Source organism: Lentzea alba (assembly GCF_047445655.1).
Taxonomy (GTDB): Bacteria; Actinomycetota; Actinomycetes; order Mycobacteriales; family Pseudonocardiaceae; genus Lentzea; species Lentzea alba_A.
Map to the genome: position 1 here is coordinate 1 of NZ_JAJAEG010000038.1, position 55,915 is coordinate 55,915.

The 55,915-nt window shown below is 68.1% G+C and carries 62 protein-coding genes and 2 pseudogenes; 25 read left to right on the plus strand and 39 right to left on the minus strand.

Annotation, left to right across the window (positions count from 1 at the left end; translation table 11 throughout):
* The 3 genes from LFM09_RS42175 to LFM09_RS42185 all read right to left on the minus strand — a co-directional run.
* The coding region (locus LFM09_RS42175) for a serpin family protein (RefSeq protein ID WP_414102235.1) at positions 1–954 on the minus strand (954 nt) is incomplete at its 3' end.
* A gap of 244 nt (positions 955–1,198) precedes the next feature.
* Positions 1,199–2,437, minus strand: coding sequence for a deoxyguanosinetriphosphate triphosphohydrolase (locus LFM09_RS42180; RefSeq protein WP_414102236.1), 1,239 nt, complete (start codon positions 2,435–2,437; stop codon positions 1,199–1,201).
* The gene (locus tag LFM09_RS42185; RefSeq protein ID WP_414102237.1) at positions 2,437–3,102 is read right to left on the minus strand and encodes a YdcF family protein; all 666 of its coding nucleotides are present in this window, start codon (positions 3,100–3,102) and stop codon (positions 2,437–2,439) included. The genes LFM09_RS42180 and LFM09_RS42185 overlap by 1 nt, the downstream gene beginning before the upstream one ends.
* A 61-nt stretch (positions 3,103–3,163) precedes the next feature.
* On the opposite strand from LFM09_RS42185, the gene LFM09_RS42190 reads away from it, so the two are divergent.
* On the plus strand, positions 3,164–3,895 hold the full coding sequence (locus LFM09_RS42190; RefSeq protein WP_414102238.1) for a Type 1 glutamine amidotransferase-like domain-containing protein: 732 nt from the start codon (positions 3,164–3,166) through the stop codon (positions 3,893–3,895).
* Positions 3,896–3,911: 16 nt separating this feature from the next.
* Entirely contained in the window at positions 3,912–4,817 is a 906-nt protein-coding gene (locus LFM09_RS42195) for a serine hydrolase (RefSeq protein ID WP_414102239.1), read from the plus strand.
* On the opposite strand, the gene LFM09_RS42200 is transcribed toward LFM09_RS42195, so the two are convergent.
* Complete coding sequence (locus LFM09_RS42200) at positions 4,807–5,664, minus strand: hypothetical protein (RefSeq protein ID WP_414102240.1); 858 nt, start codon at positions 5,662–5,664, stop codon at positions 4,807–4,809. The genes LFM09_RS42195 and LFM09_RS42200 overlap by 11 nt on opposite strands.
* A 149-nt stretch (positions 5,665–5,813) precedes the next feature.
* Positions 5,814–7,199, minus strand: coding sequence for a glycine--tRNA ligase (locus LFM09_RS42205; protein ID WP_414102318.1), 1,386 nt, complete (start codon positions 7,197–7,199; stop codon positions 5,814–5,816).
* Between the two features lie 93 nt (positions 7,200–7,292).
* On the opposite strand from LFM09_RS42205, the gene LFM09_RS42210 reads away from it, so the two are divergent.
* Positions 7,293–7,967: a tetratricopeptide repeat protein gene (locus tag LFM09_RS42210; protein WP_414102241.1), complete on the plus strand. Its 675-nt coding sequence runs from the start codon at positions 7,293–7,295 to the stop codon at positions 7,965–7,967.
* Here the strand turns inward: LFM09_RS42210 and LFM09_RS42215 are convergent.
* Both LFM09_RS42215 and LFM09_RS42220 read right to left on the minus strand, forming a co-directional pair.
* Positions 7,951–8,328, minus strand: coding sequence for an antibiotic biosynthesis monooxygenase (locus LFM09_RS42215; RefSeq protein ID WP_414102242.1), 378 nt, complete (start codon positions 8,326–8,328; stop codon positions 7,951–7,953). The genes LFM09_RS42210 and LFM09_RS42215 overlap by 17 nt on opposite strands.
* Positions 8,329–8,388: 60 nt before the next feature.
* Complete coding sequence (locus tag LFM09_RS42220; protein ID WP_414102243.1) at positions 8,389–9,663, minus strand: RNA-guided endonuclease InsQ/TnpB family protein; 1,275 nt, start codon at positions 9,661–9,663, stop codon at positions 8,389–8,391.
* A 10-nt stretch (positions 9,664–9,673) separates the two neighbouring features.
* Between LFM09_RS42220 and LFM09_RS42225 the strand changes: the two genes are divergently transcribed.
* The 3 genes from LFM09_RS42225 to LFM09_RS42235 are packed head-to-tail and all read left to right on the plus strand — an operon-like array spanning position 9,674 to position 10,715.
* Positions 9,674–9,952: a hypothetical protein gene (locus LFM09_RS42225; protein WP_414102244.1), complete on the plus strand. Its 279-nt coding sequence runs from the start codon at positions 9,674–9,676 to the stop codon at positions 9,950–9,952.
* 11 nt (positions 9,953–9,963) lie between these two features.
* Positions 9,964–10,314 (plus strand): ArsR/SmtB family transcription factor, encoded by a 351-nt coding sequence (locus tag LFM09_RS42230; protein ID WP_414102245.1) that lies wholly within the window; start codon positions 9,964–9,966, stop codon positions 10,312–10,314.
* Complete coding sequence (locus tag LFM09_RS42235) at positions 10,311–10,715, plus strand: Fur family transcriptional regulator (protein ID WP_414102246.1); 405 nt, start codon at positions 10,311–10,313, stop codon at positions 10,713–10,715. The genes LFM09_RS42230 and LFM09_RS42235 overlap by 4 nt, the downstream gene beginning before the upstream one ends.
* Here the strand turns inward: LFM09_RS42235 and LFM09_RS42240 are convergent.
* From LFM09_RS42240 to LFM09_RS42295, 12 genes are all read right to left on the minus strand, one after another.
* Positions 10,712–11,419, minus strand: a complete 708-nt coding sequence (locus LFM09_RS42240) for a TIGR03943 family putative permease subunit (RefSeq protein ID WP_414102247.1) — start codon at positions 11,417–11,419, stop codon at positions 10,712–10,714. The genes LFM09_RS42235 and LFM09_RS42240 overlap by 4 nt on opposite strands.
* A complete protein-coding gene (locus tag LFM09_RS42245) occupies positions 11,416–12,426 on the minus strand; it encodes a permease (protein ID WP_414102248.1) in 1,011 nt (336 codons plus the stop codon). Before LFM09_RS42245 ends, LFM09_RS42240 begins: the two co-directional genes overlap by 4 nt.
* The gene (locus LFM09_RS42250) at positions 12,423–12,854 is read right to left on the minus strand and encodes a hypothetical protein (protein WP_414102249.1); all 432 of its coding nucleotides are present in this window, start codon (positions 12,852–12,854) and stop codon (positions 12,423–12,425) included. Before LFM09_RS42250 ends, LFM09_RS42245 begins: the two co-directional genes overlap by 4 nt.
* Before the next feature lie 14 nt (positions 12,855–12,868).
* Positions 12,869–13,267 carry a YbjN domain-containing protein gene (locus tag LFM09_RS42255; RefSeq protein ID WP_414102250.1) on the minus strand — a complete coding sequence of 133 codons (399 nt, stop codon included), beginning with the start codon at positions 13,265–13,267 and terminating at the stop codon, positions 12,869–12,871.
* Positions 13,264–14,082 (minus strand): isoprenyl transferase, encoded by an 819-nt coding sequence (locus tag LFM09_RS42260; RefSeq protein WP_414102251.1) that lies wholly within the window; start codon positions 14,080–14,082, stop codon positions 13,264–13,266. Before LFM09_RS42260 ends, LFM09_RS42255 begins: the two co-directional genes overlap by 4 nt.
* A gap of 48 nt (positions 14,083–14,130) precedes the next feature.
* On the minus strand, positions 14,131–14,883 hold the full coding sequence (gene recO / locus LFM09_RS42265) for a DNA repair protein RecO (protein ID WP_414102252.1): 753 nt from the start codon (positions 14,881–14,883) through the stop codon (positions 14,131–14,133).
* The gene (gene era / locus LFM09_RS42270) at positions 14,883–15,779 is read right to left on the minus strand and encodes a GTPase Era (protein ID WP_414102253.1); all 897 of its coding nucleotides are present in this window, start codon (positions 15,777–15,779) and stop codon (positions 14,883–14,885) included. Before era ends, recO begins: the two co-directional genes overlap by 1 nt.
* Positions 15,780–15,840: 61 nt before the next feature.
* Complete coding sequence (locus LFM09_RS42275; RefSeq protein ID WP_414102254.1) at positions 15,841–16,800, minus strand: carbohydrate-binding protein; 960 nt, start codon at positions 16,798–16,800, stop codon at positions 15,841–15,843.
* A gap of 77 nt (positions 16,801–16,877) precedes the next feature.
* Positions 16,878–17,210, minus strand: coding sequence for a cytidine deaminase (locus tag LFM09_RS42280; protein ID WP_414102255.1), 333 nt, complete (start codon positions 17,208–17,210; stop codon positions 16,878–16,880).
* Positions 17,203–18,492: a hemolysin family protein gene (locus tag LFM09_RS42285; protein ID WP_414102256.1), complete on the minus strand. Its 1,290-nt coding sequence runs from the start codon at positions 18,490–18,492 to the stop codon at positions 17,203–17,205. The genes LFM09_RS42280 and LFM09_RS42285 overlap by 8 nt, the downstream gene beginning before the upstream one ends.
* A gap of 6 nt (positions 18,493–18,498) precedes the next feature.
* Positions 18,499–19,071 carry an rRNA maturation RNase YbeY gene (gene ybeY, locus LFM09_RS42290; RefSeq protein WP_414102257.1) on the minus strand — a complete coding sequence of 191 codons (573 nt, stop codon included), beginning with the start codon at positions 19,069–19,071 and terminating at the stop codon, positions 18,499–18,501.
* A gap of 5 nt (positions 19,072–19,076) precedes the next feature.
* Positions 19,077–20,126: a PhoH family protein gene (locus tag LFM09_RS42295; protein WP_414102258.1), complete on the minus strand. Its 1,050-nt coding sequence runs from the start codon at positions 20,124–20,126 to the stop codon at positions 19,077–19,079.
* A 143-nt stretch (positions 20,127–20,269) separates the two neighbouring features.
* Here LFM09_RS42295 and LFM09_RS42300 point away from each other — a divergent pair, with 143 nt between their 5' ends.
* The gene (locus tag LFM09_RS42300) at positions 20,270–21,028 is read left to right on the plus strand and encodes a GNAT family N-acetyltransferase (RefSeq protein WP_414102259.1); all 759 of its coding nucleotides are present in this window, start codon (positions 20,270–20,272) and stop codon (positions 21,026–21,028) included.
* Between the two features lie 13 nt (positions 21,029–21,041).
* Positions 21,042–21,824, plus strand: coding sequence for a GNAT family N-acetyltransferase (locus LFM09_RS42305; RefSeq protein ID WP_414102260.1), 783 nt, complete (start codon positions 21,042–21,044; stop codon positions 21,822–21,824).
* A gap of 12 nt (positions 21,825–21,836) precedes the next feature.
* Here LFM09_RS42305 and LFM09_RS42310 read toward each other — a convergent pair whose 3' ends face one another.
* From LFM09_RS42310 to hrcA, 6 genes are all read right to left on the minus strand, one after another.
* Positions 21,837–22,154, minus strand: a complete 318-nt coding sequence (locus tag LFM09_RS42310; RefSeq protein ID WP_414102261.1) for a histidine triad nucleotide-binding protein — start codon at positions 22,152–22,154, stop codon at positions 21,837–21,839.
* A 9-nt stretch (positions 22,155–22,163) separates the two neighbouring features.
* Complete coding sequence (locus LFM09_RS42315) at positions 22,164–22,754, minus strand: TetR/AcrR family transcriptional regulator (protein WP_414102262.1); 591 nt, start codon at positions 22,752–22,754, stop codon at positions 22,164–22,166.
* A 9-nt stretch (positions 22,755–22,763) separates the two neighbouring features.
* A complete protein-coding gene (locus LFM09_RS42320) occupies positions 22,764–23,420 on the minus strand; it encodes an alpha/beta hydrolase family protein (protein WP_414102263.1) in 657 nt (218 codons plus the stop codon).
* Between the two features lie 621 nt (positions 23,421–24,041).
* Positions 24,042–24,773 (minus strand): 16S rRNA (uracil(1498)-N(3))-methyltransferase, encoded by a 732-nt coding sequence (locus LFM09_RS42325; RefSeq protein ID WP_414102264.1) that lies wholly within the window; start codon positions 24,771–24,773, stop codon positions 24,042–24,044.
* Positions 24,770–25,918 carry a molecular chaperone DnaJ gene (gene dnaJ / locus LFM09_RS42330; protein WP_414102319.1) on the minus strand — a complete coding sequence of 383 codons (1,149 nt, stop codon included), beginning with the start codon at positions 25,916–25,918 and terminating at the stop codon, positions 24,770–24,772. The genes LFM09_RS42325 and dnaJ overlap by 4 nt, the downstream gene beginning before the upstream one ends.
* Positions 25,919–25,961: 43 nt before the next feature.
* On the minus strand, positions 25,962–26,984 hold the full coding sequence (gene hrcA / locus LFM09_RS42335; protein ID WP_414102265.1) for a heat-inducible transcriptional repressor HrcA: 1,023 nt from the start codon (positions 26,982–26,984) through the stop codon (positions 25,962–25,964).
* 209 nt (positions 26,985–27,193) lie between these two features.
* Between hrcA and LFM09_RS42340 the strand changes: the two genes are divergently transcribed.
* Genes LFM09_RS42340 through LFM09_RS42350 form a run of 3 tightly spaced genes read left to right on the plus strand, consistent with a single transcriptional unit; the run spans position 27,194 to position 30,899 of the window.
* Entirely contained in the window at positions 27,194–28,897 is a 1,704-nt protein-coding gene (locus LFM09_RS42340; protein ID WP_414102266.1) for a hypothetical protein, read from the plus strand.
* Positions 28,894–30,636, plus strand: a complete 1,743-nt coding sequence (locus LFM09_RS42345; RefSeq protein ID WP_414102267.1) for a hypothetical protein — start codon at positions 28,894–28,896, stop codon at positions 30,634–30,636. The genes LFM09_RS42340 and LFM09_RS42345 overlap by 4 nt, the downstream gene beginning before the upstream one ends.
* A 35-nt stretch (positions 30,637–30,671) precedes the next feature.
* On the plus strand, positions 30,672–30,899 hold the full coding sequence (locus LFM09_RS42350; protein WP_414102268.1) for a hypothetical protein: 228 nt from the start codon (positions 30,672–30,674) through the stop codon (positions 30,897–30,899).
* Here LFM09_RS42350 and hemW read toward each other — a convergent pair.
* Positions 30,896–32,104: a radical SAM family heme chaperone HemW gene (gene hemW, locus LFM09_RS42355; protein WP_414102269.1), complete on the minus strand. Its 1,209-nt coding sequence runs from the start codon at positions 32,102–32,104 to the stop codon at positions 30,896–30,898. The two genes, LFM09_RS42350 and hemW, sit on opposite strands and share 4 nt — an antisense overlap.
* 369 nt (positions 32,105–32,473) lie before the next feature.
* Here hemW and LFM09_RS42360 point away from each other — a divergent pair, with 369 nt between their 5' ends.
* Genes LFM09_RS42360 through LFM09_RS42400 form a run of 9 tightly spaced genes read left to right on the plus strand, consistent with a single transcriptional unit; the run spans position 32,474 to position 40,656 of the window.
* A complete protein-coding gene (locus tag LFM09_RS42360) occupies positions 32,474–34,153 on the plus strand; it encodes a nitrite/sulfite reductase (protein ID WP_414102270.1) in 1,680 nt (559 codons plus the stop codon).
* The gene (locus LFM09_RS42365) at positions 34,150–34,308 is read left to right on the plus strand and encodes a hypothetical protein (protein WP_030472080.1); all 159 of its coding nucleotides are present in this window, start codon (positions 34,150–34,152) and stop codon (positions 34,306–34,308) included. The genes LFM09_RS42360 and LFM09_RS42365 overlap by 4 nt, the downstream gene beginning before the upstream one ends.
* Positions 34,305–35,000 carry a phosphoadenylyl-sulfate reductase gene (locus LFM09_RS42370; protein WP_414102271.1) on the plus strand — a complete coding sequence of 232 codons (696 nt, stop codon included), beginning with the start codon at positions 34,305–34,307 and terminating at the stop codon, positions 34,998–35,000. Before LFM09_RS42365 ends, LFM09_RS42370 begins: the two co-directional genes overlap by 4 nt.
* The gene (cysD, locus tag LFM09_RS42375; protein WP_363775727.1) at positions 34,997–35,896 is read left to right on the plus strand and encodes a sulfate adenylyltransferase subunit CysD; all 900 of its coding nucleotides are present in this window, start codon (positions 34,997–34,999) and stop codon (positions 35,894–35,896) included. The genes LFM09_RS42370 and cysD overlap by 4 nt, the downstream gene beginning before the upstream one ends.
* Entirely contained in the window at positions 35,897–37,243 is a 1,347-nt protein-coding gene (locus tag LFM09_RS42380; RefSeq protein WP_414102272.1) for a sulfate adenylyltransferase subunit 1, read from the plus strand.
* Positions 37,244–37,257: 14 nt separating this feature from the next.
* The gene (locus LFM09_RS42385) at positions 37,258–38,310 is read left to right on the plus strand and encodes an ABC transporter substrate-binding protein (protein WP_414102273.1); all 1,053 of its coding nucleotides are present in this window, start codon (positions 37,258–37,260) and stop codon (positions 38,308–38,310) included.
* Positions 38,311–38,331: 21 nt separating this feature from the next.
* Positions 38,332–39,108, plus strand: coding sequence for an ABC transporter ATP-binding protein (locus LFM09_RS42390; protein WP_414102274.1), 777 nt, complete (start codon positions 38,332–38,334; stop codon positions 39,106–39,108).
* Positions 39,092–39,964: an ABC transporter permease gene (locus LFM09_RS42395; RefSeq protein WP_414102275.1), complete on the plus strand. Its 873-nt coding sequence runs from the start codon at positions 39,092–39,094 to the stop codon at positions 39,962–39,964. The genes LFM09_RS42390 and LFM09_RS42395 overlap by 17 nt, the downstream gene beginning before the upstream one ends.
* The gene (locus LFM09_RS42400) at positions 39,961–40,656 is read left to right on the plus strand and encodes a sirohydrochlorin chelatase (RefSeq protein WP_414102276.1); all 696 of its coding nucleotides are present in this window, start codon (positions 39,961–39,963) and stop codon (positions 40,654–40,656) included. Before LFM09_RS42395 ends, LFM09_RS42400 begins: the two co-directional genes overlap by 4 nt.
* On the opposite strand, the gene LFM09_RS42405 is transcribed toward LFM09_RS42400, so the two are convergent.
* Both LFM09_RS42405 and LFM09_RS42410 read right to left on the minus strand, forming a co-directional pair.
* On the minus strand, positions 40,653–41,003 hold the full coding sequence (locus tag LFM09_RS42405; protein WP_414102277.1) for a nuclear transport factor 2 family protein: 351 nt from the start codon (positions 41,001–41,003) through the stop codon (positions 40,653–40,655). The genes LFM09_RS42400 and LFM09_RS42405 overlap by 4 nt on opposite strands.
* Positions 41,004–41,014: 11 nt before the next feature.
* Positions 41,015–41,116, minus strand: a pseudogene (locus LFM09_RS42410) (hypothetical protein); the annotation flags it as partial.
* A 79-nt stretch (positions 41,117–41,195) separates the two neighbouring features.
* Here LFM09_RS42410 and LFM09_RS42415 point away from each other — a divergent pair.
* Both LFM09_RS42415 and LFM09_RS42420 read left to right on the plus strand, forming a co-directional pair.
* Complete coding sequence (locus LFM09_RS42415) at positions 41,196–41,720, plus strand: hypothetical protein (RefSeq protein WP_414102278.1); 525 nt, start codon at positions 41,196–41,198, stop codon at positions 41,718–41,720.
* Positions 41,721–41,991: 271 nt separating this feature from the next.
* Positions 41,992–42,603 carry a cyclase gene (locus tag LFM09_RS42420; RefSeq protein WP_414102279.1) on the plus strand — a complete coding sequence of 204 codons (612 nt, stop codon included), beginning with the start codon at positions 41,992–41,994 and terminating at the stop codon, positions 42,601–42,603.
* 30 nt (positions 42,604–42,633) lie between these two features.
* On the opposite strand, the gene LFM09_RS42425 is transcribed toward LFM09_RS42420, so the two are convergent.
* The gene (locus LFM09_RS42425; protein WP_414102280.1) at positions 42,634–43,044 is read right to left on the minus strand and encodes a MarR family winged helix-turn-helix transcriptional regulator; all 411 of its coding nucleotides are present in this window, start codon (positions 43,042–43,044) and stop codon (positions 42,634–42,636) included.
* Between the two features lie 10 nt (positions 43,045–43,054).
* Positions 43,055–43,672: a DJ-1/PfpI family protein gene (locus tag LFM09_RS42430; protein ID WP_414102281.1), complete on the minus strand. Its 618-nt coding sequence runs from the start codon at positions 43,670–43,672 to the stop codon at positions 43,055–43,057.
* A gap of 62 nt (positions 43,673–43,734) precedes the next feature.
* Between LFM09_RS42430 and LFM09_RS42435 the strand changes: the two genes are divergently transcribed.
* Positions 43,735–44,508, plus strand: coding sequence for an enoyl-CoA hydratase-related protein (locus LFM09_RS42435; RefSeq protein ID WP_414102282.1), 774 nt, complete (start codon positions 43,735–43,737; stop codon positions 44,506–44,508).
* A gap of 30 nt (positions 44,509–44,538) precedes the next feature.
* On the opposite strand, the gene LFM09_RS42440 is transcribed toward LFM09_RS42435, so the two are convergent.
* The 4 genes and pseudogenes from LFM09_RS42440 to LFM09_RS42455 form a co-directional block, all read right to left on the minus strand.
* Positions 44,539–44,997 (minus strand): hypothetical protein, encoded by a 459-nt coding sequence (locus LFM09_RS42440; protein WP_414102283.1) that lies wholly within the window; start codon positions 44,995–44,997, stop codon positions 44,539–44,541.
* A 151-nt stretch (positions 44,998–45,148) separates the two neighbouring features.
* Positions 45,149–45,304 (minus strand): annotated as a pseudogene (locus tag LFM09_RS42445) (barstar family protein); the annotation flags it as partial.
* On the minus strand, positions 45,301–45,744 hold the full coding sequence (locus tag LFM09_RS42450; protein ID WP_414102284.1) for a ribonuclease domain-containing protein: 444 nt from the start codon (positions 45,742–45,744) through the stop codon (positions 45,301–45,303). The pseudogene LFM09_RS42445 and the gene LFM09_RS42450, both read right to left, overlap by 4 nt.
* The gene (locus LFM09_RS42455) at positions 45,741–45,959 is read right to left on the minus strand and encodes a hypothetical protein (RefSeq protein WP_414102285.1); all 219 of its coding nucleotides are present in this window, start codon (positions 45,957–45,959) and stop codon (positions 45,741–45,743) included. Before LFM09_RS42455 ends, LFM09_RS42450 begins: the two co-directional genes overlap by 4 nt.
* A gap of 70 nt (positions 45,960–46,029) precedes the next feature.
* Here LFM09_RS42455 and LFM09_RS42460 point away from each other — a divergent pair, with 70 nt between their 5' ends.
* Positions 46,030–46,995 carry a zinc-binding dehydrogenase gene (locus LFM09_RS42460; RefSeq protein ID WP_414102286.1) on the plus strand — a complete coding sequence of 322 codons (966 nt, stop codon included), beginning with the start codon at positions 46,030–46,032 and terminating at the stop codon, positions 46,993–46,995.
* A 115-nt stretch (positions 46,996–47,110) separates the two neighbouring features.
* Entirely contained in the window at positions 47,111–48,529 is a 1,419-nt protein-coding gene (locus LFM09_RS42465) for an amino acid permease (protein ID WP_414102287.1), read from the plus strand.
* Here LFM09_RS42465 and LFM09_RS42470 read toward each other — a convergent pair.
* Genes LFM09_RS42470 through LFM09_RS42490 form a run of 5 tightly spaced genes read right to left on the minus strand, consistent with a single transcriptional unit; the run spans position 48,504 to position 55,673 of the window.
* Positions 48,504–50,033 (minus strand): DUF885 domain-containing protein, encoded by a 1,530-nt coding sequence (locus LFM09_RS42470; protein ID WP_414102288.1) that lies wholly within the window; start codon positions 50,031–50,033, stop codon positions 48,504–48,506. The two genes, LFM09_RS42465 and LFM09_RS42470, sit on opposite strands and share 26 nt — an antisense overlap.
* On the minus strand, positions 50,033–51,565 hold the full coding sequence (locus LFM09_RS42475) for a DUF885 domain-containing protein (RefSeq protein WP_414102289.1): 1,533 nt from the start codon (positions 51,563–51,565) through the stop codon (positions 50,033–50,035). Before LFM09_RS42475 ends, LFM09_RS42470 begins: the two co-directional genes overlap by 1 nt.
* A gap of 10 nt (positions 51,566–51,575) precedes the next feature.
* Positions 51,576–53,111, minus strand: coding sequence for a DUF885 domain-containing protein (locus LFM09_RS42480; protein ID WP_414102290.1), 1,536 nt, complete (start codon positions 53,109–53,111; stop codon positions 51,576–51,578).
* Complete coding sequence (locus tag LFM09_RS42485) at positions 53,096–54,616, minus strand: DUF885 domain-containing protein (RefSeq protein ID WP_414102291.1); 1,521 nt, start codon at positions 54,614–54,616, stop codon at positions 53,096–53,098. The genes LFM09_RS42480 and LFM09_RS42485 overlap by 16 nt, the downstream gene beginning before the upstream one ends.
* A gap of 10 nt (positions 54,617–54,626) precedes the next feature.
* A complete protein-coding gene (locus LFM09_RS42490) occupies positions 54,627–55,673 on the minus strand; it encodes an NAD(P)H-dependent flavin oxidoreductase (protein WP_414102292.1) in 1,047 nt (348 codons plus the stop codon).
* Positions 55,674–55,915: the final 242 nt, after the last annotated feature.

Sequence of the window (55,915 nt, forward strand, 5' to 3'; positions counted from 1 at the left end):
GACGGCGAGCAGGAACGGCCGGTCCACGTTGACCACGATCGGCTCGGTCGGGATCTCGATCGACACCGTCCGGAACGTGACGGCGGTGGCCGCGGCACCTTCGAGGCCCTCCTCGTCCAGGCGCAGCACTGCCTCGTGGATCACCTCGTCGACGAACAGCCGTTCGTCCGGCGAGAGCCCGCTGAAGTCGGCCTCGCGGGTGAACATGCGCTCGACCCCGAGGTGCGCCAACACGTTTTTCAGCTGGAACTTCTCCCGAACGTCCACTTTGGGCAGTGAGAGTTCGAGGTTCACCCGGCTGGTGGCCTCGAAGATCGACGGGTCGAGCGGCTGCTCGAGCGAGGTGTCCGGCAGCAGGATCACGGCCTCCACGCCGGAGGCCGCCGGGAGCACGACCGTCTGCCAGCCGTCGTGGCGGGCGTAGCGGAACTTCTCGGTCACCTTCATCGTCGGCACGTCGACGTCGCCGCCGGGCGCGTGGAACGGCCGGTCCGCGGTGTCCCAGGCGGCGAACGGGTGCAGCCAGCCGACCTTGAGGTACAGGGCGTTGACGATGATCGCCGCGGCGTCCGGGGGCGGCGGGCTCGTCAGCAGTTCGGGGATCAGGCCGCGGGTGGTCTCGGCGACGTCGGTGTTGACCAGCTTGCGGACCGTCGCGGGGTCGGAGAACGCCGTGCGGCGCACCGAGGACGTCAGCGAGAAGTCCGGGTTCAGGGTCAGGTAGTCGTCGGCCCACAGGGTGTTCGCGACCTCCAGTTCGGGCACGTCCAACGCGTCCGCGGCGTCGAAGTCGGCGAGCAGCGCGTCGAGTTCGGCGCGGGTCTCGCCGCGCGCTGCCTCGCGGGCCAACGCGAGCGCACTGGCCACCGAGAACGGCGACCAGCACGCGTTGGTGGACGGATCAGGTACGGCGACGCGGTGCATGCTCAGGGCGAAGTCGGCCTGATCGGTCACTTGGAGCTCCTCTATTGGCGTGGATCTGGCAGTGACATCACGATCGGATCATCCGGAACGGGCCGCTCTCCCGCTCCTCCCATCGGTCCGAGAGGCCTGGGGTGGCGGGGTTCGCGCACACCGGCCGAACCGTCGTCCCCCTCGTCGTCCAACGGAAAGCCCACTGGCACGGCTTCCCGGCTCGGTCTCCGCCACGGCCACCTTCGGCCTGGCGGTCTGGATTCGTCCGCCATACCTTCCGAAGCTACGCCGATGCGCGGTGCCAGGCCACGGCCTGCGCGTCGGTGAGCAGGGCGACCTGGTCGATGACGACGCGAAGCCTTGTCGCGTAAGAAGAAGCGGCGGCGAACACCGGGCGGAAAGCCGGGTCGAGCAGCGTCGGGCGTTCCATCAGTCGGGCGACGAGGTCGGCGATCAGCTCACGCTGCTCAGCCTGCATGGCGAGGCGGGCGGGGTCGCTCATCACGTACCGGACGGCCATCGCCTTGAGCAGCGCCACTTCCGCCGCGACCTGGCGCGGGACCTCCAGCGCGGCGTTGTACCTCGTGAGCGCGCCCTCGCCGTGCACGTCACGGGTCGCCGTGACGGCTGCTGAAGCGAACCTGCCGACCAGTTCGCTGGTGAGGTTCTTCAACGCGACCTGCGCGCCGAGCGAGCCGTCGTACTCGTGCTCGGTCCAGTACCCGATCACCGGCAGTTCGAGCAGGCCCTCGGCAGTGGCTTCGAGCGCCGCGACGGACTCGTCGGAGAACGTCTTGGCCGCGAGCGAGGCGATGGCGGCACGTTCGTCGGGACGGGCCAGCGCGCCGAGACTGATGCGGTGGGCCAGGACGCCGTCCTCGACGTCGTGCACGGAGTACGCCACGTCGTCGGCCCAGTCCATCACCTGCGCCTCGATGCACCTCTCTCGTTCCGGTGCACCCGCGCGCATCCAGTCGAACACTTCGAGGTCGTCGTCGTACACGCCGAACTTCACCGTTCCCGGCGTGCGGGTCCACGGGTACTTCGTCGACGCGTCGAGCACCGCGCGCGTGAGGTTGAGTCCGTGAGCGGACTTGGGTTCCAGGCGGGCGAGGATGCGGAACGTCTGCGCGTTGCCTTCAAAGCCGCCGCACGGGCCCGCGAGCTCGTTGAGCGCCCTCTCGCCGTTGTGCCCGAACGGCGGATGTCCGATGTCATGCGCGAGGCCGGCGGTGTCGACGATGTCCGGGTCGCAGCCGAGTTCCTCACCGATGCCGCGGCCGATCTGCGCGACCTCCAGCGAGTGCGTGAGGCGGGTGCGCGGGACACCGGTCACCTCGGAGCCCTCACCGGGACCGACGACCTGGGTCTTGCCCGCGAGCCTTCGAAGCGCCGCGGAGTGCAGCACGCGGGCGCGGTCACGGGAGAACGGGGAACGCTGCTCCGTGCGGGCACCCGGCAGCGCGGCGCTCTTGGGTTCCTCGGGGAGCAGGCGCTCCGAGTCGTGGCCGGTATATCCCATCAGCCGATTTTAGGGAGCTTGAGCTCGTCGAACACGCCGGCGTGCGCCTTCATCAGGCGGTAGTACAGCAACGCTCCGGTCTCGCGCTTGATGTAGAACCACTGCGTCTCGCGCGTCTGCACGTTCGGGCCGCTGCGGGTGGGCGACGTCCAGGCGTGCAGCCCGGCGTCCTCGGCCATCGTGCGGGCACGAAGTGAGTGCCACGGGTCGCTGACGATCACGGCGGTCTTCAGGTCGCGTTCCTTGGCGACCGACGCGACGGCCCGCAGCGAGCCGAGCGTGTCGGCGCCCTCGCCGACCTGCAGCACGCGGTCCTCCGGGACGCCCCGTTTGACCAGCCACAGCTTGCCGACCTGGCCCTCGGTGAAGTTGTCACCGGGCTGGCGGCCACCGGTCGTGGCGATGTAGCCGACGACGCCTTCCTGGTAGAGGCCGAGCGCGTGCTCCAGCCGGGCTTGCAGCACGTCGGACGGCACGCCGTTGTACTGCGCCGCGCCGAGAACGATCGCCATGTCGGCCTTCGTCCAGTCGTCGACGCGCGCGACCTGCCACACGCGGAACGCCGTGCCACCCACCACCAGCGCGCCGATGATCAGCGCACCGAAGATGAAGCGCAGCACGATCCGACGAATCCTGACCAGAGGCTTGAGGGGTGGGGTCCGCACCCCCTGCATGCTTCCAGAAACGCAAGAGCGCTGCGTTGACGCCCCTGCGAGGATCATCGTCATGCCTGCTGAGCAGCCCACGATCCTCGCCACCTCCGGAGGTCTGCGCCCCGGCCGCCGCACCAACCTCGAGTTCGGCAAGCTGATCCACTTCGCGCTCGACCTGTCCGGTGTCGAGGGTCGCCGGCCGCGCCTCTGCCACGTCGGGACAGCAGGCGGCGACCAGCGGGCGATGAACGCGAACATGGCGGAAGCGGGCATGGTCGCGGGTGTCGAGGTGTCGGTCCTCAACCTGTTCACCCAGCCGCCGACCGACGACCTGGAGAGCTTCGTGCTGTCCCACGACGTCGTGTGGGTGGGCGGAGGCTCGGTCGCGAACCTGCTCGCGGTGTGGCAGGTGCACGGTCTCGGCCCGGTGCTCCGCAGGGCGTGGGAGGCCGGCGTCGTGCTCAGCGGCGTGTCGGCCGGCTCCATCTGCTGGCACGTGGGTGGCGCGACCGACTCGTTCGGCCCGGACCTGCAGATCGTCACGAACGGCCTCGGCTTCCTCCCCTACGGCAACGGCGTGCACTACGACAACGAGGAGACGCGCCGCCCGAAGATCCACGAGGCGGTGGCGGCAGGTGTGCTGCCGACGACCTACTGCACCGACGACGGCGTCGGCCTGCTGTACCGGGGCACCGAGTTGGTCGAAGCGGTGACGGAACGTCCCGGCTCCGGCGCATACGTGGTGGTCAGGGAGGATTCTTCAGCAACCGCACAGGAGGAAAAGCTCGACACCAGGCTCCTCTGAGACGGACCTTGGATGTGTGCGCTGGGCCCTGATCCTCCTCGTCACCGCGGCCGTCTTCGTGGTCCCGGACGCGTCGCCGTGCCAGGCGCACGGCAAGTCCTCAGCTGAGGTATCGCGCGGTCCTGATGTATTGGACACGGGCGGCTCGAACGGCGATATATCGGATACCGGCTCGTCCGGCGATATATCGCATGCGAGTCCCGATATATCGGATACCAGCAGGTCGTCAGCAGTATCCAATATATCTGCGGCTGATATATCGGCTGCGGTGGCGGCGGGCGGCGCGTCGGACGTCGGCGTCGCCGTGATGGACACCGAGTCCGGCCAGGTGGTCTCGCAGAACGGTGACCTGCCGTTCTACTCGGCGTCGCTGTCGAAGCTGATCCTCGCGGTCGACGCGTTGCAACAACCGCTGTCCGACGCCGACCAGGACCTGATCCACCGCGCGCTCAGCGCCAGCGACGACAACGCGATGGACGTGCTGTGGACGAGGTTCGACGGCATGGACGCGATCGGCCGCGTCGCCACCGAAGCAGGACTTACCGGCACTCACGCACCTGACGACCCCTCACAGTGGGGAGAGGTTGTAATCACCGCGAACGACATGGTGAAGCTCTACGACTACATCCTCGGATCACCGGTGCGCGACCCGATCGTCGCCGCGCTGTCGTCCGCCCCCGCGACCGCTGCCGACGGCTTCAACCAGGCGTTCGGCCTGCTCGGCGTGACCGGCGTCTACGCCAAGCAGGGCTGGATGTACTACCTGCCCAGCGACGTCTACCTGCACAGCGCGGGCGTCCTCGACGGCCGCTACGCCGTCGCCGTCCTCACGACCAGCCCGACCGGCTCGTGGACCACGGCCAGGCAGGCGATCAACAACGTCGCCTCCGCCGTCCTGGAGCGGCTGCGCGTCAACGGCTGACCGGTCGCCACGGCCGGTCCCACGCACCGGTGTACCCGCGCAGGACCAACGTGCCGATCACGACGAGCACGACTCCGCCGAAGACCAACGCGCAGTACAGCACTCCGACCGCGGTCATCTTCGACCCCGCCATCGGCCCGACCGCGGTGATCGACAGCGCGCTTCCGGCACAGACCCAGCCCACCTTCACCCGCCGCGCCGTGCTGACGTCGGTCACCCGCATCAACATCGCCCCCAGCACGACCGCGCAGAGCGTCACGATCGTCCCCAGCACCACCGCGAAGACGATCCGGGCCGGCATCCCCGTCGCAGCGGGCACCGCCCACACGTTGATCCCCAGCACCAGGCCCAGCACCAGGAGAACCCGGCCCAGCAGCCGGAGCTGCAGCGCAGGCGCGCCGCTGCCATCACCCGGCACGAGCGGCCCGTTCGCGTCGGTCGCGACCATGTGCACGGCGTACGAGACGCGGAAAACCAGAAACGCTGAAACAAAGGACGGCACGGTGAGCGACAGTGCGCCCAGGACGTCGCCGTTTCCCTCCCGCCCTGGCACGTCCATCCCGAGCGCCGCCGCCAGCAGCGGGAACGCCGAGGACATCCCGACGCCTTCCAGCACCACGAACCAGCGCCGAAGCCGAGCCGCGGCCCCCTCGTCCGCGATCAGCAGCGCCATCCCTCCGGCGACCGCCGCGCAAAGACACATGATCACCGCGAACACCACTGCCGCAAGCGTGGCCGACCCGGTCTCGACCGGCAGCAGCACCGGGATGAGCGTCACCAGCACGACGAGTCCCGCGCCCACCGCAAGCGACTGCAAGCCGCGCGACCTGATCTGCCCCAGTTTCATGACTCATCACACGCGAAAGCGGGCCAGGCTGTTGCCTGACCCGCTCAGATCACACGCAACTCGGGGGTCCGGGGGCTTGTCCCCGGCGTGGGGGTGTGGGGGCTCGGCCCCCACAACGCACGCCAAAACGTCGCTAACCGGCGGCTGAATCAGCAGCCGATCAGTCGGGCCGCGAGGTACGACTCCAGCTGGTCCATCGCCACCCGCTCCTGCGACATCGTGTCGCGCTCCCGCACCGTCACGGCGAGGTCGGTGAGCGTGTCGAAGTCGACCGTCACGCAGAACGGCGTGCCGATCTCGTCCTGACGGCGGTAACGACGACCGATCGCACCGGCGTCGTCGAAGTCGACGTTCCAGTTGCGGCGCAGCGCCGTCGCCAGGTCGCGAGCCTTCGGCGAGAGATCGGCGTTGCGCGACAACGGCAGCACCGCGACCTTCACCGGCGCGAGGCGACGGTCGAGCCTCAGGACCACTCGCTTGTCGACGCCGCCCTTGGCGTTCGGGGCCTCGTCCTCGACGTACGCCTCCAGCAGGAACGCCATCATCGGGCGCCCGACACCGGCGGCCGGCTCGATGACGAACGGCTTGTAGCGCGAGTTCGTCGCCTGGTCGAAGTACGACAGGTCCACACCGGACTGGTTCGAGTGCGTCGTGAGGTCGAAGTCCGTGCGGTTCGCGATGCCTTCGAGCTCACCCCACTCCTGGCCGCCGAACTGGAAGCGGTACTCGATGTCGACGGTCCGCTTCGAGTAGTGCGACAGCTTCTCCTTCGGGTGCTCGTAGTGCCGCAGGTTCTCCTTCGACACACCGAGGTCCGTGTACCAGCGCGTGCGCTCGTCGATCCAGTACTGGTGCCACTCTTCGTCCGTCCCGGGCTCGACGAAGAACTCCATCTCCATCTGCTCGAACTCGCGGGTGCGGAAGATGAAGTTGCCCGGCGTGATCTCGTTGCGGAACGACTTGCCGATCTGACCGATGCCGAACGGCGGCTTCTTGCGGGAGGTCGTCTGCACGTTCAGGAAGTTCGTGAAGATGCCCTGCGCGGTCTCGGGCCGCAGGTAGTGCAGGCCCTCCTCGGTCTCGACCGGACCGAGGTGCGTCTTGAGCAGGCCGTTGAACATCTTCGGCTCGGTGTACTTGCCGCGCACACCGCAGTTCGGGCACGGCACGTCCGACACGTCGCCCTCGGCGATCTCCTTGCCGGTGCGCTCGGCGTACTCCTCGGACAGCGTGTCCGCGCGGAACCGCTTGTGGCACGACTCGCACTCGATCAGCGGGTCGACGAACGCCTCGACGTGACCGGAGGCGACCCACACGTCACGCGGCAGGATGACCGACGAGTCCAGTCCGACGACGTCCTCGCGGCCGCGGACCATGAAGTTCCACCACTGGCGCTTGATGTTGTCCTTGAGCTCCACGCCCAGGGGTCCGTAGTCCCACGCCGAGCGGGTACCGCCGTAGATCTCCCCGCACGGGTAGACGAACCCTCTGCGCTTGCAGAGGCTGACAACGGTCTCGATGCGATCGGCGGCCAACGGGTACTCCATCGGGGGAATGAGAATCGGGGGCTCAAGCCTAGCCCGTCACGTTGCGCCCCGAACGGGCGACCGCAGGCTTACGCTGCACGAATGGAAGACCGGCTGCGAGAGCTGTGGGACTTCGCCGACCTGGACGGCACCGAGGCGCGGTTCCGCGCGTTCCTCAACAACGTGGAATCCGACGACGAGCGCGCGGAGGTGCTGACCCAGCTCGCCCGCGCCGAGGGCCTGCGTGAGAACTTCGCCGCAGGTCACGCCTTGATCGACGAGGCGGAGACCCTCATCGCCCCCGACTCGACGGGCCGCGTGCGGGTCCTGCTCGAACGAGGCAGGCTGCACCGCTCCGCCGGCGACCCGGAGGCCGCGCAACCGCTGTTCGTGGCGGCGTTCATCCTGGCCAAGACCCGCGGCGACCTGTCACTGGCCGTCGACGCCGCGCACATGGCGTCGCTGGTCGACGACCCGGAGAAGTGGACCAAGCAGGGCCTCGAACTGGTCGAGGCGAACCCCGAACTGTCGCGCTGGCTGGGCCCGCTGCACAACAACCTCGGCTGGTACTACTTCGAGAACGAGCGCTTCGACGAGGCACTGGACGCGTTCGAGAAGACCCCCGAGGCGTACGCGGAGAGCGGCAAGGCCAAGACCCTGCTCGCACTCGGCCGCACGTCCGAAGCCGCCGAAGCCGCCCGCAAGGCCCTCGACCTCCTCCCCCACGACTCGCACGAGGAGTGGGTCAAGGAGATGGAAGCTATCGCCGCGGGTTAGCCGGCCCACCGGCCTCACCGAGACGCACCGTGAACGCGTCCTCGGCGAGCAGGCTCGTGTGCTCTTCGACCTGGCCGTCGGCGCTGGTCAACGTGGGCTCGTACATCGCGGGCTCGTCGGTCAGCGCCTCGGACAGCAACGGGATCACGTGCTCCCGGACGGGGAACGGCGACATCGCGCGCCGATAGGCCACCACGGACTCGAACTCGACCGTGAGCACCCATCGGTCGTCCTCGTCAGTAGATCGCGCCAGCGTGCCCTTGTGACACCCTGGTTGGACCGTTAGAAGCTCTAACGCCCGCTTGACGCGCTCTGTGAACGTCTCTGGGTCGGATACGCGAAACCGGCACACCAACAGCACGGTGCAAGGATGTCACGGTCAACTTCCTGGCCGTGAAGGGCCGGCGTGCGCTCGGTCTCTTCAAGCCAAGTCGCGTTCCTCGTTCACCACTGGCTGTGGTGTACGGGCCGCATCTACGAGCAGCTCAGGCAGCGCCGGTAAGGGCACGTTGACAAGTACCCACGCGCGCCGTGCCCGATCACGGATGTTCACGGCGGCGACGACGTCGGCCGGCCCAGCGAGACCACACCGACGACAACAGAACTGCTCCCTGGTGGAGCGATTCGAGCGGGCTGTGTGCTTGCCCTCGGGGCACTCTTGTGAGGTGTGGTGGGCGTCCACCAACAGCACCGGAACACCGGCCCGGCGTGCCTTGTAGGTGATGTGCTGTTCGAGTTGGTGCAACGGCCACGAGGACAGGGTGGCTCGCTGGTGCCGGTGGAGCCGTACCCGGTCGCGGATGCCCCGCAGTTCCTCGAGGGCGATACCGCGTCCGGTGCGTTGGGCAACAGCCACAATGTCCTTGGCGATCCGGTGGTTCACATGAGTCGCGTGACGAGCTTCCCGGCGGGCTCGTTTCTTCAGGCGCCGGTTCGCTGATTTCGCCTGCTTGGCCTGCAGCTCGGAACGTTTGCGGGCGTGCCAGCGGCGATAGCGTTGCAGGCGACGGCCCTGGAAGTTGTCCAGGTCCGAGGTGGTGGCCAGGTTGGCGATACCCCGGTCCACACCGATCCAGTCGGCTGGTTCGAACTGGGGTCTCTCCGGTACCTCGCACGTGGCGATCAGAGACCATGCTCCGTCGCGGAACACCAGATCCGACTCACCCTGGCGGTGCGCGCGCAGCCTCGCGAACTGGTCCGGCGAGCAGACGAACCTCATGTCTCTGAGCCGTCCCACCGTGGTCAAGATGGACACGGTGCCCACCTCGTACCGCCACGACAGGCACCTGTCGTCGAACGGCTGCGCGGCCATTCCCGGAACGCGATCGGCCTTGAGCAGGCTCTGCCCCTGCGCGTGGACTGCACACCGACGTGGCGTCGCGTATGCGTCAACGACCTTTTTCACCACCCGCACCGCGGGTTGCGCCGACAGGCCGAACCGAGCCTTGATCTCGCGGTAGCACAGCTTCTGCAACTCGTTGCGGGACTTCACGTCTCGCTCGAAGGCAACCCTCGACGCATGACCAGCCGCGGCGTTGCAGGCACGCAGGGTCAGCGCCAACGCCGCCGCCTGAACTGGCGTCGGCAACAGCTTCACCTGCACCACCAGCTTCACCCGCACGACCATGCCGAACGCATGTTCGGCCCAGTTCGCCGCCCCAGCCCCTCCCAGCAGTCTTCGGCGGGCTTCCGCCACAATCCATCAGGTGAACTCCAAGCGCCCGCTCCTGCCCGGCGACGGCCCTCTCGCACGGGTGCGCCCGGTAGTGGCGTTCGTGATCGTCTTCGGCCTCTTCGTCACCGGCGTTCTCGTCGGCGGCACCCTCGGCGCAGTGCTGCTCGGCGTGCTCATCGTCGGCGCGATCGCCCTGCTGGCCGCCACCTGGAGGGCGCTTTCCCCAGCTCAACGCGCATTGCGCGTGGTGGTCCTGATGGTGCTCGCCATCATCACCGTAGAATTGGTTGTGAAAATCCCTACCAAGTGAGGAGTGCCGCCATGACGGTTCAGCTGCACGGCGAACACTCCCCCGAACGCCAGGCCCCGGCACCCGCGCCCCCACGCGCGACCCACACCCTGGCCGCCGCCGGAGACCTGCTGCGCGCACTGGCCGCCCCGGTCCGCATCGCGATCGTCCTGCAGCTGCAGGAACACGACCGCTGCGTGCACGAACTGGTCGAGGCACTGGGCGTCGCCCAGCCGCTGATCAGCCAGCACCTGCGCGTGCTGAAGTCGGCGGGCGTGGTGCACGGAGAAAGGCATGGCCGGGAAGTCGTCTACCGACTCGTGGACGAACACCTGGCGCACATCGTGGTGGACGCGGTGACGCACGTCGAGGAGAAGTTGTGACCGGACTGAGGTCGACCAAGCAGCGCACGGCGGTCTCGAACCTGCTCGACCAGCTAGACGACTTCCGCAGCGCCCAAGAACTGCACGAGGAGCTCCGCCGCCGCGGCGAGGGCATCGGCCTGACAACGGTCTACCGCACCCTGCAGTCCCTCGCGGACGCCGGCCAGGTGGACGTCCTGCGCACCGACTCGGGCGAGGCCATCTACCGCCGTTGCTCGGCCCACCACCACCATCACCTGGTGTGCCGCCACTGCGGCCGCACGGTCGAGGTGGAGGGCCCGGCCGTCGAGAAGTGGGCTGACCGCGTCGCAGCCGAGAACGGCTTCTCCGAGGTCAGCCACACCGTCGAGATCTTCGGCACCTGCGCGGAGTGCGCGGCGAAGGGGCTCAAGCAGGCTTAGGACTCGTAGGGCTCGACCGGCTGGGCCACCGGCGTCGACGACTCCACCGTGAAGCTCGGCACCCAGGAGTTCTTCTCGGACGCCGACTTCGGCACGACCTTGCCGGTCAACTCCACCCACTGCTCATCAGGCAGCGAGGGCACGTCCCCGGTCAGCCGCACCTTCAACGGCCGTGCGTCCGCCGCGCAACACGAGATCGCGAGCCGCGCCACGAACGTGTCGCCGTCCGCACGCGTCAGAAACCCGGTCAACCGAACCCGCCGGTTGTCCAACGTGCCGGACTCGTCCCAAGCCGTGCGCGTGACGAACTCCGTCATGGACAACGGGATCACGTCACCAGAAGGCAGCTCACCCAGCAGGTTGCGGGACCGCTGCGTCTGGTTCGTGTCGGCGGCAGAGCTCACGACATCGCCACCCAGAGCAGGCGGCGAGATCAGGAACACCGCCAGCACCGGCAGCAGCATCAACCAGGTGGAGCGCGACGAGTGCGAGTGCCCGCCGTGGTCGTGCTCATCGGAGGCCTTGCCACGCCGGATGTCCCGGACGATCGCGAACAGCGCCAGCCCGATCATGATGGTCCCGGCCGCGATCAGCAGCGGCAGCAGACCCTTCTGCACGTAGCGCAGGTAAAGCCCCGAGAAGCTGATCTTCAGCAGCGCGCCGCCGAGCAGCACCAGCAGGATGTTCTGGGTTTCCCGCCTCACAGCAGCACCACTCCTGTCACCACAGCGCACAAGATCGCCACCACGAAGGTAGCGGGTGCGAAGCGGAAGGCGAAGGACTTGCCGAACGCACCGGCCTGCAGCGCGATCAGCTTCACGTCGACGGCGGGGCCGACGACCAGGAACACCAGCCGCGGCAACAAAGGCAAGGCCGAGAAAGCGACCGCGACAAACGCGTCCGCCTCCGAGCACAGCGCCAGGATCACAGCCAGCAGCGCCATCACGATCACGCCGAGCACGATCTGACCGCCCAGCGTCTGCATCCACGCGACCGGCACGAACGTCTTGAACGCCGCCGCGAACAGCCCGCCCAGCACCAGGAACCCGCCGGCGTCCACGAGGTCGTGGCGCGCGCTCTCGGCGAAGACGGTCCAACGAGAAGTACCGTCGTGATCCCCAAGGCGCGCCAGAGCGCGCTCGGCGATCCACTCCATCTTGCCGAAGCGGACCCACAGCCAGCCCATTACCATCGCGGTCAGCAGGGACCCCACGAACCGCGCGACGACCATCATCGGGGTGTCGTTGAACGCCACCGCGGTCGACACCAGCACGATCGGGTTCACCGCAGGCGCGGCCAGCAGGAACGTCAGAGCAACAGCCGGAGCGACGCCCTGTTGCATCAACCGCCGAGCGACCGGCACCGAAGCGCACTCACAGCCCGGCAGAGCGATGCCCGCGACACCAGCCACGGGCACGGCCAAAGCGGTCTTGGCAGGCAGCAGCTTGCGCAGCGCCGAAGCCGGCACGAACGCCGCGATCGCTCCGGAGATCAGCACGCCCAGCACCAGGAACGGCATGGCCTGCACGCAGATCGCCACGAACACGGTCGAGGCGGTGCGCAGCTTCGGCACGTCGAGAAGATCAACGAGCTTGGACTGGAAGAGCAGTGCGAGAACGAGGATCCCGCACAGCACCTCCAACGACGTGATCTTCAGCCGAGGCGGGCCGGAACGCCGCTTCGACGAGCGGATCTCGCCGGTGATCGTCATTCCGCGTCCAGGTCCAGCAGACGGCGGTAGGTGCGCGCCATGCCCTCGCGGATCTCCTCGGGCGACGGCGGCTCGGCGAACTCGGCCTCTTCCTCTTCGAGGTCGTCGTCGTCGAAGTCGACGGGCGTGCCGTTGACCGTCTCGTCGTCCTCTTCCTCTTCGAGGGCGGCCTCACGCAGCTCCTCGATCGTGGCGGAGACGTCCTCAGCCGAAAGGGCCGGCAGCATCGGCTTCACGATGGCCAGCACGCCGCCCTCGGCGTCGTCCAGGGCCACGGCCTCGGCCAGCGCGACGGCGTGGTCGCGCTCGTACGGGCCGCAGATGAACGAGTCCCACTCGTCGCCGCCCGAGGGCTCGAACGTGACGGTCCACGGGAACTCGTTGACGTCCGAGTCCTCTTCCGGCTCGTAAATGATCACGCCACCCATGGAAGGGTCCTTTCTCAAGAAAAGCGGGAGAGGAGCTCGCCGCGCACCTGCGACGCGGTCGACACAACCAGCATCAGAAGCGTGCTCAGCGGTTCCGGCTTGAGGCCGTCCGCCGGGAACGCGTACCGCAGCATCACGTCGGTGCCCCGCTCGGACGCGATGACGCCGAGCGTGCCGAACAGGCCCTGACCAGCGCGTTCGGCCACCCATTGAGCCACGTCACCGACCAGGTCCCACGCGACCACGACCGTTAACGAGAGCACGGTCAGGCCATCTGCCAGTTCCATGCCCTGCACGGCGCACGGCACGTCGCCGTGGCGGAAGCTCAACGCGCCGTCGTCGTCCACGGACACGTCGTGGAACAGCTCCAGCGCCTTGCGCGCGGCCTCCAGAGCCTCACCGCTCGCGTTCACGACACCTCCGAATCGGGCTTGTCGATCGCACCACCGAAGCGGCGGTCGCGCTCGGCGAACTTCTCGACGGCCCGCCACAGGTCACGGCGGTCGAAGTCGGGCCACAGGATGTCCTGGAACACCAGTTCGGCGTACGCGGACTGCCAGAGCATGAAGTTCGACGTGCGCTGCTCGCCGGACGGCCGGATGAACAGGTCCACGTCCGGCATCTCGGGCTGGTAGAGGTAGCGCGCGATGGTCTTCTCGTCGACCTTCTCGGGGTTGAGCTGCCCCGCGGCGGCCAGTCGCGCGATCTCGCGGGCGGCGTCACCGATCTCCGCGCGGCCGCCGTAGTTGATGCACATCGCCAGGTTGAGCTGGTCGTTGTCGCGGGTGCGCTCCTCCGCGACCTCCAGCTCCTTGATCACGCTGCGCCACAACCGCGGCCGGCGTCCTGCCCAGCGGACCCGCACGCCCAGCTCGTCGAGCTCGTCGGTGCGGTGGTGGATCACGTCGCGGGAGAAGCCCATCAGGAACCGGACCTCTTCGGGGCTGCGGCGCCAGTTCTCGGTGGAGAAGGCGTACAACGACAGCCACTTCACGCCCATCTCGATCGCACCCTTGGCGACCTCGACGACGACCTGCTCGCCCCGCTTGTGGCCCTCGACGCGGGACAGTCCGCGCTGGTTGGCCCAACGGCCGTTGCCGTCCATCACGATCGCGATGTGCTTGGGCACGAACTCGGCGGGAATCTGCGGAGGCACCGCGCCGGACGGGTGCGGCTCCGGCGGGCGCGGGACGCGCTTCTCTCGCTCAGAGCGGCGGCGACGCAGCATGAGACGGAGCATCCTTTCGAGCGAAAACCGTTGTCGGTAGGCGCCACATTAGCCGCCGTCCGGCTGTGCCTTTCGTTCGACCAGAGGCAACGACCGGAGCTGCCGTTCGAGGTGCCACTGCAGGTGCGCCGCGACCAGGCCACTCGCGTCGCGCCGGGCCAGGTGCGGGATCTCGTCGACCACGTTCCACTGCCCGTGCAGCAACGCCGAGAGCAACGCGAGCGTGTCCTGCGACGGCGACGCGGAGCCCGGCGGACGGCAGTTCGGGCAGCACGATCCGCCCGCCTGGACGCTGAACGCCCGGTGCGGACCGGGATCACCGCACTTCGCGCACTCGTTGACCGCGGGCGCCCAACCGGCGAACGCCATCGCACGCATGAGGAACGCGTCCAACAGCAGCGACGGGTCACGTTCCGCCGCAGCCAACGCCCTGAGAGCGCCCGTCACGAGCAGATAGAGCCGCACGACCGGTTCGCCTTCTTCGGCGGTGAGACGGTCGGCGGTCTCAAGGATCGCGCATGCGGCCGTGTAGCGCTGGTAGTCGTTGACGATGCCCACGCCGAACGCGTCCAGCGTCTGCACCTGGGTGATGATGTCGAGCGAACGGCCGGGGTGGAACTGCACGTCGACGTGGCAGAACGGCTCCAGCCGCGCGCCGAACTTCGACGACGTGCGCCGCACGCCCTTCGCCACGGCACGCAGCTTGCCGTGCCGCTGGGTCAGGAAGGTGATGATCCTGTCCGCTTCACCGAGCTTCTGCACCCGAAGCACGATGCCGGTGTCGCGGTAGAGGTTCGCCATCAGAACCCGAGGCGGCGCAACTGTTTCGGATCGCGCTGCCAGTCCTTGGCGATCTTGATGTGCAGGTCCAGGTACACGCGGGTGCCCAGGAGCGCCTCGATCTGCTTGCGCGCGGTCATGCCGACCTGCTTGAGCCGCTCACCCCGGTGACCCAGGATGATCGCCTTCTGTGACGGCCGCTCCACGAACACGAACGCGTGGATGTCCATCAGGTCGTCGCGACCCTCGCGCGGAAGCATCTCCTCCACCACCACGGCGATGGAGTGCGGCAGCTCGTCGCGCACGCCCTCCAGCGCGGCCTCGCGGATCAGCTCGGCGACCAGGGTCTGCTCGGGCTCGTCGGTCAGGTCGCCGTCCGGGAACAGCTGCGGCCCCTCCGGCAGCTTCTGCAGCAGCAGGTCGCTCAGCTTGTCGACCTGGAAGCCGTCGACCGCGGACACCGGGATGATCTCGGCGAACTCCATGACCTTCTGCAGCGCGAGCAGCTGTTCCATCACCTGCTGCGGCGACACCAGGTCGGTCTTGGTGACGATGCCGACCACGGGCGTGCGCTTGGCGACCTTCTCCAGCTCGGCGGCGATGAACTTGTCGCCGGGGCCGACCTTCTGGTCGGCGGGCACGCAGAAGCCGACGACGTCGACCTCGGACCACGTCTCGCGCACCAGGTCGTTGAGCCGCTGACCGAGCAGCGTGCGCGGCCGGTGCAGGCCGGGCGTGTCCACCAGCACGAGCTGGCCGTCCTCGCGGTGCACGATGCCGCGGATCGTGTGGCGGGTGGTCTGCGGCTTGCTGGACGTGATGGCGACCTTCGTGCCCACCAGCGCGTTCGTCAGCGTCGACTTCCCTGCGTTCGGGCGGCCGACGAAGCACGCGAACCCGGAGCGGTAACCATCCATCTCTCCATTGTCCCTGGGACCGGCAACGGGGTTGTTGCCGGTCCCGGAATCTGCTACCTGATCACGCCCACCACTTGTGCCAGAGGGCGTTGTCACCGCCGATCACGAAGGTGTCGATGCGGTTGTAGGACCACGAAACCGCTGCTGGGCCCGAGATCAGGCCGCCGCCGAGCGACTCCCAGCCCGACCAACCGGACTGGTACCACTTGTGGTGCATCGCGTTGTCCGTACCGCGGACGAACACGTCGAGCCGGCCCGATGCCCACGACGACGCGCCGGGGCCCGAGGTGAGCACGCCACCCAGCGACTCCCAGCCCGACCAACCGCCGGAGTACCACTTGTGGTGCATCGCGTAGTCGGTGCCGCCGACGAACACGTCGATGCGTCCCGGCCCCCACGAGACGGCCGCCGGGTACGTGGTGAGCACGCCACCGAGCGACTCCCAGCCCGACCAACCGCCGTCGTACCACTTGTGGTGCATCGCGTTGTCCGTGCCGCGCACGAACACGTCGAGCCGGCCCGCGCTCCACGAGGAAACGCCGGGTGCGGAGGTCAGCACACCACCCAACGACTCCCAGCCGGACCAGCCGTTCTGATACCACTTGTGGTACAGCGCGTTGTCACCGCCGCGCGCAAAAACGTCAATTCTTCCGTTGCTCCACGAAACAGCGGCAGGCGCTGACGTCAAATAGCCGCCGAGCGACTCCCATCCGGACCAGCCGCCGTCATACCATTTGTGCCAAAGTGCGCGATCCTGGCCGACGGCGAACACGTCGAGCCTGCCCGGCGCCCACGACGAGACCGCCGGCGCCGAGATCAGGTAGCCGCCCAGCGACTCCCAGCCTGACCAGGCCTGTGTGGTGACGCCGCGTTCGTGGCCGGTGATCAGGCCGGTCAGCCGGTCCGTGGCGGCCGGCACCTGGACTTGAGGTGCCTGTTCCCGGGCGTGCGCCGGTGCGGTGACGACGGCACCGGCGAGCAGCAACGACAGCACGGCGAAAACGGATCTGAGTTTTTTCATGACCATCCTCGGTTGGTCGCGAATTTCTCCCCGCGACCGAACCTAGGACGGAATTGCGCGCACGGTCAATCGTGCGTTCAGATCACTTCCGCGATTTCCCCATCTTGGGTCGCACGGAATACAGGGCCATTTGCAGTCAGATCGCGAACCGCTTTGACCGAAATTTCGTCCAGCGTTCCCGCGTCGGTCACCACGACCGCGGCTTCGAGCCCTTCGGCACCGCTCGACACCGCGGCGGCGACGGCGGCCTGCAGCGCCGTCAGCTTGAGGGACGGCAACGCGACCGTGGACGCGTTGTACGTGCGGCCGTCGAGGTCCCGCACCGCCGCGCCCTCCGGGGCACCGTTGCGCGCACGGACCGAGCGCGCGAGCGTGACGAGCTTGGCGTCCTCAGGGTTGATGTCAGTCATCTTCTTCGTTCTCCTTCTGCACGGGACGCACGAGCACGGTCGTGACGCGGATGCGGCCGCGTTCGTCCTTGCCGCCCTCTGCCCGCATGCGCAGGCCCGCGATCTCGGCCTCGGTACCGGGCAGCGGCACGCGCCCGAGCCGTTGCGCGAGCAGGCCGCCGACGGTCTCGACCTCGTGGTCGTCCAGCTCGGTGCCGAACAACGCGTCCAGGTCGTCGACCGGCAGGCGCGCGCTGACCCGCACGGCGCCGTCGTCGAGGTGCTCGACCGGCGGGCGGTCGTCGGTGTCGGACTCGTCGGTGATCTCGCCGACGATCTCCTCGAGGATGTCCTCGATGGTCAGCAGGCCCGCGGTGCCGCCGTACTCGTCGACCACGATCGCCATGTGCCGGCGCGACACCTGCATCTCGCGCAGCAGGTCCGCGATGGGCTTGCTGTCCGGGATGAAGCTCATCGGGCGCATCAGCTCCGACACGCTCTTCGGGTCCTCGTCCTCGGCGAGCGTGGCCCGCATGAGGTCCTTGAGGTTCACCACGCCGAGCACGTCGTCGACGCTCTCGCCGATCACCGGGACGCGCGTGTAGCCGGTGCGCAACGACAGCGCGAGCGCCTGCCGCAGCGACTTCGACTGCTCGATCCACACGATCTCGGTGCGCGGCACCATGACCTCGCGGGCGATGGTGTCGCCCAGCTCGAACACCGAGTGGATCATCTCGCGCTCACCCTCGTCGACGACGCCGCGTTCCTGCGCCATGTCGACGAGCTCGCGCAGCTCGACCTCGGAGCTGAACGGGCCCTCGCGGAAGCCCTTGCCGGGCGTGATCGCGTTACCGATGAGGATCAGCAGCTTGGACAACGGGCCCAGCACGCGGCCGAGCTGGCGGACCGTGCCGGCGGCGATCAGGCTCACGCCGTACGGGTGCTGACGGCCGATGGTGCGGGGTCCGACGCCGACGAGCACGTACGACACGACGAGCATGCTCAGGCAGGCGTACAGGGCAGCGAGCCAGTCCTGGTCCTCGTACCGCAGGAACACCGTCGTGACCAGCACCGCCGCCAGCATCTCGCAGAACAGGCGCAGCAGCAGCAACAGGTTGACGTGCCGCGGCCGGTCGTTGAGGACCTGCAGCAGCTGCCCGGTGCCCCAGCGACCCTGCCGTTGCAGGGCTTCCACCCGTGCCCGCGACACGGTGCCAAGCGCGGCGTCCACACACGCGAAGACACCAGCGGCGAGCACGAGCAGAACGGCCAGCACGATCACACTGGCGGGGTTCTCGCTCATCGCGCGTCAGTCTTCTTCGGGATGCTGCAGTGACTTTTCCTGGGGCTTCTGCTCGTCCAGGCCGACGGCGCCGAGCACCTTGTCGTCCGTGCTGCGCTGGTGCGCGGCCCGCTCCGCCTCGTCCCGCGCGGTGCGGAAGTCCGCGAGGATGCGGTTCTGCAGCGTGAACATCTCGCGTTCCTCGGCAGGCTCCGCGTGGTCGTAGCCGAGCAGGTGCAGCACGCCGTGCACGGTCAGCAGGTGCAGCTCGTCCAGCAGGCCGTGGCCTGCCTTCTTGGCCTGGTCCTTGGCGAACGCCGGGCACAGCACGATGTCCCCGAGCAGCGCCGGGCCGAGGCCCGCCGCGTCCGGCCGGCGCGCGGAGTCCAGCTCGTCCATGGGGAAGGCCATGACGTCCGTGGGGCCGGGCAGGTCCATCCAGCGCTCGTGCAGGTCGGCCATCACGTCCAGCTCGACGAGCAGGACGGACAGCTCGGCCAGCGGGCTCACACCCATGCGGTCCAGCGCGAAGCGGGCGGCGGAGACGATGGAACCCTCGTCGACTCCGACACCCGACTCGTTGGCGATCTCGATGCTCACGGCGCCTATCGTCCCCGGCGCTGGTTCCCCCGGCGTGCACCGGGTCCGTGGTGTTGCCCGTTCTGGTCGACGAGGTCCTGCTGGACCTGCCACTTCTCGTACGCGTCGACGATGTCGCCGACCAGGCGGTGGCGCACCACGTCCTGGCTGGTCAGCACCGAGAAGTGCACGTCTTCGACACCTTCGAGGATGTCCTTGACGACCTTCAACCCGCTGCGCTGGCCACCGGGCAGGTCGACCTGGGTGATGTCACCCGTCACGACCACCTTCGAGCCGAAGCCCAACCGCGTGAGGAACATCTTCATCTGCTCGGGCGTCGTGTTCTGCGCCTCGTCGAGGATGATGAACGCGTCGTTCAACGTCCGGCCGCGCATGTACGCCAGCGGTGCGACCTCGATCGTGCCGGCCTGGGTGAGGCGCGGGATCGACTCCGGGTCGACCATGTCGTGCAGCGCGTCGTAGAGCGGGCGCAGGTACGGGTCGATCTTCTCGTAGAGCGTGCCCGGCAGGTAGCCGAGCCGCTCGCCCGCCTCGACGGCCGGGCGGGTGAGGATGATGCGGTTGACCTGCTTGGACTGCAGCGCCTGCACGGCCTTGGCCATGGCGAGGTACGTCTTGCCGGTGCCGGCGGGGCCGATGCCGAACACGATGGTGTTCTTGTCGATCGCGTCGACGTAGTGCTTCTGGTTCAGCGTCTTGGGCCGGATCGTGCGGCCGCGGCGGCTGATGATGTCCAGGCTCAGCACCGCGGCGGGCGACTCCTCGGCGTTCGCGCTGAGCATCGCGACGGTGCGGCGGACGGTGTTCTGGTCGACCGCCTGGCCGCGGCTGGCCAGGGTGACGAGCTCGCTGAAGACCCGTTCCGCGAAGGCCACGTCGGCGGGATCGCCGGACAGGGTGATCTCGTTCCCGCGCACGTGCACGTCGGCGTCGAGCAGCTCCTCGGCGAGCCGGAGGTTCTCGTCACGCGACCCCAGCAGGCTGAGCACCGCGCCGTCTGGCACGGCGAACCGGGACTGACCTTCCTTGGTGCTCTGCTGTGTTTCTTCGGCCACGTGGCCCCGGCCTGCTTCCTGTCGCTCGGATCTGTTGCGTCGATGCTAGTCCGGCCGAAAATGGGTGGCTACCGGATTGCTCACCGTGTGTGCTCACGATTGTGGAGATCCGCAGGCTTGGCAGTGACGACATACCCGAGTGCATGAAGCTCATCACGGACCGGGGTTGGACGTGGCCGGCGTCGCAGTGGGAGCTGATGCTCACGCTGGGTCCCGGCCTCGGCGCTTTCGACGGTGGAACGATCTTGGGCACGGCGTTGGCGACGCCCTATCCCGAAGCGCAGTCGATCAGCGGCGTACTGGTCGGCACCTGGGCCGAACGCCGGGGCGTGGGCACCGCCCTGATGTCCAATATATTGGATATCAGCGAGACCGACGTGTCCGTGCTGTATGCGACGCCCATGGGTGAACCGCTGTACTCGAAGCTCGGCTTTCACTCGGTAGGGGTGACGCGCGAGTTCCACGGTGTCTTCACCGGAAGAGCCTCCAACGTGTCCCGCCCGGTCGCGATATCCGATATATCGCATATCGCCGCTCTGGACCGCGAGGTCAGCGGCTACACGCGCGACGAGTTCTGGGACTTCGCGCCGTCGCGCTACTCGCTGCGCATCGCGGAGTTCGAGGGCGGACTCGGCCTGATCGGCAGCCGTCAGCTGGCGAACGGCCCGGCGGTCGGCCCGCTGATCGCGCCCACCGCCGCCGACGCCTGCGCGCTGATCTCCGACGTGGTGGCGGGCGGAGGCCCGTTCCGCGTCGACACCGACGACGCCGACGTCACCGCCTTCCTGCTGGCCAACGGCTTTGAAACGCACACCGGTTGCGCACTGATGGTGCACGGCGCGACCACGTTGCCGGGCGACCGGTCGCGCTACTTCGCGCCCGCGTCGCTCGCGCTCGGATGACCCTGGGGGACATGTGGAACTGCGACGACTGACCGTCGACGACCTCACCGCGTGCTCCGACCTGGCCGAGAGCCGGTCGTGGCCGCGCGAGGAGAGCAAGTGGGAGTTCCTGCTGACCTGTGGCGAGGGCTGGGGCCTCTTCGACTCCGAGGGCCTGGCGGGCACGACGATCGTGACGCGCTACCCGGAGCTGGCGTCGATCAGCATGGTGCTCGTGGCCGAACGCTGCGCGCGCCAGGGCCTCGGCCGCCGACTGGTATCCCATGTATTGGACACGGGCGTCTCAACGCTCTTCGCGACGGCGATGGGCCGCCCGCTCTACGAACAGCTGGACTTCCACGCAGTCGGCTTCACCGACATCCACGCGGGCGAGTTCACAGGCCCGATATCCGATATATCGCATATTGCCACGCCCGCTAACCTCGACGAACTCGTCTCCCTCGACACCAAGGTCACCGGCATCACCCGGCCGTTCCTCTGGGAGGCGTTGCTGGCCATGGGGTCCGTGCGGGTGTCGGCGAACGGCATCGCGGGCTCGTGGCGCGTCCGCGAGGACATGCTGCTGATCGGCCCGGTCATCGCGGACACGCCGGCCGACGCGTGCGCGCTCATCGCCGACTCCGCAGCCGGCAACGGCAGGGTCCGCGTCGACGTGCACGATCCGGAGGTCACCGCGTTCGTGCGCGCACACGGCCTGGAGTCGTGGGGCGAGGCCACGTGGATGGTGAGGAACGCCGACCAGCTGCCCGGCGACCGCGCCCGCTACCACGCCCCGATCCTGCAGGCCCTCGGTTAGAGCCCGCCAAGCTCAGAGACGACGGCCACCGAGGACGTGCAGGTGGGCGTGGAAGACCTCCTGCCCGCTGTCCGGCCCGGTGTTGAACAGCAGCCGGTACCCGCTCTCCGCCACCCCCTCGGCCTCGGCGACCTCCTTCGCGGCGGCGAAGAGGTCGCCGAGCTGGTCACCGTTGAGGTCGACGGCGTTCGGCACGTGCTCGCGCGGGATGAGCAGCACGTGCACCGGCGCCTTCGGGTGGATGTCGCGGAACGCCAGCGTCGTCTTGGTCTCGTGCACGATCGTCGCGGGAATCTCACCGTCGACGATCCGGCAGAACAAACAGGACATCCCCCGACGCTAGAGGAACAGGCTGTCCAGGTGCTCGTCGACGGCCTCGACCATGTCGTCGACCGTGAGCTCGTCCGGCCCGAGCCCGTGATGGATGTTGAGCCCGTCGATCAGCACCACGAACCGCCGCGCCGCCTTGATGGGCACGATCCCGTCCCGCACCTCCCCCGCCTCCTGCGCGGCGGTGAGAATACGCGCGATCTCCCCGTACAACTCACGCGTGCCGTAGCGCTCCAACTCGTGCAACGACGGCTCCACCATCGCCCGCGGCAAGAACGACAACAGCACCGCCGCCTCAACCCGGCGTTCTTCGTCCAGCGCCAGCATCTCGTGCGCGAAGGCCCTCAACAGCTCCCGGTTGCCGACCGAGGCGTCAAGCCGCTCCAGCCGCGCGATGAACCGCCGGTACGCGAGCTCCATCGCAAAGCCCAGCAACGAGTCCTGTGTCGGGAAGTAGTGGCGCAACGACCCGCTCGACCACCCCGACTCGGCCGCAACAGCGCGCACCGACGCGTGGTCGATCCCGTCCCGCTGCACGATCCGCCACACGGCCTCGGCCAGTTCGCGGCGACGTTCCTCGTGGTCGACAACCTTCGGCACCGGCCCTTTCTAGCAGCCGCGCGCAAGCCGAACGACGGCCTCCCGGCACCGCTCCCAAGACTCGGTGCCCGGCGTGATCATGTCCATGTGCCCGGCCCCCTCCACCACGACAAGCTCCGCCCCCGGCTCCACAGCACAGAACCCGACCGACTGCTCAACGGGAACGTCCTCGTCAAGATCACCGTGAACGCAGATCACCGGCTTGCCAATGGGCACGAGCGCAGCCGGCGAGGCTTCCGCGAACTGCTCCTCCGAACACAACTCCAACGCCCTGGCCGTGATGTGCTGTGTGAAATCCAGCACCCCGGCCTGAGCCACAGCTCCGACCACTCGCGCACTGTGCTTGGCCGCCCACACAGCGAGATGCCCTCCAGCACTGTGTCCAAGCGTCACAACGGGCCCGATGTCGACCGCCTCAATCGCGGCCAACACGTCCTGTCCAGTAACCGGCCACCCACCGTCACCACCAACACGCCGATACTCGACGTTCCAAACAGCAAACCCGTCCTTCACAAGCACATCGGCAAGCGGCCGCCCGAGCTCCAACCCGTACCGCTGATGCCAAAAGCCACCGTGAATGACGACAACAGCACCCTCAGCAACCCCGTCAGGCAAATAAAGCTCACCAAACTGGCTGGGGTGCTCCCCATAAGCAATCCGCTGCACACGCCAGAACCTACGCGACGCACCCGATCTTGTCGGACCCCTGAGTAGTAGGAGTTCCCAACACAAAGCACGCAACGGCTTGGCCACAACTGGTGGCCCGCAACAGGTAAACAGCGATGGCGAAGGCGAGCCAGCCGGGATCCGGGATGGGTAGTCAGTCCGCGACGCCGAAGGCAAGCCGCCCGGTAGCCCGAGATAGGTGGGCCGCAACGCCGAAGACGAGCCCGCCGGGGGTCCGAGATAGGTGGGCCGCAACGCCGAAGGCGAGCCGGCCGGGGGTCCGGGGGCGAAGCCGCCCGGCTGGGGTTTGGGGGCTCGGCCCCCAAAAACACGCTTTTGGGTCAGGCAGCGAAGGCGCGAAGCGCCGAGCAGCCAGACCAAAACCCAAAAGGGGCGCCTCGCGGTCCGAAGCCTGGGGGTCGCTTCGCCGCGAGGCGCCGACGCCGGACCGAGGGGGGAGGTGTCCGGCGAGTCCTTTGGTCAGAAGGGCCTAATCGTCTACTCCGTTTCCGGATAGACCAATCAACCCCTCTGCGACCAAGGGTAACCCCACAGGCCTGCGGTTCGCTACAACTTGCGTCAAGCCAATCCATCCGATGTTCACCTGGGAAGTGACTGGGGTCACCAGCGTGAGGTGAGCACTCCGAGCGCACCAAGAGCAACTGCCGCAGCGGTAGAAGCACGCAGAACAGTTGGGCCCAATCGGACCACGCGGGCCCCCGAAGATCGCAACGCGTCGAGTTCCTCGGGCGTGATCCCGCCTTCGGGACCGACGACGAGCAGCACGTCCCCGGATTCCGGCAACGGGACGTCGGACAGTCGGTCGGTAGCGCTCTCGTGCAACACGAGGGTCAGCGCCGACGACGACACGCGCGAAGCAAGTTGAGGAGTGCTCACCGGTTCGTCGACGAAAGGGACCCGTGCGCGACGGGCCTGCTTCGCTGCCTCACGAACTGTGGAACGCCACCGCCCCAACGCTTTCGCGCCTCGCGGGCCGTCCTCCCACTTCGCCACGCACCGGGACGCGCGCCACGGCACCACACCGTCCACACCGGCCTCTGTGGCCAGCTCGACGGCGAGCTCGCCGCGGTCGCCCTTCACCAACGCCTGCGCTAGCACGACACGTGGCGAGGGTTCAGGCTCGACAGAACGCTCAAGCACGCGCAGAGACAACGCATCCCGCTCGACCGCGACCACGGAACAACGCACCAAGACGCCAGAACCGTCGGACAGCACGAGTTCCTCGCCCACGCGCAGGCGCCGGACCGTCGCGGCGTGGCGGCCTTCCGGGCCGTCCAGCACGAACTCCTCGCCCGGCGGCAGCGCCGGGACGAGGAAGACCGGCAGGGTCACCGGTTGCCGCGCGAGGCGCGCAGGCGGGAGAACAGGCCGCCGCCGCCCTTGCCGTTGTGGGACAACGAAGGCTCGCTCTCGCCGCGCATCTCGGCCAGGTCGCGCAGCAGTGAGGCCTGCGCGGCGTCGAGCTTCGTGGGCACGACGACTTCGAGGTGCACGTGCAGGTCGCCTCGACCGTCGACGCGGCCGGTGGAACGCAGCTTCGGCATGCCGCGGCCCGTCATCACGAGCTGCGTGTTCGGCTGCGTGCCGGGGTCGATCTGCAGTTCTTCCTCGCCGTCCAGGGTCTTCAACGGCAACGTGGCGCCCAGGGCGGCCGTCGTCATCGGGATCTGGACCACGCAGTGCAGGTCGGCGCCGTCGCGTTCGAAGATGTCGTGCGGGTGCTCCTCGACCTCGACGTAGAGGTCGCCGGCCGGGCCGCCGCCGGGGCCCACCTCGCCCTGGCCCGCGAGGCGCACGCGCATGCCCTCGGCGACGCCGGCGGGGATGTTCACGGAGATGGTGCGGCGCGAGCGCGTGCGGCCGTCGCCGGCGCACTGCTGGCACGGGTCGGGGATGATCTCGCCGAAGCCGCGGCACACCGGGCACGGGCGGGACGTCACGACCTGGCCGAGGAACGAGCGCTGCACGGACTGGACCTCGCCGCGGCCGTTGCACGTGTCGCAGCGGATCGGCTTGGAGTCGCCGTTCGCGCCGCTGCCGTGGCAGCGGTCGCAGAGGATCGCGGTGTCGACGGTCAGCTCACGCGTCGCGCCCGCCGCGCACTCCTCCAGCGTCATGTCGAGCCGGATCAACGCGTCGGAGCCCGGCTGCACGCGGCTGCGCGGACCGCGGCCGCCGCCGGTCGAGGCGCCGAAGAAGGCGTCCATGATGTCGCCGAGGCCGAAGCCCGCGAACGGGTCACCGCCCGCGCGGCCACCACCGCTCGAGTCGAGCGGGTCGCCGCCCAGGTCGACGACGCGGCGCTTCTCGGGGTTCGACAGCACCTCGTAGGCGGCCGTCACCTCCTTGAAGCGAGCTTCCTCGCTGGGATTGACATCCGGGTGCAGCTGCCTGGCGAGCTTGCGATAGGCGCGCTTGATCTCATCCTGTGTCGCGTTCTGCGAGACACCGAGGATGCCGTAGTAATCCCTGGCCACCTTGTTCGCTTTCGTGTTCATCTCAAGTGCAAGAAGTTTCTGGTCAACGACCGGTCAGAATCTCACCGACGTAGTTGGCGACCGCGCGGACGGCCGCCATGGTTCCGGGGTAGTCCATGCGAGTGGGTCCGACGACGCCGAGGCCGCCCAGCGGATTGTCACGGCTGCCGTAGCCGATGGACACCACTGAAGTGCTGCGCATCTCAGCCGCCTCGTTCTCCTCGCCGATGCGCACCAGCACGCGACCGGGGTCGCGGGAGGCGGCGAGCAGCTTGAGCACGATCACCTGTTCCTCCAGCGCCTCCAGCACCTGCCGGAGCGAGCCGGGGAAGTCGGCGACGTTGCGGGTGAGGTTCGCGGTGCCCCCGAGCACCAGCCGTTCCTCCGGGTGCTCGACCAGCGTCTCGATCAGCACCGTCGCGACCCGCAGCATCGGGTCGCGCAGGTCCTGCCGCACCTCGTCGGGCAGCTCGGCGACCCTGACCGAGGCGTCGGTCAGGCGCTGACCGGCCATGGCCTGGTTCAGCATGCCGCGCAGCAGCGCCGTGTCCTCTTCGCTGATCACGTCGCCCATCTCGACGATGCGCTGGTCGACGCGACCGGTGTCGGTGATCAGCACCAGCATCAGCCGCGACGGCGTGATCGGCAGCACTTCGAGGTGCCGCACGGCCGCGCGCGACAGGGTCGGCACCTGGATCACCGCGACCTGCCGGGTGAGCTGCGCGAGCAACCGCACGCTGCGGCGCATCACGTCGTCGAGGTCGAGCGCCCCGTCGAGGAAGCTGCGGATGGCCCGCTTCTCCGCCTGCGAGAGCGGCTTGATCTCACTCAGCTTGTCGACGAAGAGCCGGTAGCCCTTGTCCGTCGGCACGCGGCCGGCGGACGTGTGCGGCTGGGCGATGTAGCCCTCGTCCTCCAGTGCCGCCATGTCGTTGCGCACGGTCGCGCTCGACACACCCAGGTTGTGCCGTTCGACCAGCGCTTTCGACCCGACGGGCTCCTGGTTGGACACGTAGTCGGCAACGATGGCGCGCAGCACCTCGAACCGACGCTCATCGGCGTTCACCGCTGTTCACCTCCGTGTCCACTGCTCCCGAGTTTACCCAGCCGATTTCCTGCCTGGTCCTGGCGATGTAAACACCGCAGAACTCGCCGGTTCTCTTGACTGACCACTCAACCAAACCGTTGGGTAGAGGCGCCGTCGCCCCGGTCTAGTGAGGGGTGCGCGCATTGCCCAGAACCAGATGTCTCAGATTGTTGTGCCTGCTCCTGGGAGTGACACTGCTCGCTCCGCCCGGTGCCGCGCTGGCGGATGGTTCGAGCCGGAACAGCATCCGCGGCTGGACGATCCTGTCCGACAGCGACGCGGGTGCCGACGAGGTGATCGCCTCCGCGAAGAAGTACAAGGTCAACCACCTGCAGCTGTCCCACGAGGTCGTGCACGACCTGCAGGAGGTCCGCGACCCCCGCCGGCAGGCCCAGGTGAACCGGCTCACCTCCCTGGCCCACTCGTCGGGCATCAAGGAGGTCGCCGCCTGGGACCACGCCCTCTACAACCTCACCTACTACCCCGCCGAGTTCCGCACCGGCCCGAACGGCACGATCGACCTCGACAACCCGGCGTTCTGGACCTGGTTCAAGAGCGACTACCGGCAGATGCTCGACCTGGTCCCGGACGTCGACTCGATCATCCTGACGTTCATCGAGACCGGCGCCCGCGTCGAGAACCAGCACTCGACCAAGCTCAAGACCGCCGAGGAGAAGCTCGCCTACCTGGTCGACCAGGTCGCTTCCGTGATCGACGAACGCGGCATGCTGCTGTACCTGCGCACGTTCGGCTACTACCCCGCCGAGATGGAACGCACGATCGGCGCGATCGACCGCGTGCAGAACAAGCGCATCCGCGTGATGGCCAAGGCCCAGCCGCACGACTTCTTCCTCACGCACCCGATCGACGTCACCGTGCCGCGCATCGAACGGCCCGTGCTCATCGAGTACGACACCACCGGCGAGTACAACGGCCAGGGCAAGATCGCGAACGCGCTCGTCGCCGAGCACGCCGACCGGCTCCGGCACTACCGCAAGCTCCCCAACGTCATCGGCTACGTCGCCCGCACCGACCGCTACGCCGAGTCGCGCATCACCAACACGCCCACCGAGATCAACCTGTTCGCGCTGAAGCGGGCCTCCGAAGGTGCCTCGAACTCGCAGATCTACCTGGAGTTCGCCGCCCGCAAGTACGGACTGCTCGCCGCGCCTTTGGTCGCACGGGCGCTCGCGCGTTCGCCGGAGATCGTCACCTCGACGCTCTACACGTTGGGCAACAACAACGCGAACCACTCGCGGCTGGACTACGACCCGTACTGCTCCAGCTACCACCGCAGCGTGTCCGGCAAGTGGGTCGACGACCCCACCACCTACGTGCGGCACGGCGTGAACAAGCGCTTCCACTACTGGATCGACGTGGTGAACCACCTTGCGCCGCCGCACTGCAAGACCGACGGCATCCTGCGCCGCGAGGCCGGTTACGTGCTCGATCGCGGCTGGGTCACCCCGGGCAATCACATGACGCTGCCGTACCTCAACGACATCATCACCGAGAAGAACCACGGCGTGAAGCTCGCCGAAGCGTCGTTGCGCGACGTCGAGCACGTGCGGAAGCTGTTGCGCCCCAACGACTACGCGCAACTGAAGGCGTACTTCGAACGCACCGTGCTGACCGCGAGGCTGCACCGTGCCATCGCCAAGGCCTACTTCGCCTACCGGATCTACGTCAAGGAACCGTCCGCCGACCTCGCCCGCACCGTCTGGGAGGGCCTCGACGAAGCACAACCTCTCGCCGCACAAGTGAGGGCGTACCCGGCACCGCCGACCGGGGAGTGGAACTGGGTGATCGACGCCAACCAGGCCGATCTCTACTACAAGCGGTTCTCCGAGGGCTGGGACCGCTACTCGAACATCAAGGTGCCGCGTCCATGAAGAAGCTTGTCTGTGCCCTGCTGGCGATGGCGTTGCTGTCGCCGGCAGGCATCGCTGAGGCCAAACCCGAAGACATCCGCGGTTGGACGTTGTTGTCCAACAACGATCCTGGCAACGAACGGACCATCGCCGCCGCCAAGGACTACCGGATCAACCACCTCCAGCTGTCCCACGACGTCATCCACCACCTGCGCCAGCTCAAGGAGTCCGAGTCCCGCAGACAACGCGCGGTCCGCCTCACCGACCAGGCACACGCGGCGGGCATCAAGGAGGTCGCGGTCTGGGACCACGCCCTCTACTCCCTGACCTACTACCCCGCCGAGTTCCGCACCGGCCCGAACGGCACGATCGACCTGGACAACCCGGCGTTCTGGGAGTGGTTCAAGGCCGACTACCGCGCGATGCTCGACCTCCTGCCCAACATCGACTCGGTGATCCTGACCTTCATCGAGACCGGCGCCCGCGTGGAACGCCAGCACTCGACCCGCCTGAAGACCGCCGAGGAGAAGCTGGCGTACTTGGTCGACCAGGTCGCGTCGGTGACGGATGAGCGCAACAAGCTGCTGTACGTGCGCACGTTCGCGTACTTCCCGGAGGAAATGAACAACGTCCTCCGCGCGGTAGACCTCGTGCAGAACCAGGGCATCCGCGTGATGGCGAAGGCCCAGCCGCACGACTTCTTCCTCACGCACCCGATCGACGTCACCGTGCCGCGCATCGAACGGCCCGTGCTCATCGAGTACGACGCGACCGGCGAGTACAACGGCCAGGGCAAGATGGCCGGCGCGTTCGTCTCCGACCACGCCGATCGCCTGCGGCACTACCGCAAGCTGCCCAACGTGATCGGCTACGTGGCCCGCGGCGACCGCTTCCAGGACTCCCACATCGTCGGCACACCAACAGAAGTGAACCTGTGGGCACTGCACCGCGCCCCGCAGCTGACGAACTCCCAGATCTACCAGGAGTTCGCGCGCCGCAAGTACGGAGTGCTCGCCGCACCGCGCGTGGCCCAGGCGCTGGCCCGCTCGCAGGAGATCGTCGAGTCGGTCCTCTACACGCTGGGCAACAACAGCGGCGACCACTCCCGCCTGAACTACGACCCGTACTGCCCCGGCTACCACCGCAGCGTGTCGGGCAAGTGGATCGACCCACCCGTCGCGCACGTCAAACACGGCGTCAACAAGAGCTACCACTACTGGATCGACGTCGTGAACACCCTCGCGCCACCGCACTGCAAGCTCGACCCGATCCTGCGCAACGAGACGCCCTACGTCCTGGACCGCGGCTGGGTCACGCCGGGCAACCTGATGGTGCAGTCCTATTTGGACGACGTGGTGACCGAGAAGAACCACGGCGTGCGCTTGGCCGAGAAGTCGCTCGCGGACGTCGAGGCCGTCCGGAGGTTCCTGAAGCCCGCGGACTACGCGCAGCTGAAGGCGTACTTCGAACGCACGGTGATCTCCGCCAAGCTGCACCGCTCGATCGCCAAGGCGTACTTCGGGTACCGGCTGTACCTGCGGACGCCGTCGGTCGAGCTGGCTCGGACGATCTGGGCTGGGCTCGACGAGTCGAAGCTGATGGCCGACGCGGTGCGGACCTATCCCACGCCGCCGGGAAAGGGCGAGTTCGACTGGGTCAGCGACGCCGGGCGGGCTGACACCTACTACAAGCGGATCTCCGAGGGGTGGGACGTCTACGGCAACGTGAAGGTCCCCCGACCTGGACCGGAACAGCCCTAGCGGAATTGTCGGTGGTGGTCGCTAGGGTCCAAACCATGGACGAGGACAGGCGCAGACACCTGTCAGTGGTGAGGGACGGCGAACCACCACCGGCGCCCGGCAAGCCGTGCCTGGTGCACAGCGACGACGAGTGGTGGCGCGGCACGGTGGTCTGGGAGGAGGCCCGGCGGGACGACGGGCTGTGGTGGGGGCTGGTGACCTACGAGAAGAACGGGCAGGTCATCACCGAGACGCACAGCCAGCACGACCTGCGCGCCCGTTAAGGCAGCAGGCGGCGCACCACGGCGTCGGCCAGCAGTCGGCCGCGATCAGTCAGCACACATCGGTCGTCGAACGGTTCGAGCAACCCGTCCGCGATCGCCTGCTTCGCCTCCTCACGACCCGCGGTATCCAATACATCGGTCGGCAGCCCTTCGGCCAGGCGCAACTCCAGCAGCACCCGCTCGACCCGCTGGTCCTCCGCGGACAGCACCTCGCGCCCGGCCGCCGGCGACTTGCCCTCGGCGAGCAGGGCCGAGTAGCGCGCCGGGTGCTTGACGTTCCAGAACCGGACGCCGCCGACGTGGCTGTGGGCGCCGGGCCCGAAACCCCACCAGTCGGAGCCCTTCCAGTACAGGACGTTGTGCTGGCACTGCGCCTCAGGAGAAGTCGCCCAGTTCGAGACCTCGTACCAGGAGAAGCCCGCGCCCGAAAGCGTCGAGTCGACCATCTCGTAGGACGAGGCCAGCACGTCGTCGTCGGGCATCGGGAGGTCGCCGCGGCGGATGCGGCGGGCCAGGCCGGTGCCGTCCTCCACGATCAGCGCGTAGGCGGAGACGTGGTCGACGCCGGAGGACAGCACGGCGTCCAGAGATTCGGCCAGATCCGAGGGGCGCTCCCCCGGTGTGCCATAGATGAGGTCCAGGTTCACGTGCTCGAAGCCCGCGGCCTGGGCCTCGCGCGCGGCGTCCAGGGCGCGGCCGGGCGTGTGCTTGCGGTCCAGAACAGCCAGGACGTGCCGCGCGGCCGACTGCATGCCCAGCGACACGCGCGTGTAGCCGGCGGCACGGATACCGGCAAAAAACTCAGGTGACGTCGACTCCGGGTTCGACTCCGTCGTCACCTCGGCGCCGGGAGCCAGGCCGAACGACTGATATATCGCATCCAACACATCAGTCAGGCCCGAGGCGCCCAGCAGCGACGGAGTGCCGCCTCCTACGAAGACGGTCGAGGCCGGCACGCCGCCACCAAGAACACCGGCAGCCAGGTCGAGCTCGCGGCGCAGACCCTCCAGCCACGACTCGGGCGAGGCGGACGTGCCCAGCTCACCGGGCGTGTAGGTGTTGAAGTCGCAGTAGCCGCAGCGGGTCGCGCAGAACGGCACGTGCACGTAGATGCCGAACGGGCGGGAACCGACACCGGCCAGAGCGGAAGCGGGCAACGTTCCGTCGGCGGGCGCGGGCTCGCCTTCGGGCAAAGCGGAGGGCATGGGGCCAAGTGTCCCCTACACAGCCCGAACGGCGGTGCACAGCCAGGGGATGTATCTGTCGGTGACAGAAGTATTACGGAGTGAAATCAGCCTAGGATGTCAACTTCGCCTCGTCAATCCCACCATGCGGTTGGCGGTGGACCATGCTCTGGACGCCAGGCACACTGGTCGCATGCATTCGACTGGAGTTCGCCTCGTGGCCCGGCGCCACGTCGACTTCCGTCGTGTCTCCAGCGCGATGTGCCGTCGTTCGGCATAACCGCGCGCTGATTTGTTCCCGTCGGCGCTTGGTGCGCTGACGAGGCCCCCACCACAAGCACCTCTGGGCTCGCATGCGCACGAAGCGCCTCGAAACCCCGGAGGATGGCGATGGTCCCGCCGCAGACGTCACCGCGAGCCAAGCAGCGTCGCGGCGAGGGGCAGTGGGCGCTCGGTTACCGAGAGCCGCTGAACCCCAACGAGCGGAGCAAGAAGGACGACAACCCGCTCAACGTCCGCGCCCGCATCGAGAACATCTACGCCCACCGCGGTTTCGACTCGATCGACCCGGCTGACCTGCGCGGGCGGTTCCGCTGGTACGGCCTCTACACCCAGCGCAAGCCCGGGATCGACGGCGGCCGCACGGCCACGTTGGAGCCCGAAGAGCTGGACGACGAGTTCTTCATGATGCGCGTGCGCAGCGACGGCGGTGCGCTCACCACGGAGCAGCTGACGGTCCTCGGCGAGATCTCGCAGACCTATGCACGCGACACCGCGGACATCACCGACCGGCAGAACATCCAGTACCACTGGATCCGGGTCGAGGACGTTCCCACGATCTGGCAGAAGCTCGAAGCGGTCGGCCTCACCACGATGGAGGCGTGTGGCGACAGCCCGCGCGTCATCCTCGGCTCGCCGGTCGCGGGCATCTCCGAGGACGAGATCATCAACGGCCAGCCGGCGATCGACACGATCCTCGAGCGCTACATCGGCGACCCGCGCTTCTCGAACCTGCCGCGCAAGTTCAAGACCGCCATCTCCGGGCTGCAGGACGTCGCCCACGAGATCCACGACATCGCGTTCGTCGGCGTGAACCACCCCGAGCACGGCCCCGGCTTCGACCTCTGGGTCGGCGGCGGCCTGTCCACGAACCCCATGCTGGGCAAGCGTCTCGGCGCCTGGGTGCCGCTCGACGAGGTCCCGGACGTGTGGGAAGCCGTCATCAGCGTCTTCCGCGACTACGGCTACCGCCGTCTGCGGCACCGCGCGCGCATCAAGTTCCTCGTCGCCGACTGGGGCCCGGAGAAGTTCCGCCAGGTCGTCGAGGACGAGTACCTCAAGCGCAAGATGATCGACGGCCCGGCGCCGGAGACGCTCGACCAGCAGCTCGACCACATCGGCGTGCACAAGCAGAAGGACGGCCTGTTCTACGTCGGCGCCGCGCCCGTCGCGGGCCGCGTGTCGGGCTCGATCCTCGTCGAGGTGGCGAAGTTCGCCGAACGGGCCGGCTCGAACCGCGTCCGCTTCACGCCGCAGCAGAAGATCATCGTGCTGGACGTGCCAGAGGCCGAGATCCCGACGCTCAAGAGCGACCTCGCCAAGCTGGGCCTGCAGGTCGACCCGTCGCCGTGGCGGCGCGGCATCATGGCCTGCACCGGCATCGAGTTCTGCAAGCTCGCGATCGTCGAGACCAAGGCCCGCGCCAACGAGCTCGTCACGCAGCTCGAAGCCAACCTCAAGGACATCGTCGACGGCGTCACGGCGCCGATCACCGTGCACATCAACGGCTGCCCCAACTCCTGTGCCCGCATCCAGACCGCGGACATCGGGCTGAAGGGTCAGATCGTCACGGACGAGCAGGGCAACCAGGTCGAGGGCTTTCAGGTGCACCTCGGCGGCGGTCTCGGCCTCGACGCCGGGTTCGGCCGGAAGCTGCGCGGGCACAAGGTCACCGCGGCCGAGCTGCCCGAGTACGTCGAGCGGGTCGTGCGGAACTTCGTGGCGCAGCGCGAGGACGACGAGCGCTTCGCCCAGTGGGTCGCCCGCGCGGAAGAGGGGTCGCTGCGATGAGCGAACGCGCGACGCCGTTCTACTGCCCCTACTGCGGCGACGAGGACCTCCGGCCGCAGGAGGAACCCAGCTACGCGTGGCTGTGCACCGGATGCCGCCGCGTCTTCAAGGTCTCGTTCGTCGGACTCAACCTGCCGCAGGAGGTGAAGAAGTGAGCGATCTCAAGGAAGACCTCAGGATCGTCGCCGAAGCCGCGCAAGAGGAGCTGGCAAACGCTTCCGCGATCGAGGCGCTGGAGTGGACCGCGAGGACGTTCGGCGACAGCTACATCGTCGCCTCGAACATGCAGGACGCCGTGCTGATCGACCTCGCCGCCAAGGTGAAGCCGAACTTCGACGTGCTGTTCCTGCAGACGGGCTACCACTTCCCGGAGACCATCGGCGTGCGTGACGCGGTCGGCGTGGTCTATCCGGACGTGCGGATCGTGAACGCCGAGGCCGAGCAGTCGGTCGAGGATCAGGAACGCGAGTTCGGCCTGCTGTACCAGTCGGATCCGGCGAAGTGCTGCAACCTGCGCAAGGTCGTACCGCTGCGCCGTGAGCTCGCGAAGTACGACGCGTGGGTCACCGGCGTTCGTCGCGTGGACGCGCCCACCCGCGCGAACACGCCGATCGTGCAGTGGGACGAGCGCAACGGGCTGGTGAAGATCAACCCGATCGCGCCGTGGAGCGACGACGAGTTCAACGCCTACATCCGCGAGAAGGGCATCCTGGAGAACTTGCTGGTGCAGGAGGGTTATCCCTCGATCGGCTGCCTGCCGTGCACCGCGAAGCCGCTGCCGGGCCAGGACGCGCGCAGCGGCCGTTGGGCCGGTCAGTCGAAGACGGAATGTGGGTTGCACGGATGACACTGGCTCTGGATACGTTGGGACGCCTCGAATCGGAGGCGATTCACATCTTCCGCGAGGTGGCGGGCGAGTTCGACCGGCCGGTGATCCTCTTCTCCGGCGGCAAGGACTCGACGCTGCTGCTGCACCTCGCGATCAAGGCGTTCTACCCGGCGCCGGTGCCGTTCCCGCTGCTGCACGTCGACACCGGGCACAACTTCGACGAGGTCATCGAGTTCCGCGACCGCGTTGTGGCACAACACGGTCTGCGCCTGGAGGTCGCGAAGGTCCAGGACTGGATCGACGACGGCCGCCTCGAAGAGCGTCCGGACGGCACGCGCAACCCGCTGCAGACCGTGCCGCTGCTGGACTCCATCACGCAGCACAAGTTCGACGCGGTGTTCGGCGGCGGCCGCAGGGACGAGGAACGCGCTCGGGCCAAGGAGCGGATCTTCAGCCTGCGCACGGCGTTCGGGCAGTGGGACCCGAAGCGCCAGCGCCCGGAGCTGTGGAACCTCTACAACGGCCGGCATCGCGCCGGTGAGCACGTCCGCGTGTTCCCGTTGTCGAACTGGACCGAGCTCGACGTGTGGAACTACATCGAGCGCGAGGGCATCGAGCTGCCGGACATCTACTACTCGCACGAGCGCGAGGTGTTCCTGCGCGACGGCATGTGGCTCGCCGAAGGCCCGTGGGGCACGGCGCGTGAGGGCGAAACGTTGCAGCGCAAGGTGGTTCGCTACCGCACGGTCGGTGACGGCTCCTGCACGGGCGCCGTCGAGTCCGACGCCGCCGACATCCACGCGGTGATCGCCGAGGTCGCCGCGTCACGACTGACCGAGCGCGGCGCCACGCGGGCCGACGACCGGTTGTCCGAGGCCGCCATGGAAGACCGCAAGCGGGAGGGTTACTTCTAAATGAGCGACCTGTTGAGGTTGGCTACCGCAGGCAGTGTGGACGACGGGAAGTCCACGCTCGTCGGCAGGTTGCTCTACGACACCAAGTCCGTGCTCGCGGACACGCTCGACGCGGTGCACCGCGCGAGCGCCGACCGCGGTCTCGCGACTCCGGATCTGTCGCTGCTGGTCGACGGCCTGCGCTCGGAACGCGAGCAGGGCATCACGATCGACGTGGCGTACCGGTACTTCGCGACGCCGAAGCGGTCGTTCGTCCTCGCGGACACCCCCGGCCACGTGCAGTACACCCGCAACACGGTCACCGGCGCCTCCACGGCACAGCTGGCGGTGCTGCTGGTCGACGCGCGCAAGGGCGTCATCGAGCAGACCCGCCGCCACGCCGCGGTCCTCGCGCTGCTCGGTGTGCCGCGGCTCGTCCTCGCGGTCAACAAGATCGACCTCGTGGACTACGACGAGGTGACGTTCTCCCGCATCGCCAAGGAGTTCACGGCGCACGCGACCGCCCTCGGCTACACCGAGGACGCCGTCGTCGAGATCCCGGTGTCCGCGCTGGCCGGCGACAACGTCGTGGAGAAGTCCGCGAACACGCCGTGGTACTCCGGGCCGACCCTGTTGGAGCACCTGGAGAACGTGCCGGTCGAGCCCGACCCGCACGACGCGCCGTTCCGGTTCCCGGTGCAGTACGTCATCCGCCCGCGCACCGCCGAGCACCTGGACTACCGCGGTTACGCCGGTCTGGTCGCCGCGGGCACGATCAAGCCGGGCGACGAGATCGTGGTGCTGCCGTCGGGCCGTCGCTCGAAGGTCACGAAGATCGACACGGCGGACGGCGAACTGGCGGAGGCGGCGGCCGGCCAGTCCGTGACGTTGCTGCTGGCGGACGACATCGACATCTCCCGCGGCGACCTGATCTCGGTGGCGGGCAACGAGCCCAAGGTCACCGACGAGCTCGACGCCACCCTCTGCTGGCTCGCGGAGAAGCCGCTGCGACCCGGCGCCAGAGTCCTCGTCAAGCACGGCACGCGCACCGTGCAGGCGATGGTCACCGACCTGCGCGACCGCTTCGACGAGCAGACGCTGTCCAGTGTGGACAGCCCGGCTTCGTTGGAGCTCAACGAGATCGGCCGCGTGGCGCTGCGCCTCGCGGAGGAAGTACCGCTGGACGACTACAGCTTCAGCCGGCGCACCGGGTCCTTCCTGGTGATCGACGCGAGCGACGGCTCCACGCTCGCCGCCGGACTGGTCGGGGCTCCGCTGCCGCTGCTTGAGGACGGCGTGGAGAGCTGTACCGGGGGTAGCGAAATCGCTGCCCCCGACACCCACGCCCTCGTGTCCCCCGGTCCCTGAAAGGCTTTCCTGCCGTGAACCTCAAGCCCGCCGTTGCCATCGCACTCGTTGCCCTGACAGCGCTTTCCGGTTGCAGCCGTGCCGGTTCCAGCGACACTCCCGCAGCCGCCCAGTCGAAGGGCGCCGCGGCCGAGGTCCGAGTCGGCTACTTCCCGAACGTCACGCACGCCGCCGCGTTGATCGGCGTGGAGAAGGAGCTCTTCAAGAAAGAGCTCGGCTCCACCAAGCTCACGACGCAGACGTTCAACGCGGGCCCAGACGAGGTGAACGCGCTCCTCGGTGAGTCTCTCGACATCGCCTACATCGGCTCCGGTCCCGCCATCAACGCCTACTCGAAGTCCAAGGGCGAGGCCGTCAAGCTCATCGCCGGTGCCACGTCCGGTGGCGCGCAGCTCGTGACGAAGCCCGAGATCAACTCGATCGAGGACCTCAAGGGCAAGACGATCGCGACGCCGCAGCTCGGCAACACGCAGGACGTGTCGCTGAAGAAGTTCCTGGCGGAGAAGGGTCTCACCGGCCAGGTCACGGTGACGAACGTGGACAACGCCGCGTCACTCGACCTGTTCAAGAAGGGCGACATCCAGGCCGTGTGGGGTCCGCAGCCGTGGTCGGCCCGGATCGTGGCGGAGGCCGGCGCGAAGGTGCTGATCGACGAGAAGGAGCTGTGGGAGGGCGGGCAGTTCCCGACCACGGTGATCATCGTGCGGACGAAGTTCCTGCAGGAGCACCCGGAGACCGTCGAGGCCGTGCTCAAGGGCCACGTCGCCGCGATCGACTGGGCCAAGGCCAACAAGGACGAGGCCAAGAAGACAGTGAACGCCGCGCTGGAGAAGCTCACGTCCAAGAAGCTCGGCGACAAGGTGCTCGACGCCGCGTGGGACAACATCGAGCTCACGACCGACGCGCAGGCCAAGCAGTTCCCGCAGCTGGCGAAGGACGCCGTGACCGCCGGCGTGGCCAAGGAGGCCGCGAACGTCGCCGGGTACGCCGACTTCACGTTGCTGAACAAGGTTCTTCAGGCACAGGGCAAGCCGCAGGTGCAAGCAGCCGGACTGGACAAGAAGTAGCCGAGGGGAAGGCACACGACCATGACCGCCACGCTTGAGACCACTGTTCTGTCCACTGTGGATACCGCTGTCGAACTGGCCGGCGTCCGCAAGGTGTTCGGCCACGGCAACTCGGCTGTGGTGGCGCTCGACGGGGTCGACCTGAAGGTCAAGCCCGGAGAGTTCGTGTGCCTTCTCGGCGCTTCCGGCTGTGGCAAGAGCACGCTGCTGAACATCGTCGCCGGCCTGGACGCCGCGACGTCGGGTCAGCTGCAGCTCAACACGTCGCGGCCGGCCGTGATGTTCCAGGAGCCCGCTTTGATGCCGTGGCTCACCGCTGCCCGCAACGTCGAACTGGCGCTGCGCTTCGCGGGCGTCGGCCGGTTGGCGCGCAAGCGTCGTGCGCTGGAGCTGTTGGAACTCGTGCGGCTCGGTGACGTCGCGGACAAGCGTCCGCACGAGCTGTCCGGTGGTATGCGTCAGCGCGTGGCTCTGGCTCGCGCGCTGGCGTCCACCACCGTGTCCTCGGACGGCGCTCCCGCTCTGCTGCTGATGGACGAGCCGTTCGCGGCGTTGGACGCCATCACGCGTGACGTGCTGCAGAGCGAACTGCTGCGCGTGTGGGAGACCACGAACACCGCGATCATCTTCGTGACTCACGACGTCCGCGAGGCCGTGCGCCTCGGCCAGCGCGTCGTGCTGCTGTCCTCGCGCCCCGGCCGTGTGGTGCGCGAGTGGGACGTCACGGACTCCTCCGACACGGTGCTCAGCGAGATCAACACCCATCTGCGAGAGGTCATCAGTGGCCACGCCGTCTGACACGCTCGACAAGGTCGGCGCCGGCCTCGACGCGCTCGATGTGCCCGTAGAGGCGCACAAGCCGCCGCTGTGGCGCCGTTTCCTGAAAACGGGCGTGCCACCGATCATCGCGTTCGCACTGCTTCTGGGCGTGTGGCAGGCGTTGTGGGCTTCGGCGATCCTGCCGGAGTTCCGCCTGCCCGCCCCGGTCAACGTGTGGGACGAGGTCGTGCGCTCGGTCAGCACTGGCGAGGCGTTCAGCATCCTGTGGACCTCGTTGCACCGCGCGGTGTTCGGGTTCATCGCGGCGGTCCTGATCGCGACGCCGCTGGGCTTGCTGGTCGCCAAGGTGCGGGTGGTGCGCGCGGGGATCGGGTCGTTGCTGACCGGCCTGCAGTCACTTCCTTCGGTGGCCTGGGTTCCTGCCGCGATCCTGTGGTTCGGCGTGACGCCTTCCACGATCTACTTCGTGGTGCTGATGGGATCCGTGCCCTCGATCGCCAACGGTCTGGTGGCCGGCATCGACCAGATCCCGCCGCTGCTGCCGCGTGTTGGGCGTGCTCTCGGGGCCGGTCGGCTGGCTTCGGCTCGGCACATCCTGTTGCCCGCGGCTCTGCCTGGGTATCTGGCCGGTCTCAAGCAGGGCTGGGCGTTCTCGTGGCGGTCGCTGATGGCCGCGGAGATCATCGCGACCTCGCCTCAGCTGGGCACCGGGCTCGGGCAGTACCTGCACAACGGGTCTTCGTTGAACGACATCAACATGGTGATCGCGGCGATCTTCCTGATCCTGTTGGTGGGTATCGGGATCGAGCTGCTGCTGTTCCGGCCGTTGGAGCGGGCGGTGCTGCGGGCTCGTGGATTGACGGGAGCGCTGTGACTTCTCTTGTCGCCGTCGCGCACGGCAGCCGTGATCCGCGGTCGGCCGCGTCGATCCACTCGTTGTTGGACGTGGTGCGGTCGTTGCGGCCCGATCTGGACGTGCGCGGCTGCTTCCTGGACCTGTGCGCGCCCCGGTTGAGCGACGTGTTGCGCGGGCCCGCCGTGGTCGTGCCTTTGTTGCTGGGCAAGGCTTTCCACGCGCGGGTCGACGTGCCCGCCGCTGTTGCCGAGTCACGCGTGCCTGCGGTGGTCTCCGACGTGCTCGGGCCCGACCCGCGGCTGGAGTCGGCGGCTTTGCGGCGGCTCTCCGAAGCTGGGATTGATTTTGGCGACCGGTCTTTGGGCGTGGTGCTGGCCGGCGCCGGGTCGTCGCACGGTCCGGCCAACGAGGCCGTGGCGCGCGTCGCCCGGCGGTGGGCTCGTGAGTCGGGCTGGGCCGGGGTGGAGGCGGCTTTCGCCTCGATGGCGTCGCCTGACGTGCCTACGGCTGTTGAACGGTTGAGGGCTCGTGGGGCCAAGCGGATCGCTGTGGCGTCGTGGTTCCTCGCGCCGGGGTTGTTGCCGGACAAGGTCGCGTCGCTGGCCGGCGTCGCGGTCGTGGCGCAGCCGTTGGGTGACGACGTCGAGGTCGCGCAGCTCGTGCTGGACCGGTACGACGAGGCGTTGGCGCGTCAGACTCTGGCTGCCTAGCGGTCGTCTGACGGCGCCCACTCCGGCAGCGGGCCGAGGTCGAACGGCCGGACCACGGTCCGTCGCGCAATCCGCCACTTGCCGCCCTCGACGCGGTACCGGTCGACGTACGTGCCACCGCCGGTGATCCACCCGGCCTCGATCTGCACGTGGACGATCATGTCGCTGCGCCCGGTGGCACCGTCCGGGCCGAGGTCGACGACGTGGTTGACCGTGCCGTGCTGCATGAGCGGGAACGCCTGCCACTGCTGCTGAACGGCCGCGCAGATGGCGTCGATCCCGGTGTGGACGTGGTCGGGTCGAGGCCGGTCTCCCACACCGCGTCGGCGGTCCAGACGGTCCGCCACAGGTCCAGGTCGCGATGGTCCGCGGCGATGCAGTACTGGTGCGCCAGCTCGCGCAGGTCCAGTTCGGCCTCGAGCCGCTCCAGGCGGGCGGTGAGATCACGCAGATCGCTCATGCCCACCACTGTCGCTGATCAGCGCGTCCCGCAGCCTGATCACCCGAACGGGATTTGTCGGTGGCACCTGAGATCCTGTTTGGATGCATATGTTCGTCGACGAGTCGGAACGGGGTGGCTACCTCATGGCAGCCGTCCAGATCTCCCCGAACGCGTTGCACTCCACTCGCTCGATGATGCGCGGCTTGCTGCTCCCGGCTCCCTGCGCGCGCACTTCAAGACCGAGAAGCCAATCCGGCGCAAGCTGATCGCCGATCGGCTGGCAGCCGGTGACTTCGTCGTGAACATCTACACCGCGCGGGGGAACAGCGAACGCGTTCGATCGAAGCTCCTGGCGCTGTTGGTCGAAGACGCCATCGGCGTCGGCGTCACCAGGCTGGTGCTCGACTCGCGAGACCCCGTGGCCAACGGTCGTGACCGGCTGGTCATCGGTACCCGCACCAAGGCTCGCGACGCCGGCCTGGTGTACGAACACATCCACTCGTCAGCCGAGCCCGCGCTGTGGGTCAGCGACGCGATCGCGTGGTGCCACGGCGCCGGCAGCGAGTGGAAGCGGCGCATCGCTCCGGTCATCGGCGCCGTTGTCGACCTCGGTCAGGCCTAGAAAGCGCGAAGCCCAGGCAGCGACCGTCCGGACGCGCACCTGGGCTTACTTCCTCCACCTAGTGGCAGAAGCTATGGGCAAAACCTAGCACATTTGAGCCCAACCGCTGTTGCGCGCGACGCCCCAGCCGGCTCGCCGCCACAAGATCGAATGTGCAGCGCCGTTCGGGCGATGTGAACTGTGAACTGTTGACGTGAAACCTACTCATGAGTAGTCAGGTGATTACGCCGCGTGCTGGAAGTGCCCCTCGTCCACTCATCGGGGAGAGGTCATGAAGCTAGCCGGAATCGCATCACTCGTACTGGTACCGATGCTGATGTTCACCACCAACGCGTCAGCAGCACCGCAGAACATCACCTACAAGCTCAGGGCCAGTGCCGCTGGGCAGTCGTCGGACTTCACGCTCGACCAAGGGGTTGACGCGTCGGCGCCGGCGAACGTCGCGCCCAACGGGGCCGTCGCCGTTGTCATCGACCCCGCGCCGAACAAGATTCCGTCCGAGGCGGCGGACCGGCAGGTCCGCGAGATCAAGGGTCTCGCGCTGAAGCTGCCGGTGCCCGCCAACTCGAAGTTCACCTCCGCGTCGCTGTCCGGCGGCTCTGGACTGGGTAGCACGCCGACGGTTGCCTTGCAGGGCAACGACGTCGTGCTCAGCGTGCCCGGGCCGATCAAGGGTGGCGCCGACTTCGAGCTGCCGACCGTGACGATCAACCTGCAGGCCGGTGGCACCGGGACCATCGAGGCCAAGCTCGGTGGCACCAGCTACGACGCGCCCGGTCTCACCTTCACCGCCGTCGTCGTGGTCTTCGGGTTCCCGATCGACGCGGCCTCGAAGGGTTATCCGGACCCGAACCCGGTGCTGACGACCACGACCATCGGCTGACCCCCGTGATGCCCCAACCCCTGCCGGGCATCACTGAATAGCCGCGATCAGTTTGGTCATCGTTTCGAGCGTCGTGCGCAGGTCCTCCAAAGGGACCTGCGCACTGACACGATTCGCGAACTCGTGCTGCGCGTCCCGCAGTCGCGCGATGGCCGCATAGCCTTCGGCGGTGGGCCGGACCAGCTTCGCGCGGGCGTGGGCCGGGTTTGGCAGGTACTCCGCCAAACCCTTGTCCACCAACAGATCCGCGATCCGCTGCACCGACTGACGCGCCAGGCCCATCTCGCGGGCGATGCCGGAGACCGACAACGGCTCGCGCAGCACCGCGCCCAGCACCTGCCACCACGCCGCGGTCAGGCCTACCGGCTTCGTCATGACCTCGGCCGCGTCGAGAAACGCTCCGTACAAGCGGAAAGTCCTCATCACGACGTCGGTCAGCACGTCGCCCGCCTCAGTCCTGGACACTCGCCATCAGCCTCTCGAACGCCGCCATGCTGTCCTCGCGGTACAACTCGTACCAGGCGTCGACGGTGGTCGGCCGGGAGGTCTCCAGTTCGAACAGGATCTCGCGCGTCCACTCCAGCGAGCTCGCGCCGCCCGCCGTGATCACGCCGCGGTCCCGCACGACCCGAGTTTCCTGGTACAGCGCCGAACCGCCGTACGTGCCGAGCTCGCCGTTGAAGTTCGACGTGTGCTTGACGTCGTCCAGCAGACCCTCGCGCGCCAGCCCGATCGTCGCGCCGCAGATCGCCGCCACCGGCTTACCCGCCTCGCGGAACCGCCGCGCCAGCTGACCCAGCGCTGCGTTCGCACCCGCCTCCCACGAGTCGCTGCCGATCAGCAGCAGCATCGCGGCGTCGTCCAGCGAAACGTCCGCCACAGTCACGTCCGGCAGCATCCGCACGCCACCCGCCGTGCGCACCGGGTCCAGCGACTCAGCCACGGTCTTGATCTCGTAACGCCCCGGCTGCTGCTGGAACGCCTGGATGTTGATCTGCGCGGCCGCGTGGCCGTACTCCCAGTCCGAAAGGCCGTCGACCAGAGCCAGGTACACCGTCTGCGTTGTCATGACAGTAGACTGTCATAAGTGACAGCATGCTGTCAACCACTCCCACAGCTAAGGTCAGCGACATGGCAGACGAGCTGGTCCACTACGAGGTGCAGCGTGGCATCGCGACGATCACGCTGGACTCTCCCCACAACCGCAACGCCCTGTCCGCGCAGCTGCGCCGGGAGCTCAAGGAGCACCTGAGCCAGGCAGCGGCGGACGACCAGGTGCGCGTGGTCGTGCTGACCCACACGGGCTCCGTGTTCTGCTCCGGCATGGACCTCAAGGAGGCCGCCGGCGCGAGCGCGGGAGACCAGGGCGTCAACGAGTTCCCCGCGATCCTCGAGCAGCTCTGGACCAGCCCGAAGCCGGTCGTCGCCGCGCTCAAGGGGCCGGCGCGCGCAGGTGGCGTCGGCATCGTCGCGGCATGCGACATATCAGTTGCGGCGAACGAGGCGACGTTCGCGTTCAGCGAGGTCAGGATCGGTGTCGTGCCCGCGGTCATCTCGGTGACCGTGCTGCCGCGCCTGCTCCCCCGCCAGGCCCACGAGCTGTTCCTGACCGGCGAGGCGTTCGACGCCCAGCGCGCCAAGGAGATCGGCCTGCTCAACTCCGCGGTCCCGGTCGACGGCGTCGACGCCGAGGTCCGCCGCTACACCGACATGCTCGCGCTCGGCGCACCCAACGCCCTCGCCGCCACCAAGGAGATGCTCCAGCAGGAACGGTCCACGAACCTCGGCGAGGTCTTCGCGGACATGCTCAAGCTGTCGGCGCAGCACTTCGGCGGACCGGAGGGCCAGGAGGGCATCACCGCGTTCAAGGAGAAGCGCAGGCCCTCCTGGGTGCCGGCCGACTAACACATTGGATCTCAACCAATATATTGGATATCAGAACCAGCCGGTGCACTCGACGACGCCCTGCACGGACCCGCAGGCGCGCATGACGCGACCGTCGTTCTTGAACGCCTCGGTGAACTTCGCGGTACCCGAGTCGATGCGTGTGTGACCGAGGGGCCCCTCGTGCTCGTTGGCCGTGGGGTCCTTCCGGTCAGTCCAGATCTCCTCGCCGGGCTGACCGGAGGAGATGCGCCCCCACGCACACTTGGACTTGTTCGACGCGCGCAGCTCGATCACACGGCCGTTCTGCATGACGATCGGGTTGTCGCCGTCGATCGTGTCGAACGGCGTGAACGGCTCTTCCTGCGTGCAGTCGGGGTCCCCGGCCTTGGCGGCAACCTCGCTCACGGAGGCGGCGGACACCTGCCCCAGATCCGCGTCCGAGTCGCAGGCAGCGACGACCGCGGCGAGCACGAGCAAAAGGCCCGTGCGACGAAAATGCGTTCCCATGGAATCGCACTGTCCACTCTGGACGGTCAATCCGCAGCCCGGGTCACCGTTCTGTGCGAATCACCCGCAGCTTGTGATCACCTGATTCAGCGTTCCGCTTCACAGCGTCACGAAGCACTTCCAAAACGGACGCGTCCAAATCAACCGGCACGACCAACGTGTACTCGCCGCCGGGCAGCCAGGACAGATCGGTCAGGCTGTCGTACAACGCGTCCAGGTTGTGCCCGAACCACTCCGGAAAGTCGAGCGCCTCGGCAATAGCCGTGATCGCCGCCTTCTTTTCCGAAACGAGAATGTGCCGTTTCACTTCGACACGTCCACGACGACGAACGTCGAATAGTGGTCGGCGGTGTAGAAGACTTCCTTTTCCGCACCCGTCACCAACCGGCGCGCACCGCGATCGGAGCTTCCCGGCGTCGGCACCGTGTACTCCTTGTAGTACCCGGAGTCCTTCTGCGGCAGCCGCTTCTCCCGGTTCTGGAACGTCACGCCGTCGTTGCGCGGGTACGGGAACGGCCCCTTGGACTCGATCAGCTTCCACGTCTTCGCGGCCTCGGCGGGCAGCTTCGACAACGCCTGGACGTCCAGGCCCGACGAGACACCGGGCACGGCGAGCGCGGAAACCGACGGCGGGATGCTCGCGGGCGGCTTCTCGGGGTTCGCGACGTTGTCCTTGACGAACCACCCGACCACGACCAGCGCGATCAGGCCGACCAGTGCGACGGTCAGGCGGCGACCAGGGCTCACGCGGCGACCTTCTCGGGCTCGGGCTCCGGCTCAGGGGCGGCGTCGGGCGCCGACGCCGGGTTCTTGGCACCCCAGTCAGCCACGCGGTCGATCAGCCGCGCCACACCCAGGCAGAGCGGCAGCACCACGATCATCACGACGGGGAACTGCACGGCGACGGGCAGCTGCACGACCCACAGCTCGACTCCGTCCCACCACTGCACCAACCAGTCCACGACCCCGAGCCTAGCCTCGTGACCGGAGTCACCGCGTTTGGCCAGGCCTTGCCTCGGTATGTTGCGAACCATGTTCGCCGTTTACGCAGCAGAACCCAGTCCTGAGAACCCGCTGGCCTCGCTTCGCGTCGGCGAGCGCCCCGACCCCGAGGTCCCGAACGGGTGGGTGCGCGTCGCGGTCAGGGCCGCCAGCCTCAACATGCACGACCTGTGGACGTTGCGCGGGGTCGGCATCAAGCCCGAGCAGTTCCCGATGATCCTCGGCTGCGACGGCGCCGGCGTCCTCGACGACGGCACCGAGGTGGTGCTGCACTCGGTCATCGGCGACCCGAACTGGTCGGGAGAGGAGACCCTCGACCCGAAGCGCACGCTGCTCACCGAGAAGCACCAGGGCACGTTCGCCGACTACGTCACGGTGCCGGCCCGCAACGCCCTGCCCAAGCCCGCCGACCTGTCGTTCGCCGAGGCCGCCTGCATGGGCACGGCGTGGCTCACGGCGTACCGGATGCTGTTCGTGAAGTCCGGCCTGCGCCCCGGCCAGACGATGCTCGTGCAGGGCGCTTCGGGCGGTGTCTCGACCGCGCTGATCCAGCTCGGCCGCGCCGCCGGCTTCCGCGTGTGGGTCACCGGCCGCACCGAGGAGAAGCGTGCACTGGCCACCGCCCTCGGCGCCCACGACACCTTCGAGTCGGGTGCCCGCCTGCCCGAACGGGTCGACGCGGTGTTCGAGACCGTCGGCAAGGCCACGTGGTCGCACTCGATGAAGGCGCTCAAGCCCGGCGGCATCGTGGTGATCTCCGGCGCCACGTCCGGCGACGCCACGGCCGCGGAGCTGCAGCGGCTGTTCTTCCTGCAGCTGCGCGTGGTCGGCTCGACCATGGGCACCCGTGAGGAGCTGGGCGATCTGATCCAGTTCTGCTCCCTCAACGGCCTCAAGCCGCAGATCGGTGCGGAGCTCAAGTTCGAGGACGCGGAGCAGGGGTTGAAGCAGATGCTCGACGGTGAGACCGCGGGCAAGATCGTATTCACCCGCTAGCACAAACAGCACAATCGGCCAAAATTTGGCTCCCTGATTGGTGGGTCCGGACAAACCGCGTGACAGTTGACACGAATAGGTTCGCCCGGACCCACTTCTGCAAGGGAGCCGAAGCATGACTACGCAGGGCGTCTTCAGGCGCAAGCCCATCGACCAGATCGCGGAGGACAAGGGCGACGGGCTCACCAGAACTCTGGGCCTGTGGCAGCTGACCGCGATCGGCATCGGCGGCATCATCGGCGCGGGCATCTTCTCGCTCGCCGGCGCCGTCGCGAACAAGACCGCCGGTCCGGCCGTGCTGATCTCGTTCCTCGTGGCCGGCATCGCGAGCGCGGCGGCCGCGTTCTCCTACGCGGAGTTCGCCGGCCTGATCCCCAAGGCGGGCAGCGCCTACACCTACGGCTACGCGGTGCTGGGTGAGGTCGTCGGCTGGTTCATCGGCTGGGACCTGCTGCTGGAGTACACCGCGATCGTGGCGGTGGTCGCGATCGGCATCTCGGGCTACTTCACCGAACTGCTGAGCCTGCTCAACCTCCACCTGCCGCAGTGGATGCTGGGCGCGCCGGGCACCGAAACAGGTGACGTCGCCGCGGGCACGTACAAGGTGAACCTGTTCGCGGTGGTGCTGTGCCTGCTGATCGCGTACGTGCTGAACATGGGCATGAAGAACGCGGCCAGGTTCGAGACCACGCTGGTGTACCTCAAGGTCGCCGTGGTGCTGCTGGTGATCGGCGTCGGCGTGTTCCACATCAACACCGACAACTACAACCCGTTCTTCCCGTTCGGCATCTCGGGTGCGCTCACGGGTGCGGCGACGGTGTTCTTCGCGGTGTTCGGCTACGACGCGATGTCGACGGCGGCCGAGGAGTCGAAGGACTCGCAGCGGCACATGCCGAAGGCGATCATCTACTCGCTCGCGATCTCGATGGTGCTGTACGTGCTGGCCTGTCTCGTGCTCACCGGCATGGTGAGCTACAAGGACGTCGACTCGGAGTCCGCGTTCGCCACGGCGTTCGCCGACATCGGCCTGCCCGCGCTCGGCATCATCATCAGCGTCGGCGCGATCCTGGGTATCACGACGGTGCTCTTCACGTTCCTCCTGGGCGCCGCCCGCGTCGGTTACTCGATGAGCCGCGACGGCCTGCTGCCCAAGTGGTTCGCGAAGACGCACCCGGTGAAGCACGTGCCGTCGCGCATCACCTGGGTGCTGGGCATCGCCTCGGCGATCATCGCCGGGTTCCTGCCGATCGCCGAGGCCGCCGAACTCACCAACATCGGCATCCTGCTGGCGTTCGTCGTCGTGTGCATCGCCGTGATCGTGTTGCGCTACAAGCAGCCCGACCTGCCCCGCACGTTCAAGACGCCGGGCATGCCGGTGGTGCCGATCATCGGCGTGATCTTCTCGATCTGGCTGATCACGTTCCTCACGCCGGAGACCTGGCTGCGGTTCGCGGTCTGGTTCGGGATCGGCCTGATCATCTACTTCGCCTACTCGAAGCGGAACTCCGTCATGGAGAAGCAGTCCAAGCAGTGACCTGCTGATCGAGAACCGACAGCGGAACCGGGCCCATCCCGATCACCAGGTCGTGGAACGCCCGCACGTCGAAGCGGTCGCCCAACCGGGCGGCCGCTTCTTCGCGCACGCGCTGGATCTCCAGGCGCCCCACCATGTACGCGAGCGCCTGACCGGGCATCTCGATGTACCGGTCGATCTCCGCCTGGATCTCGGGTTCCGGCATGACGGTGTTCTCCCGCAGGTAGTCGACGGCCTGCTGCCGCGTCCACCCGAACGCGTGCAGACCCGTGTCGACCACCAGCCGGGCGGCACGCATCGCGTCCAGGCTCAGCATGCCGAACCGCTGCTCGTCCGACGAGTACAGCCCCATCTCGTCGGCCAGGCGTTCGGTGTACAGGCCCCAGCCCTCGAGGTACGGCACGATGAACGCGAACTTCCGGATGTCGGGCAGATCGTTCTCCGCCGCGATGCTCAGCTGGTAGTGGTGACCGGGCACCGCCTCGTGGAACGCCGTCGCCTCCGACCACGTGCGGCTGCGTTCGGTGGCGCCCAACGGGTTCAGCCAATAAGTGCCGGGACGGCTGCCGTCCAGCGGTGCCGGCAGGTAGAACGCGATGCCCGCGGTCTCCCGTTCGGCCTCGGCGACGGGGAGCACCTGACAACCGACCTTCGGCATGCGCCCGAACCACTTCGGCGCCTCGGCCTCAGCCCGCGCGATCGCCTCCACCGCGTGCTCGATCATCTGTTCTTCGTTGTCCCACAAGAGTTCCGTGCGCAACCGGTGGAAGATCTCCGGTACGTCGGACGTACCCCACACCCGCGAACCGATCTCCGCGTACTCCTCACGCAGCCGCGCGATCAGGTCCAGCCCCAACCTGTGCAGCTCGTCCGGGGTGCGCGACGTGGTCGTGAAGTTGCGGGCCAGGTTCGCGTAGTTCTTCTCGCCCTCCGGCAACCAGCAGAGGCCGGGTTGATCGTCGCCACGACCGTCCTCGATGGACACCAGCACGTCGCGGAACCCGGCCACGGAGGCGCGGATCTCCGGGGAGAGCTCGCCTTCCCACTCTTCAGGAGCAGAAGCCAGGAACCTCTCCACGCGCGTCACACCGGCCTGGAGGTGCCGGCGCAGCGGCCGCCGGTCGGAGTCGCGGATCCGCTCGCCCGCCTGCTCGACGTACCTCGGGATCTTGCCGAGCCGCTGCGACACGTCCAGTTGCGACGCGAGCATGAGCAGCGCGTTCACCGGCGCGGCGAGCCCGGTCGCGACCGTGTGTTCGATCAGCCTGGAGTCGATCCGGGTCACGATCGACTCGCCCTGGTGCTTGAGGACGGCCAGGGTGACGGGGTCCTCGTCGCTCGTCTCCGCCCGGCCCAGGATGTCCGCGACGCGCGCCCGCAACGCCTGTTCGCCGTCCACGCTCAGGTCCTCGAGCTGGTCCTCCCAGCCCGGCAGGCCGTACATCGAGGCGCTCCAGGGCGACCAGTCCATGTACGCCTGGAACATCTCGTCCGCGAGCGACATCAGACCGCCTCCGACCACACGTTGACGAGACCACCGAGAGTCGACAGCGGCACCGGGCCACTCGCGATCACCAGGTCGTGGAACGCCTTGATGTCGAACCGCGAACCCAGCCGTGCCTCCGCCTCGCCGCGCAACCGCTGGATCTCCAGCCGCCCCACCATGTACGACAGCGCCTGGCCCGGCGCCTCGATGTACCTGTCGATCTCGGCGTCGATCTCCGGCACCGCCATCACGGTGTTCTCGCGCAGGTAGTCGACGGCCTGCTGCCGGGTCCACCCGAGCGCGTGCATGCCGGTGTCGACGACCAGTCGCCCGGCGCGCATCGCGTCGGTGCCGAGCATGCCGAGGCGCTGCTCGTCCGACGAGTACAGCCCCATCTCGTCGGCGAGGCGCTCGGTGTAGAGGCCCCAGCCCTCGATGTAGGCGTCGATGAACGCGAACTTGCGGATGTCCGGCAGGTCGGTCTCGGCGGCGATGGTCAGCTGGTAGTGGTGGCCCGGCACGGCCTCGTGGAACGCGGTCACCTCGGACAACGTGCGGCTGCGTTCGGTGGCCCCCAACGGGTTGAGCCAGTACGTGCCGGGCCGGGTGCCGTCCAGCGAGGCGTCCATGTAGTACGCGATCGCCGCGTTCTTGCGCTCCGCCTCGTCGACAAGGCGCACCTGGCAACCGACCTTCGGCATGCGGCCGAACCAGTTCGGTGCCTCGGCTTCAGCCCGTGCGACCGCCTCGACCGCGCTGGCGATCATCTCTTCTTCGTTGTTCCACAACAGTTCCGTGCGCAACCGGCGGAAGATCTCCGGCACGTCGGACGTGCCCCACAGCCGTGAGCCGATCTCCGCGTACTCCTCACGCAACCGCGCGATCAGGTCGAGCCCCAGCTGGTGCAGTTCGAGAGGGGTGTACGCGGCGGTCGTGTAGTTGCGGACCAGGTTCGCGTAGTTCCGTTCGCCCTCCGGCAACCAGCACAGACCCGGCTGGTCGTCGCCGCGGCCGTCGGAGATCGACCGCAGCACGTCGCGGAACCCGGCCACGGAGGCACGGATCTCCGCGGAGTGATCGCCCTCCCACTGCTGCACGGGCGCGGCGAGGACCTTCTCCAAGCGCGTGGCAGCGGACTCCAGGTGCCGGCGCAACGGCCTGCGGTCGGAGCCGCGCACCTTCTCGGCCGCCTGGTCGACGAACCGCGCGATCTTCCCCGACCGCTTGGACATGTCGATCTGCGGCGCCATCAGGAGCAGCCCGTTGACCGGCGCGTGCGTCCCGGTCGCGACGGTGTGCTCGAACAGCCGGGCGTCGATCTTGTCGACGATCATCCTGCCCTGGTGCCGGACGACCTCCAGCGTGACGGGGTCCTCGTCGCTGGTCTCAGCCTTCTCCAGAACGGAGGTGATCCGGGCTCGCAACGCCTGCTCGCCCTCCGGGCTCAGGTCCGTGAGCTGGTCGTCCCAGCCCGGCAGGCCCACCAACGTGGGGAACAGGGGCATCCAGTCCATCAAGGCCTGGAACATCTCATCCGCGAGCTTGGTCACGCTGTCCTTCTTAGCGGAGAGATGACCACGAGGCGACCAGTTCGCCGAGGGTCGAGAGCGGCATCGGGCCGTTCTCCAGCACGAGGTCGTGGAACGCCTTGACGTCGAACCGGTCGCCCAGCTCCGCCTGAGCCTCGGCCCGCAGTCGTTGGATCTCCAGACGTCCCACCATGTACGCGAGCGCCTGACCCGGCACCTCGATGTAGCGGTCGATCTCGGCCTGGATCTCCGGCTCGGGCATCACGGTGTTCTCGCGCAGGTAGTCGATCGCCTGCTGACGCGGCCACCCCAGCGCGTGCAGGCCCGTGTCGACCACGAGCCGGGCCGCGCGCATCGCGTCCGCCGAGAGCATGCCGAAGCGCTGCTCGTCCGACGAGAACAGGCCCATCTCGTCGGCCAGGCGTTCGCTGTAGAGGCCCCAGCCTTCGAGGTACGCGTCGATCGACGCGTACTTGCGGATGTCCGGCAGGTCCGTCTCGGCAGCCAGGGTCGTCTGGAAGTGGTGGCCGGGCACCCCTTCGTGGAACGCCGTCGTCTCGGACTGCGTGCGGCTGCGTTCGGTGGCGCCCAACGGGTTCAGCCAGTACACGCCGGGACGGCTGCCGTCGAGCGCCGCCTCCAGGTAGTACGCGATCGGCGCGGTCCCGCGTTCGGCTTCGTCCACGAGCCGGACCTCGCAGCCGATCCGCGGCAGGCGGCTGAACCACCGCGGTGCCACGGCCTCGGCCCGCGCGATCGCCTCCACTGCGTGCGCGACCATCTCTTCTTCGTTGTCCCACAACAGTTCCGTGCGCAACCGGCGGAAGATCTCCGGCACGTCGGACGTGCCCCACAGCCGTGAGCCGACCTCCGCGTACTCCTCACGCAACCGCGCGATCAGGTCCAGCCCGAGCTGGTGCAGCTCGGCAGGGGTGCGCGAGGTGGTCGTGTAGTCGCGGACCAGCTTGCGGTAGTTCTCCTCGCCGTCGGGCAACCAGCAGAGGCCGGCCTGCTCGTCGTCACGCCCCTTGAGCGACAACAAGGTCTCGCGATACGCGGCGATCGAGGCCCGGATCGGTGCGGAGGAGTCGTGTTCCCATTCCTGGACCGGAGACTTCAGGAAACCGTCGAGCCGGGCCGCGGAGCTGCGCAGATGACGGCTCAACGGCCGGCGGCCGGAGTCGCGCACCCGCACGGCCACCTGGTCGACGAACCGCGGCACCAGCCCGGCCCGCTGCGACATGTCGGTCTCGGAAGCTCTGAGCAGCAGGCGGTTGACCGGTGCGGCCAGGCTTTCCGCGACGACGTGCTCGACCAGCCGCGCGTCGATCTGGTTGATGATCATCTCGGCCTGGTGCCGGACCACCGCCAGCGTGACGGGGTCCTCGCCACTCGTCTCGGCTCTGCGCAGGACGTCCGCGAGCCGGGCCCGCAACGCCTGTTCGCCGTCGACGCTCAGGTCTTCGATCCGGTCGTCCCAGCCCGGCACGCCCAGCAGCGACCCGAACAACGGGTCGCGTTCCATGAACGCCGCGAACATCTCCTCCGCGATCATGCGGAGGCCCACGTGGTGACGAGGTCGCCGAGGGTCGAGAGCGGCACGGGGCCGTTCTCCAGCACGAGGTCGTGGAACGCCTTGAGGTCGAACCGGTCGCCCAGCTTCGCCTGGGCCTCGGCGCGCAGACGCTGGATCTCCAGGCGCCCCACCATGTACGCGAGGGCCTGGCCGGGCGCCTCGATGTACCTGTCGACCTCCGCGACGACCTCGGTCTCGGACATCACGGTGTTCTCGCGCAGGTAGTCGATGGCCTTCTGGCGCGACCACCCGAACGCGTGCAGGCCGGTGTCGACGACGAGCCGGCCGGCGCGCATGGCGTCGAATCCCAGCATGCCGAGGCGTTGTTCTTCCGACGAGTACAGGCCCATCTCGTCGGCCAGGCGTTCGGTGTAGAGGCCCCAGCCTTCGAGGTAGGACTCGATCGACGCGAACCTGCGGACGTTCGGCAGGTCGGTCTCAGCGGCGATCGTCATCTGGAAGTGGTGCCCGGGAATCGCCTCGTGGAACGCCACCACCTCGGACAGCGTGCGGCTGCGTTCGGTGGCGCCCAACGGGTTCACGAAGTAGGTGGCGGGCCGGGACCCGTCGACAGCGCCGCTGTCGTAGTACGCGAGCGGGGCGACCGCCCGGTCCTGCTCCGGCGTCAACCTGACCTCGCAGCGCGTTCTCGGCATCCGGCTGAACCACTTCGGCGCCTCGGCCTCGGCCCGCGCGACGGCCTCCAGGGCGTTGGTGACCATGTCGTTCTCGTTGGCCCACAACAGTTCCGTGCGCAACCGGTGGAAGATCTCCGGCACCTCGCTCGTGCCCCAGACCCGCGAGCCGATCTCCGCGTACTCCTCACGCAGGTTCGCGATCAGGTCGAGTCCCAGCTGATGCAGTTCGGCCGGGCTCAGCGACGTGGTGGTGAAGTCGCGGACCAGCTTCGCGTAGTTCGCCTCGCCCTCCGGCAACCAGCACAGGCCCGCCTGCTCGTCGTCACGGCCTTCGAGCGACAGCACGACGTCGCGGTACGCGGCGAACGCCGGCCGCAGGTCCGCGTCACCCTCCCACTCCTGGGTCGGCGAGGCGAGGAAGCGTTCGACGTGGGTAGCGGCGGTCCGCACGTGCCGGCGCACCGGCCTGCGGTCGGTGTTGAGCAGCCGGTCGGCGGTCTGGGAGAGCAGGCGTGGCACCAGGTGCCGCCGCTGCGAGAAGTCGATCTCGTGGGCGAACGAGAGGAGGTTCGCCACCGGCGCTGTCATCGCCCAGACCACGGTGTGTTCGACGAGCCGGGCGTCGATGTTCGTGATGACCGACTCGGCCTGGTGCCTGATGACGGCGCGCGTGATCGGGTCCTCGTCGCTCTCGTCGACGCGCGAGAGGATGTCCGCGAGCCTGGCGCGGATGACCTGCTCGCCGTCGACGCTGACGTCTTCGAGCTGGTCGTCCCAGCCGGGCAGGCCCAGGAACGTGGCGAACGTCGGCGCGGAGTCCATCAGCACGCGGAACGTCTCTTCGGAGAGCGAGGTCACACTCTCCTTCCTAGCCGCGCCGGAAGCGCTCCGCCAAGGCATTTACCGTTTCGAGCAGCTCGGCGTGCACTCGCTGGACGATCTCGGCGGCCGGTTCGGTCGTCGCGAGCGCGTACGTGGTGCCCGCCCAAAGCGACATGACCTCCAGGTCCCCGGTCGCGCGCACGGGCTTGGTCAGGTGGTGCACGTTCGGGTACGCAGCCGGCGCGTGGGGGCTGTTCTCGATCAGGAACCGGTTCACCAGCCCGCGGGCCGGCCTCCCGCTGAACGCCCTCGTGAGCGCGGTCCGGCGAGCCCCTTCGAGGATCGCTTCCCGGTGCGCCGCAGCGGTTCCGGCCTCCGGGCATCCGAGGAACGCGGTGCCGAGCTGGGCCGCGACCGCTCCGGCCGCGAGCACGGCGGCGACGTCCGCACCGGTCATCAGGCCACCGGTCGCGATCACCGGCAGGTCGACCGTGCCCTTGACGAGCCGCAGCGCCGCGAGCGTCCCGTACAACTCGCCACCACCGGGCGAGATGCCGTCGTCGGTGAACGTGCCGCGGTGCGCGCCGGCGTCCGCCCCCTGCACGCACAGCACGTCCGCACCGATCTGCTGCGCCTGTCGTGCCTCGCTAGGGGTGGTGACGGTCACCACGATCGTGGCGCCGGACGCCTTGAGCCGCTGCACGTCGTCCACGTCGGGCAGCCCGAACGTGAACGACACCACCGGGACCCGCAACGCCAGCACGAGCTCGAGCTTCGCGGCGTAGTTGTCGTCGTCCCAGCGCGGCTCACCCGGCTTCGCGCCGACCTTCTCCGCACACGCCGTGACCCGGTCCACGTAGGACGAGATGTCCGCCGTCGGCCGTGTACCCGGCACGAACAGGTTGACCCCGAACGGCTTGCTCGTGAGCTCGCTGGTCTGCTTGATCTTCTCCGCGAGCTGCTCGACGGTGATGTAACCGGCCGCGAGGAACCCGAACCCGCCTGCCTCGGTCACCGCGGCGACCAGCTCGGGGGTGGAGGCGCCGCCTGCCATGGGCGCGGCTATCACGGGCACGGCCAGCGTGTGGAACATGAACACAACCTAGTTGGACCGAGCGGTGGATGCCCGGTGAAGCGGCTGTGTCTTTGATGACGCAAGGAACACGGCCGCTACTCCGGTCAGATCACCTCGTGCACCCAGTCGGCGACGGCCCGCGGACGAGCAGTCGAGCGACAACGGTCGGTTCGACGGCATGCGCTGCACAAACCTTTGATGCACAACGACTGCACGATCTCGTTCACCGTGTTCCCGTCCCAACTGGCGGCGGGGCCACG

Bases quoted from the DNA above. Each gene is read 5' to 3' on its own strand.
- LFM09_RS42365 (WP_030472080.1), top strand. From the start codon at position 34,150: ATGAGCGAACGCGCGACGCCGTTCTACTGCCCCTACTGCGGCGACGAG.
- LFM09_RS42490 (WP_414102292.1), bottom strand. From the start codon at position 55,673: ATGTTCCACACGCTGGCCGTGCCCGTGATAGCCGCGCCCATGGCAGGC.
- LFM09_RS42200 (WP_414102240.1), bottom strand. From the start codon at position 5,664: ATGAAACTGGGGCAGATCAGGTCGCGCGGCTTGCAGTCGCTTGCGGTG.
- LFM09_RS42260 (WP_414102251.1), bottom strand. From the start codon at position 14,082: ATGCTGCGTCGCCGCCGCTCTGAGCGAGAGAAGCGCGTCCCGCGCCCG.
- LFM09_RS42310 (WP_414102261.1), bottom strand. From the start codon at position 22,154: ATGTCCTGTTTGTTCTGCCGGATCGTCGACGGTGAGATTCCCGCGACG.
- LFM09_RS42345 (WP_414102267.1), top strand. From the start codon at position 28,894: ATGAAGAAGCTTGTCTGTGCCCTGCTGGCGATGGCGTTGCTGTCGCCG.
- LFM09_RS42190 (WP_414102238.1), top strand. From the start codon at position 3,164: ATGCCTGCTGAGCAGCCCACGATCCTCGCCACCTCCGGAGGTCTGCGC.
- LFM09_RS42285 (WP_414102256.1), bottom strand. From the start codon at position 18,492: ATGAGCGAGAACCCCGCCAGTGTGATCGTGCTGGCCGTTCTGCTCGTG.
- LFM09_RS42380 (WP_414102272.1), top strand. From the start codon at position 35,897: ATGAGCGACCTGTTGAGGTTGGCTACCGCAGGCAGTGTGGACGACGGG.
- era (WP_414102253.1), bottom strand. From the start codon at position 15,779: ATGGATGGTTACCGCTCCGGGTTCGCGTGCTTCGTCGGCCGCCCGAAC.
- LFM09_RS42440 (WP_414102283.1), bottom strand. From the start codon at position 44,997: ATGGGAACGCATTTTCGTCGCACGGGCCTTTTGCTCGTGCTCGCCGCG.
- LFM09_RS42230 (WP_414102245.1), top strand. From the start codon at position 9,964: ATGACGGTTCAGCTGCACGGCGAACACTCCCCCGAACGCCAGGCCCCG.
- LFM09_RS42460 (WP_414102286.1), top strand. From the start codon at position 46,030: ATGTTCGCCGTTTACGCAGCAGAACCCAGTCCTGAGAACCCGCTGGCC.
- LFM09_RS42420 (WP_414102279.1), top strand. From the start codon at position 41,992: ATGAAGCTAGCCGGAATCGCATCACTCGTACTGGTACCGATGCTGATG.
- LFM09_RS42390 (WP_414102274.1), top strand. From the start codon at position 38,332: ATGACCGCCACGCTTGAGACCACTGTTCTGTCCACTGTGGATACCGCT.
- LFM09_RS42350 (WP_414102268.1), top strand. From the start codon at position 30,672: ATGGACGAGGACAGGCGCAGACACCTGTCAGTGGTGAGGGACGGCGAA.
- LFM09_RS42360 (WP_414102270.1), top strand. From the start codon at position 32,474: ATGGTCCCGCCGCAGACGTCACCGCGAGCCAAGCAGCGTCGCGGCGAG.
- cysD (WP_363775727.1), top strand. From the start codon at position 34,997: ATGACACTGGCTCTGGATACGTTGGGACGCCTCGAATCGGAGGCGATT.
- LFM09_RS42180 (WP_414102236.1), bottom strand. From the start codon at position 2,437: ATGGGATATACCGGCCACGACTCGGAGCGCCTGCTCCCCGAGGAACCC.
- hemW (WP_414102269.1), bottom strand. From the start codon at position 32,104: ATGCCCTCCGCTTTGCCCGAAGGCGAGCCCGCGCCCGCCGACGGAACG.
- LFM09_RS42470 (WP_414102288.1), bottom strand. From the start codon at position 50,033: ATGTCGCTCGCGGACGAGATGTTCCAGGCGTACATGGACTGGTCGCCC.
- LFM09_RS42430 (WP_414102281.1), bottom strand. From the start codon at position 43,672: ATGACAACGCAGACGGTGTACCTGGCTCTGGTCGACGGCCTTTCGGAC.
- LFM09_RS42245 (WP_414102248.1), bottom strand. From the start codon at position 12,426: ATGACGATCACCGGCGAGATCCGCTCGTCGAAGCGGCGTTCCGGCCCG.
- LFM09_RS42300 (WP_414102259.1), top strand. From the start codon at position 20,270: ATGAAGCTCATCACGGACCGGGGTTGGACGTGGCCGGCGTCGCAGTGG.
- LFM09_RS42280 (WP_414102255.1), bottom strand. From the start codon at position 17,210: ATGACTGACATCAACCCTGAGGACGCCAAGCTCGTCACGCTCGCGCGC.
- LFM09_RS42250 (WP_414102249.1), bottom strand. From the start codon at position 12,854: ATGGGTGGCGTGATCATTTACGAGCCGGAAGAGGACTCGGACGTCAAC.
- LFM09_RS42465 (WP_414102287.1), top strand. From the start codon at position 47,111: ATGACTACGCAGGGCGTCTTCAGGCGCAAGCCCATCGACCAGATCGCG.
- LFM09_RS42210 (WP_414102241.1), top strand. From the start codon at position 7,293: ATGGAAGACCGGCTGCGAGAGCTGTGGGACTTCGCCGACCTGGACGGC.
- LFM09_RS42435 (WP_414102282.1), top strand. From the start codon at position 43,735: ATGGCAGACGAGCTGGTCCACTACGAGGTGCAGCGTGGCATCGCGACG.
- LFM09_RS42275 (WP_414102254.1), bottom strand. From the start codon at position 16,800: ATGAAAAAACTCAGATCCGTTTTCGCCGTGCTGTCGTTGCTGCTCGCC.
- recO (WP_414102252.1), bottom strand. From the start codon at position 14,883: ATGGCGAACCTCTACCGCGACACCGGCATCGTGCTTCGGGTGCAGAAG.